General features: G+C 71.5%; 58 protein-coding genes and 3 tRNA genes (1 of these 61 cut by a window edge). 23 read left to right on the top strand and 38 right to left on the bottom strand.

From position 1 onward, the window contains the following. The first annotated feature begins 514 nt into the window (after nt 1–514). Nucleotides 515–1,483 carry a cyclase family protein gene (locus ACFPFQ_RS04330; protein WP_379614970.1) on the top strand — a complete coding sequence of 323 codons (969 nt, stop codon included), beginning with the start codon at nt 515–517 and terminating at the stop codon, nt 1,481–1,483. Further along, entirely contained in the window at nt 1,480–3,135 is a 1,656-nt protein-coding gene (locus tag ACFPFQ_RS04325; RefSeq protein WP_379614968.1) for a class I adenylate-forming enzyme family protein, read from the top strand. Before ACFPFQ_RS04330 ends, ACFPFQ_RS04325 begins: the two co-directional genes overlap by 4 nt. A gap of 98 nt (nt 3,136–3,233) precedes the next feature. Here ACFPFQ_RS04325 and rplL read toward each other — a convergent pair whose 3' ends face one another. The 13 genes from rplL to ACFPFQ_RS04260 form a co-directional block, all read right to left on the bottom strand. Beyond that, a complete protein-coding gene (rplL, locus tag ACFPFQ_RS04320) occupies nt 3,234–3,620 on the bottom strand; it encodes a 50S ribosomal protein L7/L12 (protein WP_379614966.1) in 387 nt (128 codons plus the stop codon). 43 nt (nt 3,621–3,663) lie between these two features. Further along, entirely contained in the window at nt 3,664–4,251 is a 588-nt protein-coding gene (gene rplJ, locus ACFPFQ_RS04315; protein ID WP_379614964.1) for a 50S ribosomal protein L10, read from the bottom strand. A gap of 361 nt (nt 4,252–4,612) precedes the next feature. Beyond that, entirely contained in the window at nt 4,613–5,503 is an 891-nt protein-coding gene (locus ACFPFQ_RS04310) for a hypothetical protein (protein ID WP_379614962.1), read from the bottom strand. 29 nt (nt 5,504–5,532) lie between these two features. After that, nucleotides 5,533–6,102 (bottom strand): hypothetical protein, encoded by a 570-nt coding sequence (locus ACFPFQ_RS04305; protein ID WP_379614960.1) that lies wholly within the window; start codon nt 6,100–6,102, stop codon nt 5,533–5,535. Between the two features lie 26 nt (nt 6,103–6,128). Then, the gene (locus tag ACFPFQ_RS04300) at nt 6,129–7,352 is read right to left on the bottom strand and encodes an MlaD family protein (RefSeq protein WP_379614958.1); all 1,224 of its coding nucleotides are present in this window, start codon (nt 7,350–7,352) and stop codon (nt 6,129–6,131) included. After that, entirely contained in the window at nt 7,349–8,659 is a 1,311-nt protein-coding gene (locus tag ACFPFQ_RS04295; protein WP_379614956.1) for an MCE family protein, read from the bottom strand. The genes ACFPFQ_RS04300 and ACFPFQ_RS04295 overlap by 4 nt, the downstream gene beginning before the upstream one ends. After that, nucleotides 8,656–9,870 (bottom strand): MCE family protein, encoded by a 1,215-nt coding sequence (locus tag ACFPFQ_RS04290; RefSeq protein WP_379614954.1) that lies wholly within the window; start codon nt 9,868–9,870, stop codon nt 8,656–8,658. Before ACFPFQ_RS04290 ends, ACFPFQ_RS04295 begins: the two co-directional genes overlap by 4 nt. 1 nt (nt 9,871) lies before the next feature. Continuing rightward, the gene (locus ACFPFQ_RS04285) at nt 9,872–10,834 is read right to left on the bottom strand and encodes an MCE family protein (protein WP_379614952.1); all 963 of its coding nucleotides are present in this window, start codon (nt 10,832–10,834) and stop codon (nt 9,872–9,874) included. Next, nucleotides 10,834–11,997, bottom strand: coding sequence for an MCE family protein (locus tag ACFPFQ_RS04280; RefSeq protein ID WP_379614950.1), 1,164 nt, complete (start codon nt 11,995–11,997; stop codon nt 10,834–10,836). Before ACFPFQ_RS04280 ends, ACFPFQ_RS04285 begins: the two co-directional genes overlap by 1 nt. Next, complete coding sequence (locus tag ACFPFQ_RS04275) at nt 11,994–13,292, bottom strand: MCE family protein (RefSeq protein ID WP_379614949.1); 1,299 nt, start codon at nt 13,290–13,292, stop codon at nt 11,994–11,996. Before ACFPFQ_RS04275 ends, ACFPFQ_RS04280 begins: the two co-directional genes overlap by 4 nt. Beyond that, nucleotides 13,289–14,128 (bottom strand): MlaE family ABC transporter permease, encoded by an 840-nt coding sequence (locus ACFPFQ_RS04270; protein ID WP_379614947.1) that lies wholly within the window; start codon nt 14,126–14,128, stop codon nt 13,289–13,291. Before ACFPFQ_RS04270 ends, ACFPFQ_RS04275 begins: the two co-directional genes overlap by 4 nt. A 1-nt stretch (nt 14,129) precedes the next feature. After that, on the bottom strand, nt 14,130–14,909 hold the full coding sequence (locus tag ACFPFQ_RS04265) for an MlaE family ABC transporter permease (protein ID WP_379614945.1): 780 nt from the start codon (nt 14,907–14,909) through the stop codon (nt 14,130–14,132). Nucleotides 14,910–14,922: 13 nt separating this feature from the next. Continuing rightward, nucleotides 14,923–16,098 carry an ABC transporter ATP-binding protein gene (locus ACFPFQ_RS04260; protein ID WP_379614943.1) on the bottom strand — a complete coding sequence of 392 codons (1,176 nt, stop codon included), beginning with the start codon at nt 16,096–16,098 and terminating at the stop codon, nt 14,923–14,925. 445 nt (nt 16,099–16,543) lie between these two features. On the opposite strand from ACFPFQ_RS04260, the gene ACFPFQ_RS04255 reads away from it, so the two are divergent. Beyond that, complete coding sequence (locus ACFPFQ_RS04255) at nt 16,544–17,149, top strand: ATP-dependent Clp protease proteolytic subunit (protein ID WP_379614941.1); 606 nt, start codon at nt 16,544–16,546, stop codon at nt 17,147–17,149. A 12-nt stretch (nt 17,150–17,161) separates the two neighbouring features. Continuing rightward, on the top strand, nt 17,162–17,731 hold the full coding sequence (locus tag ACFPFQ_RS04250) for an ATP-dependent Clp protease proteolytic subunit (RefSeq protein ID WP_379614940.1): 570 nt from the start codon (nt 17,162–17,164) through the stop codon (nt 17,729–17,731). A gap of 61 nt (nt 17,732–17,792) precedes the next feature. Here the strand turns inward: ACFPFQ_RS04250 and ACFPFQ_RS04245 are convergent, their stop codons facing one another. From ACFPFQ_RS04245 to ACFPFQ_RS04235, 3 genes are all read right to left on the bottom strand, one after another. Next, nucleotides 17,793–18,776: a R2-like ligand-binding oxidase gene (locus ACFPFQ_RS04245; protein WP_379614938.1), complete on the bottom strand. Its 984-nt coding sequence runs from the start codon at nt 18,774–18,776 to the stop codon at nt 17,793–17,795. Between the two features lie 22 nt (nt 18,777–18,798). After that, nucleotides 18,799–19,905 (bottom strand): NDMA-dependent alcohol dehydrogenase, encoded by a 1,107-nt coding sequence (locus ACFPFQ_RS04240; protein WP_379614936.1) that lies wholly within the window; start codon nt 19,903–19,905, stop codon nt 18,799–18,801. Nucleotides 19,906–20,088: 183 nt separating this feature from the next. Then, nucleotides 20,089–21,396 (bottom strand): sensor histidine kinase, encoded by a 1,308-nt coding sequence (locus ACFPFQ_RS04235; protein ID WP_379614934.1) that lies wholly within the window; start codon nt 21,394–21,396, stop codon nt 20,089–20,091. Nucleotides 21,397–21,436: 40 nt separating this feature from the next. Between ACFPFQ_RS04235 and ACFPFQ_RS04230 the strand changes: the two genes are divergently transcribed. The 4 genes from ACFPFQ_RS04230 (at nt 21,437) to ACFPFQ_RS04215 (ending at nt 25,548) form a co-directional block, all read left to right on the top strand. After that, entirely contained in the window at nt 21,437–22,099 is a 663-nt protein-coding gene (locus ACFPFQ_RS04230; protein ID WP_379614932.1) for a response regulator, read from the top strand. A 147-nt stretch (nt 22,100–22,246) separates the two neighbouring features. Continuing rightward, the gene (locus tag ACFPFQ_RS04225) at nt 22,247–22,657 is read left to right on the top strand and encodes a sterol carrier protein (protein ID WP_379614930.1); all 411 of its coding nucleotides are present in this window, start codon (nt 22,247–22,249) and stop codon (nt 22,655–22,657) included. Between the two features lie 257 nt (nt 22,658–22,914). Continuing rightward, the gene (locus ACFPFQ_RS04220; RefSeq protein ID WP_379614929.1) at nt 22,915–24,399 is read left to right on the top strand and encodes a PLP-dependent aminotransferase family protein; all 1,485 of its coding nucleotides are present in this window, start codon (nt 22,915–22,917) and stop codon (nt 24,397–24,399) included. 51 nt (nt 24,400–24,450) lie between these two features. Beyond that, nucleotides 24,451–25,548, top strand: coding sequence for a CaiB/BaiF CoA transferase family protein (locus ACFPFQ_RS04215; RefSeq protein ID WP_379614927.1), 1,098 nt, complete (start codon nt 24,451–24,453; stop codon nt 25,546–25,548). Between the two features lie 68 nt (nt 25,549–25,616). Here the strand turns inward: ACFPFQ_RS04215 and rplA are convergent, their stop codons facing one another. The 16 genes from rplA to rpmG (ACFPFQ_RS04135) form a co-directional block, all read right to left on the bottom strand. Then, complete coding sequence (gene rplA / locus ACFPFQ_RS04210) at nt 25,617–26,339, bottom strand: 50S ribosomal protein L1 (RefSeq protein WP_379614925.1); 723 nt, start codon at nt 26,337–26,339, stop codon at nt 25,617–25,619. Between the two features lie 94 nt (nt 26,340–26,433). Next, nucleotides 26,434–26,868: a 50S ribosomal protein L11 gene (gene rplK, locus ACFPFQ_RS04205; protein ID WP_379614923.1), complete on the bottom strand. Its 435-nt coding sequence runs from the start codon at nt 26,866–26,868 to the stop codon at nt 26,434–26,436. Nucleotides 26,869–26,923: 55 nt separating this feature from the next. Continuing rightward, on the bottom strand, nt 26,924–27,853 hold the full coding sequence (nusG, locus tag ACFPFQ_RS04200; RefSeq protein ID WP_379614921.1) for a transcription termination/antitermination protein NusG: 930 nt from the start codon (nt 27,851–27,853) through the stop codon (nt 26,924–26,926). A gap of 42 nt (nt 27,854–27,895) precedes the next feature. Continuing rightward, entirely contained in the window at nt 27,896–28,231 is a 336-nt protein-coding gene (gene secE, locus ACFPFQ_RS04195) for a preprotein translocase subunit SecE (protein WP_379614919.1), read from the bottom strand. Between the two features lie 95 nt (nt 28,232–28,326). Then, a tRNA-Trp gene (locus ACFPFQ_RS04190) sits at nt 28,327–28,402 on the bottom strand. A gap of 123 nt (nt 28,403–28,525) precedes the next feature. Beyond that, nucleotides 28,526–28,819 (bottom strand): hypothetical protein, encoded by a 294-nt coding sequence (locus ACFPFQ_RS04185; RefSeq protein ID WP_379614917.1) that lies wholly within the window; start codon nt 28,817–28,819, stop codon nt 28,526–28,528. Further along, on the bottom strand, nt 28,788–29,039 hold the full coding sequence (locus ACFPFQ_RS04180) for a DUF6400 family protein (RefSeq protein ID WP_379614915.1): 252 nt from the start codon (nt 29,037–29,039) through the stop codon (nt 28,788–28,790). Before ACFPFQ_RS04180 ends, ACFPFQ_RS04185 begins: the two co-directional genes overlap by 32 nt. 76 nt (nt 29,040–29,115) lie before the next feature. Then, nucleotides 29,116–29,520: a MaoC/PaaZ C-terminal domain-containing protein gene (locus ACFPFQ_RS04175; RefSeq protein WP_379615179.1), complete on the bottom strand. Its 405-nt coding sequence runs from the start codon at nt 29,518–29,520 to the stop codon at nt 29,116–29,118. A 32-nt stretch (nt 29,521–29,552) separates the two neighbouring features. Next, entirely contained in the window at nt 29,553–29,996 is a 444-nt protein-coding gene (locus ACFPFQ_RS04170) for an FAS1-like dehydratase domain-containing protein (RefSeq protein WP_379614913.1), read from the bottom strand. Between the two features lie 7 nt (nt 29,997–30,003). Further along, nucleotides 30,004–30,171, bottom strand: a complete 168-nt coding sequence (rpmG, locus tag ACFPFQ_RS04165) for a 50S ribosomal protein L33 (protein ID WP_379614911.1) — start codon at nt 30,169–30,171, stop codon at nt 30,004–30,006. Between the two features lie 40 nt (nt 30,172–30,211). Continuing rightward, nucleotides 30,212–30,287, bottom strand: a tRNA-Met gene (locus tag ACFPFQ_RS04160). 28 nt (nt 30,288–30,315) lie between these two features. Further along, nucleotides 30,316–30,388, bottom strand: a tRNA-Thr gene (locus tag ACFPFQ_RS04155). A 99-nt stretch (nt 30,389–30,487) separates the two neighbouring features. Next, on the bottom strand, nt 30,488–30,793 hold the full coding sequence (gene rpsN / locus ACFPFQ_RS04150) for a 30S ribosomal protein S14 (protein ID WP_379614909.1): 306 nt from the start codon (nt 30,791–30,793) through the stop codon (nt 30,488–30,490). Beyond that, entirely contained in the window at nt 30,793–31,029 is a 237-nt protein-coding gene (gene rpmB / locus ACFPFQ_RS04145) for a 50S ribosomal protein L28 (RefSeq protein ID WP_379614907.1), read from the bottom strand. Before rpmB ends, rpsN begins: the two co-directional genes overlap by 1 nt. A 4-nt stretch (nt 31,030–31,033) precedes the next feature. Then, nucleotides 31,034–31,285, bottom strand: a complete 252-nt coding sequence (gene rpsR / locus ACFPFQ_RS04140; protein WP_379614905.1) for a 30S ribosomal protein S18 — start codon at nt 31,283–31,285, stop codon at nt 31,034–31,036. Between the two features lies 1 nt (nt 31,286). Then, a complete protein-coding gene (gene rpmG / locus ACFPFQ_RS04135; RefSeq protein WP_379614903.1) occupies nt 31,287–31,451 on the bottom strand; it encodes a 50S ribosomal protein L33 in 165 nt (54 codons plus the stop codon). 83 nt (nt 31,452–31,534) lie between these two features. On the opposite strand from rpmG (ACFPFQ_RS04135), the gene mrf reads away from it, so the two are divergent. The 6 genes from mrf (at nt 31,535) to ACFPFQ_RS04105 (ending at nt 39,835) form a co-directional block, all read left to right on the top strand. Next, entirely contained in the window at nt 31,535–32,794 is a 1,260-nt protein-coding gene (gene mrf, locus ACFPFQ_RS04130; protein WP_379614901.1) for a ribosome hibernation factor-recruiting GTPase MRF, read from the top strand. Then, nucleotides 32,794–32,964: a 50S ribosomal protein L32 gene (gene rpmF, locus ACFPFQ_RS04125; RefSeq protein WP_379614899.1), complete on the top strand. Its 171-nt coding sequence runs from the start codon at nt 32,794–32,796 to the stop codon at nt 32,962–32,964. The genes mrf and rpmF overlap by 1 nt, the downstream gene beginning before the upstream one ends. A 426-nt stretch (nt 32,965–33,390) precedes the next feature. Continuing rightward, entirely contained in the window at nt 33,391–36,405 is a 3,015-nt protein-coding gene (locus tag ACFPFQ_RS04120; protein WP_379614897.1) for a helix-turn-helix transcriptional regulator, read from the top strand. A gap of 62 nt (nt 36,406–36,467) precedes the next feature. Then, nucleotides 36,468–37,754, top strand: coding sequence for a cytochrome P450 (locus ACFPFQ_RS04115; RefSeq protein ID WP_379614895.1), 1,287 nt, complete (start codon nt 36,468–36,470; stop codon nt 37,752–37,754). After that, a complete protein-coding gene (locus ACFPFQ_RS04110; RefSeq protein ID WP_379614893.1) occupies nt 37,751–39,451 on the top strand; it encodes a class I adenylate-forming enzyme family protein in 1,701 nt (566 codons plus the stop codon). The genes ACFPFQ_RS04115 and ACFPFQ_RS04110 overlap by 4 nt, the downstream gene beginning before the upstream one ends. Nucleotides 39,452–39,568: 117 nt before the next feature. Beyond that, nucleotides 39,569–39,835, top strand: a complete 267-nt coding sequence (locus tag ACFPFQ_RS04105; protein WP_379614892.1) for a hypothetical protein — start codon at nt 39,569–39,571, stop codon at nt 39,833–39,835. Between the two features lie 15 nt (nt 39,836–39,850). Here the strand turns inward: ACFPFQ_RS04105 and ACFPFQ_RS04100 are convergent, their stop codons facing one another. Continuing rightward, complete coding sequence (locus ACFPFQ_RS04100; RefSeq protein ID WP_379614890.1) at nt 39,851–40,066, bottom strand: hypothetical protein; 216 nt, start codon at nt 40,064–40,066, stop codon at nt 39,851–39,853. A gap of 169 nt (nt 40,067–40,235) precedes the next feature. Between ACFPFQ_RS04100 and tenA the strand changes: the two genes are divergently transcribed. After that, nucleotides 40,236–40,913: a thiaminase II gene (tenA, locus tag ACFPFQ_RS04095; protein WP_379614888.1), complete on the top strand. Its 678-nt coding sequence runs from the start codon at nt 40,236–40,238 to the stop codon at nt 40,911–40,913. A 91-nt stretch (nt 40,914–41,004) separates the two neighbouring features. On the opposite strand, the gene ACFPFQ_RS04090 is transcribed toward tenA, so the two are convergent. Together ACFPFQ_RS04090 and ACFPFQ_RS04085 are read right to left on the bottom strand one after the other, a co-directional pair. Then, nucleotides 41,005–41,400, bottom strand: coding sequence for a phage holin family protein (locus ACFPFQ_RS04090; protein ID WP_379614886.1), 396 nt, complete (start codon nt 41,398–41,400; stop codon nt 41,005–41,007). Continuing rightward, complete coding sequence (locus tag ACFPFQ_RS04085; RefSeq protein ID WP_379614884.1) at nt 41,400–42,632, bottom strand: serine hydrolase domain-containing protein; 1,233 nt, start codon at nt 42,630–42,632, stop codon at nt 41,400–41,402. The genes ACFPFQ_RS04090 and ACFPFQ_RS04085 overlap by 1 nt, the downstream gene beginning before the upstream one ends. A gap of 72 nt (nt 42,633–42,704) precedes the next feature. On the opposite strand from ACFPFQ_RS04085, the gene ACFPFQ_RS04080 reads away from it, so the two are divergent. From ACFPFQ_RS04080 to ACFPFQ_RS04065, 4 genes are read left to right on the top strand one after another with little or no spacing between them, the layout of a single operon-like run. Beyond that, nucleotides 42,705–44,270, top strand: coding sequence for an FAD-binding oxidoreductase (locus ACFPFQ_RS04080; protein WP_379614882.1), 1,566 nt, complete (start codon nt 42,705–42,707; stop codon nt 44,268–44,270). Between the two features lie 5 nt (nt 44,271–44,275). Beyond that, the gene (locus tag ACFPFQ_RS04075) at nt 44,276–44,818 is read left to right on the top strand and encodes a 2'-5' RNA ligase family protein (RefSeq protein ID WP_379614880.1); all 543 of its coding nucleotides are present in this window, start codon (nt 44,276–44,278) and stop codon (nt 44,816–44,818) included. Between the two features lie 10 nt (nt 44,819–44,828). Further along, on the top strand, nt 44,829–45,791 hold the full coding sequence (locus ACFPFQ_RS04070; RefSeq protein WP_379614878.1) for a patatin-like phospholipase family protein: 963 nt from the start codon (nt 44,829–44,831) through the stop codon (nt 45,789–45,791). Nucleotides 45,792–45,828: 37 nt separating this feature from the next. After that, nucleotides 45,829–47,496 carry an FAD-binding dehydrogenase gene (locus ACFPFQ_RS04065; RefSeq protein WP_379614876.1) on the top strand — a complete coding sequence of 556 codons (1,668 nt, stop codon included), beginning with the start codon at nt 45,829–45,831 and terminating at the stop codon, nt 47,494–47,496. 48 nt (nt 47,497–47,544) lie between these two features. On the opposite strand, the gene ACFPFQ_RS04060 is transcribed toward ACFPFQ_RS04065, so the two are convergent. Further along, entirely contained in the window at nt 47,545–48,891 is a 1,347-nt protein-coding gene (locus ACFPFQ_RS04060) for a hypothetical protein (protein WP_379614874.1), read from the bottom strand. A 36-nt stretch (nt 48,892–48,927) separates the two neighbouring features. Between ACFPFQ_RS04060 and ACFPFQ_RS04055 the strand changes: the two genes are divergently transcribed. The 3 genes from ACFPFQ_RS04055 (at nt 48,928) to aspS (ending at nt 52,549) form a co-directional block, all read left to right on the top strand. Further along, complete coding sequence (locus tag ACFPFQ_RS04055) at nt 48,928–50,079, top strand: methionine--tRNA ligase (RefSeq protein ID WP_379614872.1); 1,152 nt, start codon at nt 48,928–48,930, stop codon at nt 50,077–50,079. 68 nt (nt 50,080–50,147) lie between these two features. Further along, nucleotides 50,148–51,068 (top strand): class I SAM-dependent methyltransferase, encoded by a 921-nt coding sequence (locus ACFPFQ_RS04050; RefSeq protein WP_379614870.1) that lies wholly within the window; start codon nt 50,148–50,150, stop codon nt 51,066–51,068. 167 nt (nt 51,069–51,235) lie between these two features. Next, the gene (gene aspS, locus ACFPFQ_RS04045; RefSeq protein ID WP_379614868.1) at nt 51,236–52,549 is read left to right on the top strand and encodes an aspartate--tRNA(Asn) ligase; all 1,314 of its coding nucleotides are present in this window, start codon (nt 51,236–51,238) and stop codon (nt 52,547–52,549) included. A 73-nt stretch (nt 52,550–52,622) separates the two neighbouring features. Here aspS and ACFPFQ_RS04040 read toward each other — a convergent pair whose 3' ends face one another. Both ACFPFQ_RS04040 and ACFPFQ_RS04035 read right to left on the bottom strand, forming a co-directional pair. Beyond that, nucleotides 52,623–53,306, bottom strand: a complete 684-nt coding sequence (locus tag ACFPFQ_RS04040) for a hypothetical protein (RefSeq protein WP_379614866.1) — start codon at nt 53,304–53,306, stop codon at nt 52,623–52,625. A 165-nt stretch (nt 53,307–53,471) separates the two neighbouring features. Next, entirely contained in the window at nt 53,472–54,722 is a 1,251-nt protein-coding gene (locus tag ACFPFQ_RS04035) for an alpha/beta hydrolase (protein ID WP_379614864.1), read from the bottom strand. 352 nt (nt 54,723–55,074) lie between these two features. Between ACFPFQ_RS04035 and ACFPFQ_RS04030 the strand changes: the two genes are divergently transcribed. Beyond that, nucleotides 55,075–55,439, top strand: the 5' portion of a protein-coding gene (locus ACFPFQ_RS04030) for an acyl-CoA dehydrogenase family protein (RefSeq protein ID WP_379614862.1). 82 nt of this gene lie beyond the right edge of the window; the window shows 365 of its 447 coding nt (coding positions 1–365); its start codon is at nt 55,075–55,077; its stop codon lies beyond the right edge, outside the window.

Raw genomic sequence — 55,439 nt, 5'->3', positions numbered from 1 at the left:
CGATCGGCGGGGAGCCCCTTGAGTGCGCGCGCAAAGCTGGACGGAGGCAGCGCAAAGAGGCAGTCTAGCTGCAAATGCAGCCGCTGTCGAGACAGGTCACCAAGGCAACCATCGAGACCTAAGAGTGACCTGACAGGCGCACCGAGTCAAGACGCTACGCGTCGGTAAGTGGTCCGTTCGGCGAGACGACCGGCCCGGAGTGCCCCGAACGGGGGCCTTCACGGCGGATGAGCAGCACCGGCAACGGCCTCGACCCATGGGGATGACCGCCCAACGGGGCCTTGCACGACACTACTCGCGCCCCGAGGGGTTCACTCCATCGCCCGACGGTCAACCTTTTCGAGTGACGCACGACGCACGAAACGGTCACGCGATGCGCGGCGCGCCGCTCCCCGTTCGAAGGGTGGGGACTCTCTACAGGCCGTCCGGCGCCCCAACTTGACACGTCCCGATTGTTGACACAAGCATCGTCGGAAGTCCTACTACCCGTCAACGATGACCGAGGTGACGACTTATGTCCGATGCACCCGCGATGCGCGAGCTGCTCGGTGACGACGCTCCCAGCAACTGGGGGAAGTGGGGCCCCGACGACGAGCTCGGCGCCCTGAACTACCTCGATGCGGCCGAGGTGCTGCGCGGCGTGCAGCACATCAAGTCCGGCGACGTGTTCACCCTGCAGATCCAGATGGGCCGCGCGGAGAGCCCCGGCGACCCGCTGTGGCCCGGCCGGGAAGGCATCAAGCGCAAGAACGAGCTGGACGAGAGCACCTGGGACGGCGAGGGCGCGCCCGCGTTCCCCGGCGGCCTGCACTACGCCGACGACACCGCCCACATCTTCCTGCAGGGCTCCACGCAGTACGACGCGCTGGGCCACGTCTGGTACGACGGCAAGCTCTGGAACGGCTACGACGCCCGCACCACCGTCGACGCGATGACCAAGGCGACGGTGCTGCCGATCGCCGAGAAGGGCATCGTCGGACGCGGCGTCCTGATCGACATGGCGCGCCACCGCGGCAAGGAGTACCTGGACAAGGGCGAGACGTTCGACCACAACGACCTGGAGGCCGCCGCCGCGGCCCAGGGCGTCACGATCGAGCCGCACGACATCCTGGTGATCCGCACCGGCTGGATGAAGTACTGGTACGAGCTCAACGACCCGGAGAAGTTCTACGACGGGTTCATCGAGCCCGGCCTGACCTACTCCCGCGAGCTCGTCGAGTGGTTCCAGAGCCGCGAGGTGCCGAACCTGGTCACCGACACGATCGCCAACGAGGTCACCACCGACCCGGTCTCCGGGGTCGCGCTGCCGCTGCACTGCGCGCTGATGCGCAACCTCGGCGTCACGCTCACCGAGATCGCCTGGCTCGACGACCTCGCCGACGCCTGCGCCGCCGACGGGCGCTGGACGTTCCTCTACGTCGCCGCCCCGCTGAAGGTAGTCAACGGCACCGGCGCACCGGTGAACCCCGTGGCCATCCGATGAGCTCCGTCTACTCGGAGAAGGTATGGCTGGCCCGGTACGCCGCCGGCCAGCCCGCAGAGATCGACGTCGAGTTCGCCAACGCCGTGGAGATGGTCAAGGCGACCGTCGCGCGCAACCCCGACGGCGACGCCATCCGCTACTTCGACGGGCGGATCAGCTTCGCCGAGCTGGACGGGCTGACCGACGCGTTCGCCGCCGGCATCCTCGATGCCGGGTTCACCGCGGGCGACCGCGTGGCGGTGTTCCTGCAGAACGTCCCGCAGTTCCTGATCGCGCAGATCGGCACGTGGAAGGCCGGCGGCATCGCGGTCTCCATCAACCCGATGAACAAGGGTCGGGAGCTGCGCGGGCTGCTCGACGACTCCGGCGCCACGGTGCTGGTGAGCATGCAGAGCCTCTACCGCGACGTGGCGAAGGACGTGCTCGACGGCACCGCGGTACGCACTGTCATCACGACCTCGGAGCTGGAGTACCAGACCCGGGGCGACGAGCGGATCTTCAGCGGGGTCGAGCGCATCGACCTCCCCGACACCGTGGACATGGCGGCCCTGCTGGAGCGGTTCCAGGGGCAGTCGCCGCCCGCGGTCACGCTCGGGCCCGACGACATCGCGTTCCTGACCTACACCTCGGGCACCACCGGGCCGCCCAAGGGCGCGATGACGACCCACCGCAACGTGGTCTTCAACGCGCAGAGCTACCGCGACTGGATCGGGCTCTCCGGTGACGACGTCGTGCTGGGCGTCGCGCCCCTGTTCCACATCACCGGGCTGATCGGGCACATCGCGATCTGCATGCTGGTGGGGGCGCCGCTGGTGCTGATGTACCGGCTGGACCCGGCCGTCGCGATCGAGACGATCCGCGACGAGCGCGTCACGTTCACGGTCGGGTCGATCACGGTGTTCATCGCGCTGATGAACTCCCCCGCCGCCGACCGGGAGGCGCTCTCCAGCCTCACGAAGATCTTCTCCGGTGGGGCGCCGATCCCGCCGAGCACCGTCACCGCGTTCCAGAACGCCTTCGGCACCTACATCCACAACATCTACGGGCTGACCGAGACCACGTCGCCGTCGCACGGTGTGCCGCTGGGCGCGACGGCCCCCGTCGACCCCGCGTCGGGCGCGCTCTCGGTCGGGGTGCCGATCTACAACACGGTGGTGCGGATCGTCGACGACGAGGGCAAGGACCTGCCGCCCGGCGAGATCGGCGAGCTCGTCACGGCCGGGCCACAGGTCGTGGTCGGGTACTGGCAGAAGCCCGACGAGAGCGCCAAGGCCTTCCCCGACGGCGCGCTGCACACCGGCGACGTCGGCTACATGGACGCCGAGGGCTGGTTCTACATCGTCGACCGCAAGAAGGACCAGATCAACGTCAGCGGCTACAAGGTGTGGCCGCGCGAGGTGGAGGACATGCTCTACGAGCACGCCTCGGTGCGCGAGGCGGCCGTCGTCGGGGTGCCTGACGAGTACCGCGGCGAGACGGTGAAGGCGTTCGTGAGCCTGCGCCCCGGCACGAGCGCCACGCCGGAGGAGCTGATCGCCTTCACCAAGGAGCGGATGGCGGCCTACAAGTACCCGCGCCAGGTGGAGATCCTCGACGAGATCCCGAAGACGGTGACGGGCAAGCTGCTGCGCCGGGAGCTGCGGGGGCGGTAGCTCCCCTGCACCCTGCGCGAACCGGGCCCGACAACGCGAAAGGCGCTCCCGTCCAGTGGACGGGAGCGCCTTTCGGTGGTGCGGGTGCGGTACCGAGATCAGCTCAGGCTGACCTTGGCGCCGGCCTCCTCGAGCTTGGCCTTGGCGGCGTCGGCCGCGTCCTTGGCAACGCCCTCGAGGATCGCCTTGGGGGCGGACTCGACGAGGTCCTTGGCCTCCTTGAGGCCCAGGCCCGAGACGAGCTCACGGACGACCTTGATGACCTGGATCTTCTTGTCACCGGCGGCGTCGAGGACGACGTTGAACTCGTCCTTCTCCTCCGGGGCGTCGGCGGCGGCGGCAGCGGGGCCGGCGGCGGCAACGGCGACCGGGGCGGCCGCTGTGACGTCGAAGGTCTCCTCGAACTTCTTCACGAACTCCGACAGCTCGATCAGGGTGAGGTCCTTGAAGGCCTCGAGCAGCTCGTCGGTGGACAGCTTCGCCATGGTGGCGTTCCTCTCTGATTCTGACTAAAGCAGGGGGTGGTGATCAGCTCTCGGCGTCTGCCGCAGCCTCGGTTGCAGCGCTGTCCTCGGCGGGCGCGGCAGCAGCCGGGCCCTCCTCGGCAGCGCGCTTGTCGGCCAGCGCCTGTGCCAGGCGGGCGACCTGCGAAGCGGGAGCGGCGAACAGGCCCGCGGCCTTGGCCATGGTCCCCTTCATCGCACCTGCGAGCTTCGACAGCAGGACCTCGCGGGACTCCAGGTCAGCGAGCTGGTTGACCTCGGCAACGGTCAGCGAGCGACCGTCCATGAAGCCACCCTTGATCACCAGGGCCTGGTTGGCCTTGGCGAAGTCACGCAGTGCCTTGGCGGCATCGACGGGCTCGCCGGTGATGAAGGCGATCGCCGTGGGGCCGACGAGCAGCTGCTCGATGCCCTGGATGCCGGCATCCTCGGCCGCCCGCTTCACCAGGGTGTTCTTGGCGACGCGATAGACGGTGTCATCACCCAGGTTGCGGCGCAGGGCCGTCAGCTGGGTCATGGTGAGGCCGCGGTACTCGGTGACCACCGAGGCGGACGAGCCCCGGAAACGGCCGGCGATCTCTTCGACCGTCGTGACCTTGTCGGGTCTGACCATCCCTTGCCTCCTCTCGGTTGTCGGGGGGTTACGTCGTGCAGACCCACCGGGGTGACCGAGGAAGAGGACCCAGAAATGACGAACGCCCCGGACGCAGGAGCGCACGGGGCGTGGACGGGCGCGTGCCTACGCGCCCGGCGAAACCTCGTCCTCCTGCGCGGGTCGTCCGCTCTCGCGGAGCCTTCGTGCGCCTGGCGTGATCACTCATGCCGGGCGCAGACCTGCGGTCTTCGGTGGAACTGACGCCAAGGATACGCGACCGGCAACGCCGTCCCTGCGCGGGTCCCTCGCACACACCGAAGCGTCCCCGCACACACCGTGCAGGGTGTGTGCGGGGACGCGGAGGTGTGTGCGAAGAGCGTCAGCGGCTGACGACGCCGGCGATCTTCCAGTGCCCGTCGATCTTCTCACCGCTGACGGTGAGCCTGCCGGCCGCCGCGAGCTGCGACGGCTGCCCGCCGGACGCGGCGCGGGTGGCCTGCTGGTCCATGAACGCCACGAGCACGGCGTGGTCACCCTCGATGCTCTGCACCGCGGAGAACGCGATCGTGGCCGTGACCACGGCCTGCTGCTGCGGTGCGAGCTGGCGGACCTGGGTGAACAGCTGGTCGTACTGCTGCTCGAACGCCGGCGTGATGACGGCCTTGGCCGCCTTCTCGTTCTCGTCGAGCCGCGCGTAGTCGTAGGAGTAGACGGTCTTGAGCGCGTCGGTGAGCTGCTCCGTCGCCGCGGTGGTGGCAGCCATGTCCACCAGCGCGGTGTTCGCGGCGGCCGGGGTGCCACGCAGGTTCGCGTTGGCGATGCCGAAGAACACCGCAAGACCCGTGAGCAGCACCAGCAGGACCGCCAGCAGCGGGACGGCGAGCGCGCGCAGGCGGCCCCGCAGACCCGCCCGCGGAGACGGGGCGACGGCCGGCTCGGTGGCCGCCACCGCCGCGACCTCGACCGTGGCCGACTCCACCGCGGGCACCTCGACGGTGGCGGCCGACGCCCGCCGACCGGCGCGGCGGCCGGCCGGCTTCGTGAGCGTCACGGACGCGTCCGAGACGTCGGCCGGGATCTCGGTCGACGTCTCGGACGGAGCGGCAGCGGGGCGCGTGGCCTCGTCGAGCGCGACGGAACCGCGCAGGTGCGGGTGGTCGTGGCCGTTCTCGGACCCGTCGGCGCGCGACGTGGCGGGCGCGAGCCCGGCGACGCGGGGCCTGCGGATGCCGCTGACGCGGGTACGGGGAGCGCGGGGGCGCGGGGGCATGGCGGTCACCTCTTGATCAGCTCGCTCGCTCAACTCGACGGGGCCCGGACGGGGGAGAGCCTGCTGGCCTTCCATCCGGCATCGGTGCGGGTCATCTCCAGCTGCAGCCGCTGCCGGGTGACGACGGGCTGCTGGCCCTCCGGGGTGACCTGGACGTCGAGCCCGACCAGCACGCGCGCCACGCCGGTGCGGACGTCGAGCTGGGAGACGGCCGCATCGGTGACCGTGGCCTTCGTGACGCGCTTGGAGTCGCTCACGACCTTCGCGTAGTCGGCGCGGTTCTTCTTGAACTCGTCGAGCAGGGGGCCCGTCGAGGTCTGCTCCCACAGGTCGAGCCCGGCGTCCACCTTGGTGGCGTCGAGCGAGTTGAGGTTGATCGCCGCCTGCTGCGCGTCGAGGAGCACCGTGTCGCGGGTGGCGGCCATCTCCAGGTCGGTGCTGTTCAGGGCCATCACCCAGAGCACGCCGAACACCAGCGCGACGACCGCCGCCAGCGCCACCAGCACGGACAGCACCCGCACCGGGGTGAGGAGCGGCTGCCGCGGCGCGTCCGGGATCGGGACGGCGGCGGTCGGGGGCGATTCGTCGAGTAGCGTCATGCGGCTCTCCAGCCGTCGGGGGTGATTCAGCCGAGCAGGATCTGCGCCAGTGAGCTCAGCGGCGGGGTGGACGTGACGGGCGCCGTGCCGGCCGGAAGCGATCCGGGCGGCCCGACCGGGGCGTTGGCGGGCGGTTTCGGGGTCTCGGCACGCGGCACGTTCTGCGCGCCGCGCACGTTGATCGGGCTGCCCTTGGGCTCCGCGCAGTAGGCGTCGTAGTTGAGCGCCTCCGGGCCGACGGCGTTGCCGGGCCGGTGCGGGGTGCTCTCGTAGCCCTGGGTGCAGGCGTACGGGTCGAACAGGTTGACGGCGAGGCCGAGGTGGGCCGTGCCGTCGCCGGGCACGGCCGACGACGCGCCCGCGACGAGCGCCGGGTAGGTGACGAGGATCTGCCGCAGCCCGTCCTGGCGGGGCTCGGCGACCCGCGAGACCGTGAGCAGGTCGGCCACGAGCTGCGACAGGCCCGGCCCGCTCTCGCGGAGCAGGCCGATGATCTGGTCGGACACGACCGGGCCGGCCCCGATCAGGTTCCGCAGATCGGGGTCGGACTTCACGAGCTGGTCCGACAGCAGCGACAGGTTCTTGCTGAAGCTCTGGAACGAGCCCGCGGTGTCGTTGGCCGTGGTCAGCACCGTGCGCCCGTCGTGGACGAGCTTCAACGTCTGCGGCAGCGCGTCGACGGCGTCGGCGGAGAACGCGTTGGTGGTGTCCAGGATCTTCTGCAGCGGCTGCGACGTGTTCTTGAACGACGTGCCCAGCTCCGTGACCACGGTGTGCAGCGCGTCGAGCGGCACCGAGCGCACGAAGTCGTCCAGGCTCGACACGAGGTCCTCGACCGGCACCGGGGTCGTGGTGCGGGCCGCCGGGATAACCGAGCCCGCCACCAGCTCGGGGCCGCCGTCGGTGGCCGGCTTGAGGTCGACGAACTGCTCGCCGAGCGCGGAGAGGTTTGCCACCTGCGCGTCGAGGTCTGCCGGGATCGACGGGGCGCTCTTGTTGATGTCGAGCTGGACGTCGACTCCCTGCGCGGTGAGGCTGAGCGGCCCGACCCGGCCGACCGTGACACCGCGGTAGGTGACGTCGGCGCCGGTGAAGATGCCGCCCGACTGCGCGAGCTGCATCGTCACCGGGTAGGTCGTGGAGCCGAAGACGTTGCCGAGGCCTGCGTAGCGGAAGCCGGCGTACCCGACACCGGCCACCGCGAGCAGCAGGAACCCGATCAGCTGGATCCGGACCACCTTGGTGATCACGAGCCACCTCCGAACAGTCCACCGAGCAGCCCGCCGGGCTTCGGTGTGGGGGTGGGTGTGGGAGTCGGGGTCGGTGTCGGGGTCGCCGAGGCCCCCGGTGCCGCGGGAGCAGCGGGGGCCGGCGTGGCCGGGGCCGCGGGGCCGAGCAGGCCGCCCGGCCCGAGCAGCGACGGCGGTGACTTGAGCCCCTCCGGCGCCACCAGCGGACCGACCAGCGGGCCGAGCAGCTGCGCGGTGGGCGGCAGCGCGCTCAGCGGACCGTCCGGGCCCGGGAAGGGCTGGTTGGACCGCGCGAGGTTGCCCAGCACGTCACCGAGGTCCAGGTCGACCGTGGCGTAGAGGTTGGCGTAGTCACCCGCGAACGCGTTGATGGACGCGTCGGTGAACGGCGGCGACGGCAGGATCTCCAGCGAGTTGGGCAGGTCCTGCCCCGACTCGACGAGCTTGTTCAGCGTGGGCTGCAGCAGCCGCAGGTCGGCGACGAGATCGTCGCGGCTGCGGTCGACGACGCCGGTGGCGACACCGGAGAGGCGGTCGAGCGCCTGCAGCATGTCGACGAGCTGCCCGCGCTGCGCCTCCAGCTCCTTGAGCCCGGGAGCGAGGTTGTCGAGCGCGTTCGTGATCTGGCCCTTGTGCTGGTCCAGCGTGGACGAGAGCTTGTTGACCTCGTCGAGCGCCCTGGTGATCTCGCCCTTCTTGGCGTCGAGCGCACCGACGAGGGTGTTGACGTCGCTCAGCAGCGACCGGATCTCCGGCTCGTTGCCCGAGAGCGCCTTGTTGAGCTCGGTGGCGATGGTGCGGATCTGGTTGACGCCGCCGCCGTTCAGCAGCATCGACAGCGCACCGAGCACCTCCTCCACCTCTGCGGCGCGACCGGTGCTGGACAGCGGGATGACGGCGCCGTCGGCGATCCGCGGCGCTGGTGCGGCACCGGGCGCCGTGGTCGGCGCGGCCAGCTCCACGAACTTCTCCCCCAGCAGGCTGGTGGTGCGCACGCGCGCCTGGGTGTCGGCCGGGAGCTGGACGTCGCCGTTGACGAGCATGGAGACCTCGGCCGTCCAGTTCGGGCCGACGCCGATCCCGGTGACCGTGCCGACGGGCACGTCGTTGACCTTCACCAGCGACTGCGGCACCAGGTCGACGACGTCGGAGAACTCGGCGGTGAGCTGGTAGGGCGCGGACCCCAGGTCGGCGCCACCGGGCAGCGACACCCCGCGCAGGCCGTTGGACAGCACGCCGCACCCGCTCGTGAGCAGGGCGGCAGCGGTGGCGACGGCGGCCAACCGGACCGCTCGACGGTGCATCATCGGCCGGCTCCTTCGGTGGGAACACCGGTACCGGCGAGCGCGGGCGGCAGCGTGGGCAGCGCGAGCCCCGGGACGGGCGGCGGCTTCCCGGCCTGCAGCGCCGTGACCACCTGTGCCGGGGACGGCAGCGGCACCGCACCGTTGAGGATCGGGGCCACCTGCGCGCAGGAGTCGGTGAGCGCCTTCGGCAGCCCCTGCGGCGCGCTGCGCTTGATCAGCTCGCAGACCAGCACGATCGGCGGCATCGTCAGCTCGTTGATGTTGGCCCGGGTGTCGATCGTGCCCGAGGAGCCGTTGTAGGTGTTGGCGAGGTTCGACAGGGCCGCCGGGGCGATGTCGAAGGTCTCGGCGAGCGCCTTCTGCTGCTTCACCAGCACCGCCGTGACGTCGACCAGCTTGTCGACGTTGCCCTTGAGGCCCTCGCGGTTGTCGCGGATGAAGTCGGCGACGTCGCCGAGTGCCACCGAGAGCTCGGAGACCGCCGAGCCGAGGTCGCCGCGCTCGTCGGCGAGGAAGCCGGAGACATCGGCGAGCCGGGTGTTGAACTCCCGGACCTGCGCATCGTTGGCGGCGATCGTGGAGACGAACGACTGCAGCTCCGTGACGGTGCCGAACAGGTCCTGGCGGGAGTCGGCCAGCGTGCCCGACAGCTGCCCGAGGTTGTTGATCGTGTCGTTGACCGCCTGCCCGTTGCCGTCGAGGGAGGCGGCACCGACCTTCAACAGGTCCGACAGCGCACCGGAGGAGTTGGCCCCGTTGGGCCCCAGCGACTTCGCGAGCTGGGTGGCCGTGCGGGTCAGGTCGTCGACGCCCAGCGGCACCTTGGTGCGATCGATCGGGATGACCGCGCCGTCGGCGAGCTCGGGGCCGGTGGAGTACGTGGGCGTCAGCTGGATGTAGCGGCCCGTCACCAGGCTCGGGGAGACCACCACGGCGTTGACGTCGGCCGGGAGCTTCAGGTCCGGGTCGTCGAGCTGCATGTCGACCTTCACCTGCGTGCCCTGCGGCGTGACGCTCGTGATCCGGCCGACGGGCACACCGAGCACCCGCACGTCGTTGTCGGCGAAGACCGCAGCCGCCGACGAGATGTACGCGGTGACCTTGTGACCGGACGGGCGGGCCACCAGGTAGACGCCGCCGGCCAGCAGCACGGCGACGACGGCGATCAGTCCGACGAACTGGAGCTGGCGACTGTCGGTCTTGCCGGCCACCTCAGCACCCCCCAGGGTTGATCGGGCCGACAGGTGGCGGCAGCAACCCGCAGATGTAGTTGTCGAACCAGCGCCCGTTGCCGAGCGCGTTGGTGAAGACGCGGGCGAACAGCGCCAGCCGCTCGACGCCGGTGTCGATCGAGTCGCGGTTGCGCTGCAGCAGCGCGGCCACCCGGTCGAGCTGCGCGAGCGTGGAACCGAGCTGGTCGCGGTTGTCGGCCACGAGCCCGCGCAGCTGCACCGACAGCGACCGGGTGCCGTCGAGCAGCGCGCTGATCGCGTCCTTGCGGCTCTGCAGCTCGCCCAGCAGCAGGTTGCCGTCCGACAGCAGCTTCTCGAACTCGGCGTTGCGGTCGGCCAGCACCGTGGACAGCGAGTGGGTGCCCGAGAGCAGCTGCTTGATCTGGTCGTCGCGCCCGGCGATGGTGGTGGACAGCCGCGAGAGCCCGTCGAGTGCGCCCCGGATCTCCGGGGGCGTGCCGCGGAAGGTGTCGGCCAGCGTCGTCAGGCTCGTGGAGAGCTGGTCGGTGTTGAGGTCGCCGACGGTCTGCGACAGCCCGTTGAACGCCTCCACCACGTCGAAGGGTGACGCGGTGCGGGAGAGCGGGATCGGCGTGCCCGGGTCGAGCTCGTTGCTGCCCTGGGGGGCAAGCGCCAGGTACTTGGACCCGAGCAGCGTCTTGATGTCGATCGACGCGCTGGTCTGGTCGCCGACCCAGGCGTCGCTGACGGTGAACCCGACCAGCACCTTGTTGCCGGCCAGCTTCACCGAGTCGACGCGGCCAGCCTCGACACCCGCGATCGTGACGAGCGCGCCGGAGGTGAGCCCGGCCGCCTCGCTGAACTCGGCCTGGTAGCTGCGGCCGCCGCCGAACAGTTTGGGACCGTTCATCGCCAGCAGCACGACCACCAGGATCACGACGATCCCGATGACCGCGAGCGGCACCGGTCGACGGGTAATCATCAGCCACCACCCAGCGGGAGTGCGGGCAACGCGGGAAGCGACGGCACGCTCGAGGGCAGTGCCGGCAGCGGCGCGGGCAGCGCAGGCAGCCCGCCGAGCGGGTTGGGAGCATTGGCGCCCGCACCCGCCGGATCGGGCCCGCAGCGCGCCGACGGGCTGGAGTAGGCCGGGATCTCGAACGCCGGGATGTAGGGCTTCAGCCCCACCGTGCCGGACAGGCCGCACAGGTAGAACTGGAACCAGGAACCGTAGGTGCCCACGTGCGAGATGGCCTCGAGCTTGATCGGCAGATTCTTGATCGTCTGCTCCACCTTGGGCTCGTCCTGGTTGAAGTTGTCGGCGAGCGAGCCCAGCGCGGCGATGTCGTCCTTCAGCGCCGGGCGGGCGTCGTCGACGAGGCTGGAGGTGACCTCGGTGAGGTGCCCGATCGAGACGATCGCGTCGCCGATGGGCTTGCGGTCCTGCGCCAGCCCGGAGACCAGCTCCTGCAGGGAGCTGACCAGGTCCGACAGCTGCTGGTCGCGCGAGTTGACCGTGGTGAGCACCGAGTTGAGGTTGTCGATGACCTGGCCGATCACCTGGTCGCGGTCGGCGAGGGTGTTGGTGAGCGACGACGTGCTGGCCAGCAGCTCCGACACGGTGCCGCCCTGCCCCTGCAGCACCTGCACGATCTCGAACGACAGCTGGTTGATCTGCTGCGGGTCGAGGCCCTCGAACAGCGGCTTGAAGCCGTTGAACAGCGTGGTGAGGTTCAGCGGGGCGCGGGTCTGCTCCGCGGGGATCAGCGCGTTCGCCGCCAGCATGACGCCCTGCGGCCCGGGGGCCTGTGCGAGCCCGAGGAAGCGCTGCCCGATCAGGTTCTTGTAGAGGATCGACGCGATGGCCGACGACGGGATCGGACGGTTGCGATCGACACTGAACGTGACGTCGGCGAAGCGCCTGTCCGCGATCTTGATGCTGTCGACGGCCCCGACGACGACGCCCGCGATGCGCACGTCGTCGCCCGCGAGCAGCCCGGTGGCGTCGGTGAAGCGCGCCGTGTAGCTGACGCGGTCGCCCGACGAGGCGTTGGCGATGGTCAGCGCGAGCACCGTGGTGGCCATCGCGATCACGACCGCCAGCGCGAGGAACTTGATCAGCGGGGCCAAGGGGATGCGGCTCATGTCAGCGTCACCTCCGTGCCGCGGTAGAGCGGGCCCAGCAGCATCGAGCTCCAGGACGGGACCTCGGCGGTCGAGCCGCCGGTCTGCGCGGCCACCAGCTCGGCCACGATCTGCTGCTCACCGGGCGAGTTGGGCAGGCCCATACCGGTGTAGGACGCGGGGATGATGCCGGCGTCCGCAGCGCTCGAGCTGGTCTGGCCGACCGGCGGTGTCGGGTGCTGCGAGCCGTCCTTGAGCGGGCCGTCCGGCGGGTCCTGCGGCGAGAGCGGCACGATCGGGTAGCAGCGCGGGCCGCGGTCGTCGTCGTACTTCGGCTCGTCGCGGTTGGGCACGTACTTGCCCTTGTTGTTGACGATCTCGATCGTGACGTGGATGCCGGGCTGGTTGTTGGTCTTGCCGAACGCGGCGTCCCCGAGCGGGATCAGCGAGGTGATCTGGTGGAAGAAGCAGGGGAACTCGGGCGCGTAGCGCGCCAGGCTCTCCAGCGTCGGCCGGGTGGAGGACGCGAGCCCGATCAGGTTGTCGCCGTTGGCCGCGAGGAAGCCCTGCAGGTCATCGGATGCGCCGGTGACGCTGCTGAACAGGTCCTGCAGCTCGGCGCGCTGGTCCACGATCGTCTTGCTGGTGACCGTGAGGTTGTCCAGCGCCTGCAGCAGGTCCGGAGCGGCCTGGTTGAGGTTGCCGGAGAAGTCCGCGAGCTGCGTGATGTCGGCCTGCAGATCCGGGATGGCCGGTTGCAGGCCGCCGGTCAGCTTCTGCAACCGCACCAGCGTCTGGCCCAGCTGCTCGCCGCGGCCCTCGAGCGCACCCGAGAGGGAGCTGAGCGTCATCGCGAGGTCCTGCGGCGCGACGTCCTGCAGCAGCGGCAGCAGGCCGTCGAGCACGCGGTCGACCTCGCGGGCGGTGGAGCTGCGGTCCTGCGGGATGACGTCTCCTGCCGCGAGCGTCTTCACGGGCCCGCTCTCGGGCGGCACGAGCGACACGTACTTCTCACCGAACAGCGTCTTGGGGAGCAGGCGCGCCGAGACGTCCGCGGGGATGAGGCTGATCTTGTCGCTGTCGATCAGCATCTGCACGGTGGCGCCGGTGGCGGTGGCGTCCACCTGCTCGACCTGCCCGACCTTGAGGCCCCGCACCTTGACGTCGGCATTGGTGGTGAGCTGGCTGCCGACGCGATCGACCTGCAGCGTCACCGGGATGCCGCCGTTGAAAGCGCCGGCGTACTTGCCGATGGCGAGCCCGACCATCGCCACCATGACGGCGACGAACACCACGCCCAGCAGCCGCTGCCTCATCCGGCCACGCTCACCGACGTCGACGTCCCGAAGATCACCAGGGTGAGGAAGAAGTCGAGGATCGCGGTGCTGACGATCGAGAGCCGCACCGAGCGGCCGACGGCGATGCCCACACCGGCCGGGCCACCCTTGGCGTTGTAGCCGTAGTGGCAGTGGATCAGGATCACCACGATCGCGAAGACGATGACCTTGAGGTAGGAGTAGAGGACGTCGCTCACGGGTAGGAACAGATCGAAGTAATGATCATAGGTTCCGCCTGGTAGCCCGTTGAGCACCGTGACGTTGAGCCGGGCGGCGGCGAAGCTCGCCAGCAGGCCGACGGTGTACATCGGGATGATCGCGATGACGCCGGCGATCACGCGCGTGGTGATGAGGAACGGCACGCTGGGCACCGCCATCACCTCGAGCGCGTCGATCTCCTCGGAGATCCGCATGGCGCCCAGCTGCGCGGTGAACCCGGCGCCGAGGGTGGCCGTCAGCGCCGCGGCGGCGACCAGCGGGGCGATGTCTCGGGTGTTGAAGTACGCGGTGACGAAGCCGGTGAGCGCCTCGACGCCGAGTGCGTCGAGCGCGCGGAATCCCTGCAGCCCCACGAGGCTGCCGACGAACAGCGACAGCGACAGCATGACGCCCGCCGTGCCGAGGATGACCACCAGCGCGCCGGAGCCGAAGCTGACCTCCGCCAGCAGCCGCGCGATCTCCGAGCGGTAGCGGCGGACCGTGCGCGGGATCCACACGATCGCCCGCGCGTAGAGCGAGAGCTGCTCGCCCAGCATGTCGAGCTGCTCGAGCGGCCCGTTCAGCGCCCGGCGGGCCCGGTTCCCCAAGATCGCCACGTCAGAACCCCTTCGGCGGGACGAGCTCGAGGTACACGGCCGTGAGCACCAGGTTGATCATGAAGACCAGCACGAACGAGATGACGACCGACTGGTTCACCGCGTCGCCGACGCCCTTCGGACCGGGCGGCGGGTTGAGCCCGCGGTAGGCGGCGACGATGCCGGCGCTGAAGCCGAACAACGCCGCCTTGAACTCGCTCACGAGGATGTCGGACACCTGGGCGATCGAGGAGAAGCTCGCGATGTAGGCGCCCGGCGTGCCGCCCTGGACGATCACGTTGAAGAAGTAGCCACCGCCGACACCGACCACGGTGGCCAGCCCGTTGAGGACGATCGCCGTGGTGACCATCGCCAGCACCCGCGGCACGACGAGCCGCTGGATCGGCGAGATGCCCAGCACCTCCATGGCCGCGATCTCCTCGCGGATGGTGCGCGCACCGAGGTCGGCGCACACGGCGCTGCCGCCCGCGCCGGAGATCAGCAGCGCGGTGACGATGGGCGCGGCCTGCTGGACGATCGCCAGCACGCTGCCGGCGCCGGTCTGGCTCTGCGCGCCGAACTGCCGCGTCAGGTCCGACAGCAGCAGCGCGATGGTGGCGCCGAACGGGATGGTGAACAGCGCCGTGGGCAGCGCGGACACCTTCGTCACGAACCAGGTCTGCTCGATGTACTCGCGGATCTGGAACGGCGGCTTGAACGTCGCCTTGACGACGTCGATGCCGAGGCCGAAGAGCCGGCCGACCGGTGTCAGTGCGCGGGTCACGATCGTGGGGGAGCTCACGATGTCGTCCGCCTCAGGGCCTGTTGGGCCGGTGTCGACCGGGACCGTCGGGCGGCGGTGCGCCGCCGGGGCGCGAGGTCGGTCCCGACCCCGGACCGCCGCCGCCGTAGCCGGGATCGAAGAAGTCCTGGGGCGGGCCGGCGTAGGAGCCTTGCGGCCCGGGACCCTGCGGGGCCGCGTACGGCGAGACCCGCGTGGGTGCACCCGCTCCGACGCGCACGGGCTCGTTGGCGTAACTGGTGCGGATGGCTTCCTGCGCCGCCTGCGGCAGCGTGTGCATCATCTGCATCACCCGCTCGCGGCGACGACGCACCGCCTGCCGCTCCGGCATCCCGGGGCTGGTCTCCAGCTGGGGCTTGAGCGGCGGCAGTCCCTCGAGCTCGCCGTCCATCTCGGCCATCTCGCGGGCGGCCTGCGCGGTGTCCTTCTCCTCCGACATGCCGATCGGGCCCTGGCGGCGGCCGTTGAGGAACTGCGACACCACCGGGTCGTCGCTGGTGAGCAGCACCTCGCGCGGCCCGAACATCGCCAGGTGCTTGCGGTAGAGCATCCCGATGTTGTCGGGCACCGTCTGCGCCGTGTTGATGTCGTGCGTGACGATCAGGAACGTCGAGTCGGTCATCGCGTTCAGATCGATGATCAGCTGGTTCAGGTACGCGGTGCGCACCGGGTCCAGGCCGGAGTCCGGCTCGTCGAACAGGATGATCTCGGGATCGAGCACCAGTGCCCTGGCCAGGCCGGCGCGCTTGCGCATGCCACCGGAGATCTCACCGGGGAGCTTCTTCTCGTCGCCTGCGAGACCGACCATGTCCATCTTCTCGGCGACGATGTCCCTGATCTGCGCCTCGGACTTCTTCGTGTGCTCGCGGAGCGGGAACGCGATGTTGTCGTAGAGGTTCATCGACCCGAACAGCGCGCCGTCCTGGAACAGCACCCCGAACAGCTTGCGCAGCTCGTAGAGCCGCGACTCGGAGCACTTCACCAGGTCCGTGTCGTGGATGAAGATCGAGCCCTGCTCCGGCTTGAGCAACCCGATCAACGTCTTGAGGAACACCGACTTGCCCGTGCCGGACGGGCCGAGCAGCACCGAGACCTCGCCCGGCGGCAGCGTCAGCGTCACGTCCGACCAGATGTTGGCGCGGCCGAAGGACTTCGACAGCCCCTCGACGCGGACCTCGACCCCCGTCATGACACCACCGTCGCGACCTTGACCCCGGCGGAACCCGTTTCCGTCGTACGCACGGCCACGCACGCCTCCCTCGTTGGATCGGAGCTCGTCGGCGCGGTAGCAGGGAGCAGGCGGCCGACTGCCCACAACCGCCCAACGAGGCCGGGTGGCTTGGGTTACTGACGAGTTAGAGCGGCAGCGCAAGTTGCTCCGATCGGACTGTTACCCGTAGTCCAGAAGAGGGACACCATCGTGCGTGAAGTCGATGACCAGGTCCGATGCGCCCGATTCGAGGAACACCCTTTCGGGTCAGTCCGCACGGAAGTGGTGGGGTCCACAACGGCCACCCGCGGGCCGTGTTCGCTCTCGGTGGAAGATCCGCCGCCAGCGAAAGCGGGCCGTCACAACACCGCTTCGCCCCTAGCGTCGAGGCCGGAAGGCAACCCCCACCGGAAGGAGCACCACCGTGGGAGCCACGACCCGGGCCCGGTACGTCCTGCCGTCGTTCACCGAGCGCACGAGCTTCGGCGAGCAGGAGACCAACCCCTACAGCAAGCTGTTCGCGGGCCGGATCGTCTTCCTCGGCACGCCGATCGACGACGCCGCCGCCAACGACGTGCTGGCCCAGCTGATCTGCCTGGAGTCGATGCAGCCCGACCGCCCGATCTCGCTCTACATCAACTCCCCCGGCGGATCACTCACGGCGATGGCCGCCATCTACGACACGATGCAGTACATCCGCTGTGAGCTGCACACGTTCTGCCTGGGCCAGGCGTCCTCCGCAGCGGCGGTCCTGCTCGCGGCGGGAGCCCCCGGCAGGCGGTCGATCGTGCCGAACGCGCGGGTGCTGCTGCACCAGCCCGAGGTCGGCGGCTTCCAGGGCCAGGTGTCGGACCTGGAGATCCAGGCCGGGGAGGTGTCGCGCCTGCGCAGCACGTTCGAGGCGACGATCGCCCACCACACCGGACGACGCGCGGAGCAGGTCCGCACGGACATCGAACGCGAGCTCGTCCTCGACGCGAAGCAGGCCGTGGCCTACGGGCTGGTCGACGCGATCATCGACAGGCACTGAAGGGGAACGACCATGACCGGATCAGCGCTCACCCTCGACGACTCCGTGTTCGAACGCCTGCTGCGCGAACGCATCATCGTGCTCGGGCAGGAGGTGGACGACCCCGTCGCCAACCGGATCGTCGCCCAACTGCTCCTGCTGGCAGCGGAGGACCCGGCGGCCGACATCACGCTCTACATCAACTCGCCGGGCGGATCCGTGACAGCAGGCCTGGCGATCTACGACACCATGGCCGCGATCGAGCCCGACATCTCCACGGTCGCCACCGGGCTGGCCGCGTCGATGGGCCAGTTCCTGCTCACGGGCGGCACCCCGGGCAAGCGGTTCGCCCTGCCGCACGCGGAGATCATGATGCACCAGGTGTCGAGCGGCTTCGGTGGTGCGGAGTCCGACATCGTGATCCGCGCCGACATGCTGCGCAGGCTCAAGCGGCAGATCGCCGAGCTGACCGCGGAGCACGCGGGTCAGAGCGTCGAGACGGTCATCGCCGACGCCGACCGCGACCGCTGGTTCACCCCGGCCGCCGCCGTCGAGTACGGCCTGATCGACCGCGTGATCAGCCGGGCGACGCCTGCCGCGTGACGAGCGAACGGCCCGTTCGTCCACTCGGGATGGACGAACGGGCCGCTCGCTCGGGTGCGAGTCAGCTCGCGGCACCGGCCATCGCGGCCTGGTCCTCCACGTAGAACTTCTCCTCGAGCACGTCCGGGGAGGCGTCCATGTCGATGGCCTGCACGTCGGCGCCGCGGGCGGACTCGATGGCGCCGATGCGGCGGCCCAGCCGGTCGCCCGCGTAGGCCATCAGCTCGTTCTCCGGGATCTCGAACGGACGCTCGCGCCCCTCGAAGTGGTCGTAGGAACCCTGCACGACGCCCATGGCCGCGGGCATCAGCTCCTGCATCCGGTCGGTGAAGACCTGCCACAGCCCGTCGTCGGCGGCGACGTGGCGGCGGCAGGTGAACGTGCCCCACGCCATGTGGCGGCGCTCGTCGTCACCGATGAACTTGATCACCTGCTGCAGGCCGGGCAGCAGGCCGCGGCTCGTGTAGGACCGCGCGACGCCGTAGTAGCCGGTGAGCGCGAGGGTGCCCTCGATGACGTGGTTGTACGTGGCCGACGCCCGGATCTGGTTGTGCGGCGACGGGTCGCTCTGCAGCGCGTAGAGGCTCTCGGGCAGCTCCTTGGTGAACAGGAGCATGTAGGACTCGTTGGTCTCGATGTAGTGGTGCAGGTCCTCCCGCACACCGACGGCGTCGAACCAGCGCCGGAACGCCTCGCAGTGCTTCGCCTCCTCGTAGACGAACTGCGTCAGGTACATCTCGTCGTTGAGCCTGCCCTCGGCTGCCATCGCCGCGACGAAGGGCTGCAGGTCCTGCGTCACCGACTCCTCCCCCGCCATGAACTGCGCGAGGAACGAGCAGGTGGCCCACTTCTCGTCGTCGGTCATCGCGGCGTAGTCGCGGGCGTCCTGGGTGAAGTCGATGTCGGCCGGGTTCCAGTGCCGGGCGTTGCCCTTGGTGAACAGGCGCATCGGCAGCGAGTCGAAGTTGATGCCGGTGCTCGTCAGGCTCCCGAAGCCGGTGCGCTTGCCGTGCTCGATGACGCGTCTGGCCGGTGCGGTGGTCACGTCTCGCTCCTCGGTAGGTGTGTCAGTACCGGATGAGGCCGCGGATGTTGCGACCCTCGCGCATGTCCTCGTAGCCCTGGTTGATCTCCTCGAGCGCGTACTCCCGGGTGATCAGCTCGTCGAGCTTGAGCAGGCCGAGGTTGTAGAGCTCGAGCAGCCGCGGCACGTCGAACTGGCCGTTCGAGCTGCCGAACAGGGCGCCCCTGATCTGCTTCTCGTAGAGCGTCAGCTCCATGAGCGACAGTGCCGCCTGGTCCTGGTCCGGGTGCCCGAGCGCCGTGACGACCACGCGGCCGCGCTTGCCGACCAGCTGCAGCGCGGGCTGCAGGTGCTCGCCCTCGATGACGCCGGGGGTGAGGATGGCCGCCTCCGCCATCTGCCCGCGGGTGAGCTCGGAGACCACGTTCCAGGCGTCGTCCATGCTGGCCGCGACGTGGGTGGCGCCCAGCTCGAGTGCCTTCGCCCGCTTGAACTCCAGCGGGTCGACGGCAACGACGTAGCGGCAGCCCGCGAGCTTCGCGCCCTGCACCGCGTTGGCACCGATGCCACCGATCCCGATCACCACGGCGGTGTCGCCCGCCCGCAGGTCGGCGGTGCGCACCGCGGAGCCGAAACCCGTGGTGACACCGCAGCCGACGAGCGCGGCCAGGTGCAGCGGGAAGCCCTCGTCGATCTTCACGACCGACTTGACCGGCACGACCGTGTGCTTGGCGAACGTGCCGAGCAGGCACATCTGGCCCACGTCCTCGCCGCGGGCGTGGAAGCGGTAGGTGCCGTCGAGCTGCGGGCCGAGGGTGGCGCCCGCACCGTCGTCGCACAGCGAGGTCCAGCCGCGCACGCAGTTGTTGCAGCGGCCGCACGAGGGCAGGAACGTCATGACGACGGGATCGCCGACCTCGACGTCCGTGACGCCCGGGCCGATCTCGAGCACGCGGCCGGCGCCCTCGTGGCCACCGATCATCGGGAACGAGATCGGGATGTCGCCGGTGACGAGGTGCTCGTCGGAGTGGCACAGGCCGCTGGCCGTGAGCTCCACCAGCACCTCACCGGGGCCCGGCGGGTCGAGCTCGACCTCCTCGACCTCCCACTTGCCGCCCAGCTCCCAGAGCACCGCTGCCGTGGTCTTCATGGGGCCAGCATGACGTGGATCACTGGGAGGCGCACCGGGCCGACCGGTCCCGGGATGGCCCGCGAGTGCCATGCCACCCGTCCAGGTGACCCTGCGCGACAGCCGTGCCGGGCCGCAGCATGGTGGCCATCCAAGCGTCAGATCGCAGGATGGCCACCATGCTGCGATCCGGGAGCTAGCGCCCTACCCCGCCGCAAGCGGCAGCCGCAGCCGCGCCACCAGCCCACCACCGGCGCGGGGCAGCAGGGCGAGCTCGCCGTCCATGGCCGTGACCAGCGCCTCGACGATCCACAGGCCGAGTCCCGAGGTGCCGCGCCGCTCCCCCAGCGCCACATCCTTCGCCGTGACGACACCCGCCTGGCCGGGTGGCAGCCCGGGGCCGCGGTCGCGCACCTCGGCCACCAGGTGCCCCTCGGCGTAGCGGAGATCGAGCTCGACGGGGGCGGTGCCGCTGTGCCGCGCGGCGTTCTCGACGAGGTTGGTGAGCACGCGGCGCAGCCGTTGCGGATCGCAGCGCACCGCGGCGTCCGGCGGGGAGATCCGCGGCTCGCGCCGCGCCGACTCCACCGCGGCCGCGTCGAGGACGGCGTCGGCGAGCTCGGCCAGCCGGACCGTGCGCTCCCGTACCCGGCCCAGCGGGCTGCCGTCCTGCACGGCGACGTCGGCGAGCCCGTCGAGCATGTCGCGCAGGTGCACGGCGTGCTCGGCCAGCAGCGCGACGGCCGTCGCTCGGGCGGGCTCGGACAGGCGGTCGGCGGCCAGGTCGGCGGTGAGGGCGGTGAGCGACGCCACGGGCGTGCGGAACTCGTGGAGCACCACGCGCACCCCGTCGAGCCGGGCCTGCTGCGCGGCGAGCAGGCGCGCCCGCAGATCGCGCTCCTCGAGGAACGCCTCGTGCTCGGCCAGCGCCCGGGCCCTGGCGACCGCGGCGTCGTCGAACTGGCGTTCCAGCATCCGCACGAGCACACCGACCAGTACGGCGGCCGCCAGCAGGAACCCCGTCCACCACAGCCCGGCCAGCCACGGTTCGGTCGCCGGGCTGCCGGGGGCGGCCCCCACGAGCGCAGCGGCTGTGAACCCGATGCCGATCGCGATCGCCGAGATCCGTCCGATCGCGACGCCGCCGCGGACCGAGGCCGCGATCACGACGAGCGGCAGCACCGCGACCATGATGCTGGCTGCCCCACCGGTCAGCGCGCAGGCCACGAGCGTGAGCACCGCGTCGATGGACGTGGTGATGCCCGGCGGGGCCAGCGGGCGGCCCTGCCACTCCGCCACAGCGAGCACGAGCGCGTAGACGAACGTCGCCGCCACCAGCACCGCCAGTGGCGTGGTCCCGCTGCGGGCCAGGTCCGGGCGCAGCAGGAGCGCGAGGGCGGTGGCCACCACGACCAGCAACCGGATGATCACGGCGATGCGTTCCTCGAACGAGCGCAGCCGGTCGTCGGCGGCACCGGGCACCGGGCGGTCCCAGTCGACGTTGATCCGCATGCGCACCAGTGTGCGCCCCCGCCCCCAGTAGGCTCCGCTCGTGCGGGACGGCCGGTACGTCGTGGTCATCGTGGACGACCACGCCCTGTTCTCGCAGGGGCTGGCGCTGCTGCTGGAGTCGCGGGCGGGCGACACCTTCGTCGTCGCGGGCTCCACCACGGCGGGCGAGGACGCCGTCGCGCTCGTCGGTCGCGAGTCGGCCGACATCGCGATCATCGACCTGGCGCTGCCCCCGCTCGGCGGTGTCGAGACGATCCGGCGGGTCGTGGCCGCCTACCCGGGCACCCGGGTGCTGGCGCTCTCGGGCACCGAGGACCTCGCGCTCGCCGCCGCGGCGCTGCGGGCCGGCGCCGCGGGTTTCCTCGGGAAGTCGGCCGACCCCGACGTGCTGGTGGCGCCGCTGCTGACGATCGCCGCCGGGGTACGGGTGGTGCGGGCCGACCTGCTCGACGCGCTGCTCGACGCGGGCGACCGCACCGGCGACGGGCTCGTCGAGCGGCTGGGCAGCCGCGAACTGCAACTGTGGGCGCTGCTGGCCCGCGGTCTGGAGACCAGCGAGATCGCCAAGCCGATGCTGGTGAGCGAGCGCACCGCGAAACGGATGATCGCCTCGCTGCTGCACAAGCTCGGGGCGGCCAACCGGATCGAGGCAGCCGCACTCGCCGGGCGCTACGGGCTGCTGGACCGCGACGGGCCGGGCTGAGGCCCGCCCCTGCACTCCCGCCCCGCAACGCGAGCCGGCGCTGGCCCACCCGGGCCGAGAGTGGCCCGATCGAGACGTCCCCCCGGCGGCCGGGATGCGCGAGACTGCCCCCGTCCGGTTCGGTGCCGGGGGAACAGGAGCGGCGACGTGGCGGCTTTCGCGGACGCGACCGAGGTCTACGAGTACCTGGGCGGGGTCTTCCGCCGCGGTATGGAGGACGCGGACCTGGTGGCGAAGCTGCAGCCATCCGGCGTCGTCCTGCGGATCACCTACACCCAGCCCGACGCCGTGCTCACCGTCGACATGCCCAACTCGGCGATCTACGAGGGCGCGGGTGAGGGCCCGGCCCCGAACGTCGAGCTGTTCATGACGGCCGACATGGGCAACCGGTTCTGGCTCGGCAAGGTCGTGCTGCCGATGGCCATGGCCAAGGGCCAGGTGCGGGCGAAGGGTCCCGTGCCGAAGCTGCTGAAGATGCTGCCGCTGGCCAAGCCGCTGTTCGGGCCCTACCGCGAGCACCTGACGGCCGCGGGACGCACCGATCTGCTCAACGCTTGAGCGGAGCGTCCGATCCCGACCAGCCGCCCGGCGGCTCGGGTTACAGCGTGCAGGTCACCGCGGAGCGTGGGCCGGTTCGACGGCGGCGGTGGTTCACCGAGCCACCGCCCCCGGCTGTCCACGCCGTAGCGCGGCGCGGCCAGCGCGACCGTGACCAGAACCGCGACAACGAACAGCCACAGTGGCATCTCCATGGCTCGAGCGTGCCTATGATTGGACTCCTGCAACATGTCCAATCCTAGGAAGGTGGCCCTCTCGTGGACCGCGACGACCTCGAGCGGCGGATGGGCGCCCGCAGCTTCGCCCGCCTGATGGGCGACTGGCGCCCGGCCTCCGGCGGTGGCCGCCTCGCCGAGGCCCTCGCCGACCGCGTCCGGCTGCTGGTGCTCGACGGGCGGCTGCCGCTGCAGACCAGGGTGCCGGCCGAGCGCGAGCTCGCCGTGGCGCTCGAGGTCAGCCGCACGACCGTGGCCGCGGCCTACGACACGTTGCGTGACGCCGGGGTATTGCGCAGCAGGCGCGGCGCAGGCAGCTGGACCCAACTGCCTGCCGAGCCGTCCGGCGGCGCGAGCTCGGCGCCGTACGCCCCGGTCGGGGACCTCTCGCTGTTCGATCTCGCCCACGCCGCTCCGTCGGCCCCGACGGAGCCGATGCGCGCCGCCGCAGCGGCCGCCGTCCACGACCTGGACGCCCACCTGGGGTTCCACGGCTACGACCTGCGCGGCCTGCTCCCGCTGCGCACCGCCATCGCCGAGCGCTGCACCGCGCGCGGCCTGCCCACCACCGTCGACCAGATCCTGGTCACGGCCGGTGCGCAGCACGCGATCGCGCTGGTGGTGCTGGCGCTGACCGGGCCGGGCGACCGCGTGGTCGTGGAGCATCCCAGCTATCCCAACGCGCTCGACGCGATCCGCGCCCACGGTGCCCGCGCCGTCCCGCTGCCCCTCGGGCCCGGCCCGGGGCGCACCTGGAGCTGGGACATGGACCTGCTCGCCGCCACCATCCGCGACGCCGCCCCGCGGCTGATGTACCTCATCCCCGACTTCCAGAACCCCACCGGCGCGGTGCTCGACGACGCCGGCCGCGAGCGCCTCGTCGAGCTGGCGCGGCGCACGAGCACGCCGCTCCTCGTCGACGAGACGATGTCGGAGGTGTCGCTGCGCGACGAACCGATCCGCCCGGTCGCCGCGTTCGGCGCCGCCGACTCCCCGCTCGTGCTGACGGTGGGCTCGGCGAGCAAGTCGTTCTGGGGCGGGCTGCGGGTCGGGTGGATCCGCACGTCGGCCCCGATGGTGCGCCGGCTCGCCGCTACCCGGGTGCAGATGGACCTCGGCAACCCGGTGCTCGAACAGCTCGTGGTCACGCGGCTGCTCGCCGACGCCACCGCCATCGCCGCCGCCCGTCGCATCGAGCTCACCGCCGCGCGCGATCACCTCCAGGACCGGATCGCCACGCTGTTCCCGGGTTGGGTGCCGACCCGTCCACAGGGCGGCATGAGCCTGTGGATCGAGCTCGGCGAAGCCGTCTCGAGCCGGCTGGCCTCCGCTGCGCGCCGCCACGATCTGCTGATCTCGGCCGGGCCGCGCTACGGCATCGACGGAGCGTTCGAGCGGTACCTGCGCCTGCCGTTCACACTGCGCACCGACCGCATGGACATGGCGCTCGAACGGCTGCTGACCACGTGGCGTGAGCTCGATCGCGTCGGCCCGCTGCAGGACATCGAGCCCGTTGCCGTCGCGTAGCATCCCCGGAACAGTCACTGCTGACCGTATCGACCACACGGAGGTACACCGGTGCCACGGAACGGACCACTTGCCGGGCTGAAGGTCGTGGAGCTCGCCGGGATCGGGCCGGGGCCGCACGCCGCGATGATCCTCGGTGATCTCGGCGCCGACGTCGTGCGCGTCGATCGGCCGTCCGGCGGGCTGAAGCTCGGATCCGACGACGTGCCCGACCCCACGCTGCGCGGGCGGCGCCGGGTGGCGGCCGACCTCAAGGACCCCGCGGGCAAGGAGACCGTGCTGCGGCTCGTCGAGCGCGCCGACATCCTCATCGAGGGCTACCGCCCGGGTGTTGCGGAGCGGCTGGGTGTCGGTCCCGCCGACTGCCACGCGCGCAACCCGCGGCTGGTCTACGGCCGGATGACGGGCTGGGGCCAGGACGGCCCGATGGCCCCCCGCGCCGGGCACGACATCAACTACATCTCGATGACGGGCGCGCTGCACGCGATCGGGCGGGCCGGTGAGCGGCCGGTGCCGCCGCTCAACCTCGTGGGCGACTTCGGTGGCGGCTCCATGCTGCTCGTCATCGGCGTGCTCGCGGCCTCCTGGGAGGCACAGCGCTCCGGGCAGGGCCAGGTCGTCGACGCCGCGATGGTCGACGGCGTGTCCATGCTGAGCCAGATGGTGTGGGGGCTGCTCTCGCAGAAGTTGTGGGTGGACGAGCCGGGCAGCAACCTGCTCGACGGCCACGCGCCGTTCTACGACACCTACGCCTGCTCCGACGGGGAGCACATGGCGGTGGGTTCGATCGAGCCGCAGTTCTACGCTGCGCTGCTGGCCGGCCTGGAGCTCACCGACGCCGACCTGCCCGCCCAGTTCGACCGCGACCGCTGGCCCGAGCTCAAGGCGCGGTTCACCGAGGTCTTCGCCTCCCGCAGCCGCGACGAGTGGACGGCCGTGTTCGCCGACACCGACGCCTGCGTGACACCGGTGCTCTCCTACGCCGAAGCGGCGCAGCACCCGCACATCGCGGCGCGCTCCACGATCGTCGAGTCCGACGGCGTCACCCAGGCCGCTCCGGCACCGCGGTTCTCCCGCACGGCACCCGAGGTGCACGGCAGGGCCGCCGACCCCGAGTCCGTCGATCAGGTGCTGGCCGACTGGGCCTGACCCCGGACGCGACAGCACCCCGCCGCCAGTGATGGCGACGGGGTGCTGTGGGGTGGCGCGGGCCTGGGTCAGACGGACGGGGTCTCGTCCACCAGGAGGTTGCGCGTGCGCAGCGGGTCGATCTGGATGCCGGGGCCCGTGGTCGTGGAGACAGTGACCTTCTTGAGGTACTTGCCCTTGGCCGCCGACGGCTTCGCACGCAGGATCTCGTCGAGCGCGGCGCCGTAGTTCTCCACCAGCTTCTCGGTGTCGAACGACGCCTTGCCGATGACGATGTGCAGGTTGGCCTGCTTGTCGACCCGGAAGTTGATCTTGCCGCCCTTGATCTCGTTGACGGCCTTCGTGACGTCCGGGGTGACCGTGCCGGTCTTGGGGTTCGGCATCAGGCCACGCGGGCCGAGGATGCGGGCGATCCGGCCGACCTTGGCCATCTGGTCCGGGGTGGCGATGGCGGCGTCGAAGTCGAGCCACCCGCCCTGGATACGCTCGATCAGGTCCTCGGCGCCCACGACGTCGGCGCCGGCGGCCTCAGCTTCCGCGGCCTTGTCACCGGTGGCGAACACGATCACTCGTGCCGTCTTGCCGGTGCCGTGAGGCAGGTTCACGGTGCCGCGGACCATCTGGTCCGCCTTGCGGGGATCCACACCGAGGCGCATGGCGACCTCGACGGTGGCGTCCATGTTGGCGCTGGAGGTCTGCTTCGCCAGACCTGCGGCCTCGAGCGGGGTGTAGAGGTGATCGACCTCGATCAGCTCTGCGGCCTTGCGGTACGCCTTGCTGCGCTGTGCCATTTCTCTGTCCTTCGTTGTTCAGGTCAGTTCGTGGTGCGAACCGATGCCGTAGCACCTGGAGAATCGGCTCTCCCACGCGTACGGGCTGAGTGGATCAGCCCTTGACGGTGATGCCCATCGACCGAGCAGTGCCGGCGATGATCTTCGCGGCCTGGTCGAGGTCGTTGGCGTTGAGGTCCTGCATCTTCACCTGGGCGATCGAACGCACCTGGTCCATGGTCACCGAGGCGACCTTGGTCTTGTGCGGCTCGCCGCTGCCCTTGTCCACACCGGCGGCCTTGAGCAGCAGGCGGGCGGCGGGCGGCGTCTTGAGCTCGAAGGTGAACGAGCGGTCCTCGAACACCGAGATCTCGACCGGCACGATGTCGCCACGCTGGGACTCGGTGGCGGCGTTGTACGCCTTGCAGAACTCCATGATGTTGACGCCGTGCTGACCGAGCGCGGGGCCGACGGGCGGTGCGGGAGTGGCCGCACCGGCCTTGATCTGGAGCTTGATGATCGCGGAGAGCTTCCGCTTCTTGGGAGGCATTTCGGTTTCCTGTCGTGGTTGAGCGCGCCGCAGTCCTGCCGACCGCGGCGATGGTTCAGATCTTCGAGACCTGGCTGAACGCCAGCTCGACGGGTGTCTCGCGGCCGAAGATGGACACCAGGACCTTGAGCTTCTGGGCGTCCACGTTGACCTCGTTGATCGTGGCCGGCAGCGTCGCGAAGGGACCGTCCATGACGGTGACCGACTCGCCGACCTCGAAGTCGACCTCGACGGTGGACTTGCCCTGCCCGGACGAGGAGACGGACTTGCCGCTCGCGTCGTCCTTCTTGGACTCGACCTTCGGGAGGAGGAACTTGATGACGTCGTCGTGCGTCAACGGGGACGGCTTCGACGTGGCGCCCACGAACCCGGTGACACCGGGCGTGTTGCGCACCGCGCCCCACGACTGGTCGTTGAGATCCATCCGGACCAGGATGTAGCCGGGCAGCACCTTGCGCTGCACCTGCTTGCGCTGGCCGTTCTTGATCTCGGTGACCTCCTCGGTGGGCACCTCGACCTGGAAGATGTAGTCCTCGACGTCCAGCGTCTGCACGCGCGTCTCGAGGTTGGTCTTGACCTTGTTCTCGTAGCCGGCGTAGGAGTGCACGACGTACCAGTCGCCGGGGGCGCGGCGCAGTGCTGCGCGCATCTCCTCGACGGGGTCGACGTCCTCGGCAGGCACGTCCTCGGCGGGCACGTCCTCGGCCTCGGCGGCGACGGCGTCGTCCGCGTCGGCTTCCTCCGATTCGTCGTCCTCCGACTGGTCCTCGGAGTCGTCCGACTCGTCCTCCGACTCCTCTGAGTCGTCGTCGGCGTCATCCTCGGAGGCGTCATCCGCAACTGCGTCGGCGTCGTCGTCGGTCTCGTCCGTGTCGACGTCGGAGGCCTCGAGAGACTCCTCGGCCTCGTCACCGGCCACGGCGTCGACCTGGTCGGCCTCGGGCTCGACGTCGGTCGGCCACTGGCCGCCGTCCTGGGAGCTCACGTTCGTCTCGCTTCCTTCGTCCAAGTCGTGCGTGATGGCTGGTCAGGTGCCGAACAGGAACAGCACACCCTGCGAGAACACGAAGTCCAGTCCTGCCACCAGCGCGACCATGAACGACACGAAGACCAGCACGACGATCGTGTAGGTGACCAGTTGCTTGCGGCTCGGCCAGATGACCTTGCGCAGCTCGGCGACCACCTCGCGCAGGAACCGGGCCAGCCTGCTGGGCAGGGAGACCTTGGCCGGTCGGGCATCGCGGACCGCGGTGGCCCGCCCCTTGCCCTCGGTGGGCGCGGGGGAAGAACGCCGACCCCGACGGTCAGCGGCGGTACGTGGGCGTTCCCGCCCGTCACCGCTCGCCTCGCGCTCCTCAGTCACGCCTGCACCCTCCAGCTCGCCGGGGGACCACCTGCAGGCCCACCGCCCTCACATCCGTGTACTGCCCGATCCGTATCTGAACTTCTCCTGCACTGTGGCAGGGGCGACAGGACTTGAACCTGCAACCTGCGGTTTTGGAGACCGCTGCTCTGCCAGTTGAGCTACGCCCCTATACCTGCACCACCACGGAACCTCCCGCGGTGGAGGTGCACCACAAACACCGGTGCACCCAGCGGATCGAGTGTACGGCACCCCGCGGACCCGAGGATTCACGGGGCACCGCACGCAGCCGGATCAGGCGGCCATCCGCCCCGGCGGCGGAAAATCGGGCAGGTCGTCGTGCTCGGGCTTCCGGCCCCCGACCCCGAAGCCGGTGTCGTGCCACCAGCGGTGCCAGCAGCCCGGACACTGCAGGAACAGCCTGCGGCCCTCCGCGGCGAGCAGGAACCGCCAGTGCGTCTCGCAGGTGCGTCCGGAGGCGCACGACTCGCAGCCACGCTCGTCGGCGCAGCCCGGACAACCGGTCCAGGCCCGCCGGCAGATGTCGGCGGCGGCGTCACGCACCGCAGGCCCCGGGGTCGCCGCCATCCGCACCGAGCACGCCCGCCTCGACGAGCATGCGATAGGTGGCGAGCTGCTCGGCGTCGAGGTCGCTGTAGAGCATCCGGTGCGCCTCGGTCTCGGCTGCCAGCACCGCGCCGGGGTCGAGGTCGGGCATGGCGGCGACCACGGCCGCCAGCCGGCACTGCTCGTGTGCGGTGAGATCGAGCACGAACGTGGTCGGCTCACCGGCGCGTGGCGGTTCCATCACGGGTATACATAGCCTAAGCAAGGGCAGGCTCACCAGATAGTGCGACGCAGGTAACTCCGCCGGGAACCGCTGCTCAAGCAGGCAGTGCGACCTCGGCAACGGCCTTGCCCAGCACGGTGCGGCCGTCGAACTTCGCCGTGATCGCGATCCGGGCCACACCGTCGGTGACGTCGCTGACCTTGCCCGTGAGCTCCAGCAGCGCGCCCTCGTCGTCGTCGGGCACCACGATCGGGCGGGTGAACCGCACGCCGTAGCTGCGCACCGCGCTCGGATCGCCCACCCACTGCGTGACCAGCCTGCCGGCCAGCGCCATCGTGAGCATGCCGTGGGCGATGACGCCGGGTAGCCCGACCCCGCTCGCGAAGCGGTCGCTCCAGTGGATCGGGTTGAAGTCGCCGGACGCGCCTGCGTAGCGCACGAGATCGGCCCGCGTGACGCGCAGCGACAGCGGCGGGAGCTCGTCGCCCTTGACCGTCATGCCTGCACCGACCGGCACGTCTGCGCCGACCGTCACGACTCCGCCTGCGTGACCAGCATGAGCCGCGTGGTGACCACCGGCTCGCCCGCGGTGTCGGCGACCTCGCAGCGCAGCGTCAGCATGTGGCTGCCGGCGCGGGTGGTGAGATCCTCGACGTGGATGGTGCTGACGAGCTCGTCGCCGCCACAGATCGGCCGGTGCAGCGTGATGGACTGATCGCCGTGCACCATGCGCGAGTAGTCCCAGCCGAAGGCGGGGTCGCGCAGGAACGCCTCGATCACCGGCATCGTGAAGGTGGCCGCGAACGTGGGCGGGGCGACGACGTCGGGATGCCCGGCGGCGCGTGCGGCCACTGGGTCCAGACACACGGAAGCGCCCTCGCCGATGGCAAGGGCGAACTCCCGTACTTTCTCCCGACCGACGCTGTACGGAGCCGTCGGCGGTAGCGCCTTACCGACGTAAGAGAGGTCGGGCACGCTCAGCTCAGCGCGTCTCGCGGTGCTCTTTGTGCGTGCCGCAGTTCGGGCAGAACTTGTTGACCGCGAGGCGGTCAGGGTCGTTGCGCCGGTTCTTCTTCGTGATGTAGTTGCGGTGCTTGCACTGCTCGCACGCCAACGTGATCTTCGGACGGACGTCCGTGGCCTTACCCATGGTGGGTGCCTCCTGGCTTGCGTAACTTCTACCGTCAGTCTGGTAGCGGTGGCCGGACTTGAACCGGCGACACAGCGATTATGAGCCGCTTGCTCTACCAGCTGAGCTACACCGCTATGCGAAGCCGCTCACACGACTTCGCAGAGCCCCTTTACGGAATCGAACCGTAGACCTTCTCCTTACCATGGAGACGCTCTGCCGACTGAGCTAAAGGGGCGGCAGGCCGGGCGACTCGGCTCCGAAGAGCCAGTGCCGCGCGGCCGTTGACGATGCTACACAACCCGTGAACGGGCCCGAAATCCGGCCCGGGCACCCCTCACCAGCTGGACTTCGTCACCCCCGGAAGGTACCCGCCGTGCGCCAGCGAGCGCATCCGGATCCGTGACACCCCGAAGGCCCGCAGGTACCCCCGCGGGCGCCCGTCGACGGCGTCGCGGTTGCGGATCCGGCCGGCACTGGCGTCGCGCGGCTGGCGCTGCAGCTCCTGCTGCGCGGCCAGCCGGTCGGCGTCCGGCGTGCCGGGCCGCGCGATGAGCGCCTTGAGCTCACCGCGGCGCTGCGCGTAGCGCGCGACGACGGCCTTGCGGTGCTCGTTGCGCGCGATCTTCGCCGTGGTCGCCATCAGACCTTCTCCCCACGGGCCCGGATCCGGCCCACCGCCGCGTCGACCCCGATGCGGTCGATCGTCCTGATCGCAGCGGTGCACAGCTTGAGGCGGATGTGGCGCCCCTCGGCCGCGAACCAGTAGCGCCTGGTCTGGATGTTCGGGTCGAACCGCCGGTTGGTCCGCCGGTGCGAGTGCGAGACCGCCTTGCCGAACCCGGGCTCCCGCCCCGTCAGCTGGCATCGCCGCGACATCCGCTCACCCCCTCCCGGCGTTCGGGTACGGCAGCAGCGCCATCTCGCGGGCGTTGCGGATCGCGGTCGCCACCCGCCGCTGCTGCTGCGGTGTGAGCCCGGTCACCCGGCGCGCGCGGATCTTGCCGCGGTCGGAGACGAAGGTGCGCAGCAGCGCGACGTCCTTCCAGTCGACCTCGGTGATCGCCCGCGCGTGCAGCGGATTGGCCTTCCGCTTGGGCGGGCGACCCGACCTGCTCTCCGACCGCGGCGCCACGTCAGCGCTCCTCGCGGAACTCGACGTGCCGGCGCACGGCCGGGTCGTACTTGCGCAGCACGACCCGGTCGGGGTCGTTGCGCCGGTTCTTGCGGGTCACGTACGTGGTGCCGGTTCCCGCCGTGGAACGCAGCTTGACGATCGGCCTGACCTCGTTGCGGGCCATGACCACCCTCCTTCGTAATGAAATTCGTTTTCATCTAGCCTCAACGCTAGCGCACCCCCGGATATGCCAGAAGGAGGGACCCCATGCGACCCGAACTGCTCGTGCTCACCGGCCTGCACGCCGCCGGCGTCGAAGCCGTGGTCGACCGCATCCGCACGCTCGACCCCGACGTCGCGGTGCTGCACCACGACCTGCGAGACATCGGCGACGGCGACGGTCCCGGCGCCGTCCACCGCAGGCTGCGCCGCGGCGCCGACGACCACACCGTCACGCTGCAGCTCGCGCACGGCTGCGTGTCGTGCACCCTGCGCGAGGACCTGCTGCCGACGCTGCGCTCGCTCGCCGCAGCGGACGGGCCGCGGCGGATCGTGCTGCACCTCGATCCCGCGCTGGAGCCCGAGCAGCTGTGCTGGTCGTTGCTGCACGTGCTCGTGGACGGCAGGCCCGTCACCGACGACGTCGACCTCCGCGGGGTCGTCACCTGCATCGATACCCCGAACTGGCTCGACGACGCGACGGGTGACGACGTGCTCGTCGAGCGCGGCATCGCCGATCCCGGCGGTGCCGTCGACGAGCGGACCGTCGCGCAGGTCGCCGTCGGCCAGGCCGAGTTCGCCGATCTCATCGTCACCACCGGCGTCGCGGACGCCTGGACGACCGTGCGCACCGGCGCGGTCCTGTCCCGCCTCGCGCCCGCCGCGGGCCGGATCGCGATCGGCGAGCTGGACCGCCGGGTGTTCCTGCGCACGCTGCCGAGCGGGGCCCGGCGCGGGCGCCCCGACGACGTCCACGGCGCGCTGCTGCGCGGGCAGCCACCGCTGGGCTCCGACTGCGGCGTGCACACCGTGCTGTTCTCCGCCCGCCGCCCGTTCCACCCCGAGCGCCTGCACAACGCCATCGACGTGCTGCTCGACGGCGTGGTGCGCACCCGCGGCCGGATCTGGCTGGCGACCCGCCCCGACGCCGTGCTGTGGCTCGAGTCGGCAGGCGGGGGCCTGCGCGTCGGGCACGCGGGCGACTGGCTCGCCGGCGCCGGTGACGACGCCTGGGAGCACGTCTCCCCCGAGCGCCGCACGATCGCCGCGCTGGGCTGGCACCCGCGGTTCGGGGACCGGTCGCAGGACGTCGTCGCGATCACCCACGACGCCGAGCCGGAGGAGATCATGCGCGCGCTGCACGCCGCCCTGCTCACCGATGCGGAGCTGGCCACGGGCGAGGCGGCGTGGGCACTGCTGGAGGACCCGTTCGGCTGGTGGCACACCGACCCCTGCGAGACGTCCACGTCGACGGTCGGCGGCCCACCGGACCACCGAGCAGCCGACCACGGAACCGAGGAGCACTGATGGCCGTCCCGAAACGCCGCACGTCGCGGTCCAACACCCGCAGCAGGCGGGCCCAGTGGAAGGCACCGGTCCCCGACCTCGTGCCGATCACGATCGACGGGCGTCGCCACCACGTGCCGCGCCGCCTGGTGCGGGCCTACCAGCGGGGACTGCTCGACCCGCCGCGGTGACCACCCTCGGCGACCGCCGAGCGCGCACTGGCTCATGCTCCAACCCGAACCCGTGCGCGTTGATCACTCGACCGGGACCCTCAGGCCCGTTCCATGATCCGCGAATCCCTTACCCCGGCGGCCGGGGACTGAGGGCCCCTCATGACGTGGTCGTCCGATGCCCGGGCCGGTGCCTCAGCACGAACCTCGGGTCATGTTCCTGATGAGCTCGCTATCCAGCATCGAAGCCGACCACCACCGCGACCAGCTCCTCGCCGAGGCCGAGACCCACCGCCTCGCCGTGGCCGCCCGGGCCGCCCGCAAGCGCGCCACGCGCCGCAACGCCCCTCCGGAGGGACCGCCACCGGAGTCGTCCAGGCCGCAGACAGCCCGTCCGCGCGCAAACAACGAGGCAAACAGTCGGTACGCCGTGTCACGATGACCGGCGTGGCGCGGCTGGGAGTCGGAATCGGGCTGGTCGGACGCCGGCAGGAGCTGTCGGCGTTCACCGGCGCGCTCGACCGCGCCCGCGCCGCCCGCCCCACCGGTGTCCTGCTCGCCGGCGACGCGGGGGTGGGCAAGTCGCGGCTCATCGCGGAGGCGGTCGACCGGGCGGTGGCCGGGGGGTTCACCGTGCTGGTCGGCCGCTGCCTCGATTCTGCCGAGTCACTGCCGTACCTGCCGTTCACCGAGATCGTCGGCTCGCTGGCCGTCACCCACCCCGAGCTCATCAACGAGCACGCGGCGCTGCGCCACCTGCTGCCCGGCGGCTGGAACCGCGGCGACGCGAGCAGCGACGACCGCGCGCTCGGCCAGCTGCGCGTGTTCGACGCCGTCCTGTCGGCGCTCGACGCCCTCTGCGCTGAGGGACCGGTCCTGCTGGTGGTCGAGGATCTGCACTGGGCAGATCGTTCGAGCCGGGATCTGCTGGTGTTCCTCCTGTCCCGGCTCACGGCGCAGCGGCTCGTCGTCCTCACCAGCTACCGCACCGATGATCTGCACCGCCGCCACCCGTTGCGGCCCGTGCTCTCCGAGCTGGTCCGGCTGCCCGCCGTCGAACGACTCGACCTCAGCCCGCTCGACGGGCCGCACGCGCTCGACCTCGTACGCCAGCTCGCCGACGGGTCGCTGTCGGAGCAACTGCTGCGTCGGGTGGCCAAGCGCAGCGAGGGCAACGCCTTCTTCGCCGAGGAGCTCGTGTCGGCCTCCTCCGATCGGCTCCCGCACGGGCTCGCGGAGGTGCTGATGGCCCGCGTCGAGGCGCTGACGCCAGCCACGCAGCAGGTGTTGCGGATCGCCTCGGTCGCCGGGCGCCGGGTCCGCCACGATCGCCTCGCCGCCGTGTCCGGGCTGCCAGACGACGAGCTCGAGATGGCACTGCGCGAAGCCGTCACCCACCACGTACTCGTCACCGCGCCGGCCCGGCCCGGTGTCGCGGGTGATGCCTACCTGTTCCGCCATGCCCTGTTGCGCGAGGCGATCTACCACGAGCTGCTGCCCGGTGAGCGCAGCCGGATCCACGCCGCGTACGCGTGGCTGCTCGCCGAAGGCCCCGACGAGCAGGGGGTGGCGGCCGAGCTGGCACACCACGCGCTGGCCGGCCACGATCTCCCGCGAGCGCTCGCCGCCTCGGTGGCCGCCGCCCGCGAGGCCGACCGTCGCGAGGCACCCGCTGAGATGCTGTTGCACACCGAACAGGCGCTCGAGCTGTGGAACGCCGTGCCCGAGGCCGCCACCGTCGCCGCCATCGACGAGGTCATGCTCACCAGGTGGGCGGCATGGGCGGCGAGCGCCACGGGCGACTACGACCGCGGGATCGCGCTGAGCCGTCGCGCGGTGGAGCTGGCCGAGCAGCGCAACGACCCCGTGCTGAGCTCGTCGATCAAGCGGCGCTACGCGATGCGCCTGCTCGAGCTCAGCGGCCGCGAGCACGAGGCGCTCGATGTCGCGATCGGTGCGCGCACCCTCATCGAGGGCACCGACAACACGGCCTCCCACGCCTGGGCCTGCGCGATCGTGGCCCGCGCGCTGTGCAGGCTGGAGCGATGGCAGGAGGCCGCCGACGAGGCGCGGTGCGCGCTCGACATCGCCGCCGCCGAGGACGACAAGATGTCGGTCAGTGCTCGGGCCGATGCGCTGATCAGCCTCGCCGTCTGCGAGGAGCGGGCGGGCGAGCCCGGTGAGGCCCGCACCCGCTGGGTCGAGGCCAAGCGGCTGGCGCGGCGCGGCAACAACATCGGCGTCGAGCTGCGGGCCTACTACAACCTCGGCATGTCCTTGCTCGACGAGGGCAGGCTCCCCGAGGCGAGCGAGGTCTTCGGCGACGGCGAGGCGAGAGCCGCCGAGTCCGGCATCACCTGGAGCATCTACGGCCTCGACCTGCGCGTGGCCCACGTGATCGCCCGGTTCATGCGCGGCGACTGGGATGCCTCCGAGGAGGCTGCCGAGCCGGCAGGCGAGTCCGTGTCCGTGGAGGTGGCCAGCCGGCTCACCGCCGCCGGGCTGCTCACCACCGTCGGGCGCGGGCGGCTGGCCGCAGCCTCCAAGCGCGTGGCCGAGCTCGCCGATTCCCACCCCGTCGACGAGCAGGTGATCCTGCTGCTCGGCCAGGCCGCCGCCGAGGTCGCGTTGTGGCAGCACCACTGGGCCGACGCCGCACGGGCGGTCGACGAGTCGATCGCGGGGATCAACGCCGTCTACCCGTTCCAGATCGGCTCCATCATGCTGGCCGCGCTCGGCATCGCGGCGCAGGCGGAGCTCGCCGCGGCCGGCACGGTGGCGCTGGCCACCGCCGCCGCTGCGGGCCGGGCCTACCTCGAGCTCGCCGAGGAGACCGCAGAGCGCGGCGTCCCACGGGCCGGCCGGATCGGCCCCGAGGGCCGGGCCTGGCTGTGCCGCGCTCGCGCCGAGCTCACCCGCATCACCGGACCAAAGCCGGAAATGTGGGGCGAGGTCTGCGCCGCCTTCGGCTACGAGATCGGCCTGCTGTCCACCGGTGCACCCGAGCAGGCTCCCGAGGTCGTCGGCTACCGGCAGGCCTACGCCCGACTGCGGCGGGCCGAGGCCCTGCTGGTCGAGGGTGGCCTGCACGCCGCCGTGGCCGACGACCTGCGCGCCGCCGCCGCCACGGCCGAGCAGCTGCGCGCGGCCCCGCTGGCGGCCGCGGTGCAGGCCATGGCCGACCGGGCCGGGGTGCGGCTCGACGGCACGGTCGCGCCACGCACCACCGCGGCCGATCCGCTCACCCCGCGCGAGCACTCGGTGCTGGAGAAGGTGGCGGGCGGTCTCACCAACCGCCAGGTCGGCGCCGAGCTGTTCATCAGCGAGAAGACGGTCAGCGTCCACCTGTCCCGGGTGATGGCCAAGCTCGGCGCCAGCAGCCGCACCGAGGCGGTCACCGTCGCGTACGCACGCGGACTGCTGGCCCCGACAGACCACGAGTTGGCGCGCTCAGACCCTTGATGTCGATCTCCCGCTCCCTAGAGTGAGGGTGTGAGCTGGCTCATGCGGGGAAGGGAATCGGCATGACTTCGACGGACACGACCCATGGCGGCACGTGGACCGGGCGACCGAACCTGTCGGACATCGACACGTTCTGGACCGCACCCATCGTCGATCGCGCGGCCGGGTTCGCCGCGCTCCGGGAGCGTGAGCCGGTGCCGTTCTACGCCGAGCCCGAGCTCACCTACCTGCCGCCCGGACCCGGCTACTACGCGCTGACCCGCCTCGACGACCTGACCGAGGCGAGCCGCACCCCCCAGGTGTTCGTCTCCGGGCAGGGCTCCACGTCGGTCGCGGACATGCCGCCGGAGTTCCGTGAGTTCTTCGGCTCGATGATCGAGATGGACGACCCGCGCCACGCCCGGCTGCGGCGCATCGTCTCGCGCGGGTTCACCCCGAAGCGCCTCGGTGACCTGATGGACGACGTGTCGAGCACGGCCGCGACGATCGTCGATGACGTCATCGACGCGGGCGAGTGCGACGCGGTCACCGCGATCTCCGCCCGGCTGCCGCTCAAGATCGTGTGCGACATGATGGGCGTGCCGGAGAGCCAGTACGACTTCGTCTTCGACAAGTCCAACGTGATCCTCGGCGCGTCCGACCCCGAGTACGTGCCCGACGCCGGCAACATCCTCGCCGCGCTACTGGAGGCCGGGCAGGGCCTGTCGGACCTGATGAAGGACCTCGGCAGGCTGCGTGCCGAGAACCCCACCAACGACGTCACCTCCGCACTGGTCAACGCCGAGATCGACGGTGAGCGGCTCACCCCGGAGGAGCTGGCGAGCTTCTTCATCCTGCTGGTGGTGGCGGGCAACGAGACCACGCGCAACGCCATCAGCTGGGGCCTGCACCTGCTCACCGAGAACCCCGAGCAGCGCGCGATCTGGCTCGCCGACATCGACGGTGTCACCCCCACCGCGGTGGAGGAGATCGTCCGCTGGGCGTCACCGGTGATCTTCATGCGGCGCACCCTCGCCGTGGATGCGGTGCTCGGCGAGCGTCCGCTGTCGGCGGGCGACAAGGTCGCGATGTTCTACTGGGCCGCCAACCGCGACCCGAAGCACTTCACCGACCCCGACGCGTTCGACGTGCGTCGCTCGCCCAACCCGCACGTCGGGTTCGGGGGCCCGGGCCCGCACTTCTGCCTCGGCGCCCATCTCGCCCGCCGCGAGATGTCGGTGATGTTCCGGGAGCTGCTCACGCGGGTGCCCGACATCCACGCCACGGCACCACCGCAGCGGCTGCGGTCGATGTTCATCAACGGCGTCAAGCACCTGCCGGTCGCCTTCACCCCGGGCGGGGCCCGGTGACCGGCACGCTCAGCTACCCGGAGCTCCCCGTCGGAGCCGTGCTCGCCGGTGCCGCTCGTCGATTCGGAGAGCGCACCGCGTTGCACTACGTGGGACGTGAGCTGTCGTTCGTCACCCTCCACGCGCGCGCCTGCGCGTTCGCCAACGCGCTGGGGGCAGCCGGTGTCGGGCGTGGCGACGTCGTCGCGATCCACCTGCCCAACTGCCCGCAGTACGCCATCGCCTACTACGGCATCCTGCTGGCCGGGGCCACGTTCTCCCCCACCAACCCGCTGCTCCCGCCCGCCGACCTGGCGGCCCAGCTGGCCGACTGCGCGGCCGTCGCCGCCGTCACCTGGGGGCCCGCGGCGCCCGCGCTGGCCGCCGTCCAGCAGCACACGGCCATCCGGCTGGTGCTGATCACCGACCGCGAGCAGGCCATCGATCCCGGCCACCGGGTGGCGCTCGACGCGGTGGCCGGTGCGCAGGACTTCGAGGCCTTCCACAGCGATGCGCCCACCACCGAACCGGCCGTCGCGATCGACATCCACACCGACCTGGCGCATCTCGCCTACACCGGCGGCACCACCGGCCGCAGCAAGGGCGTGCGCCTGCCGCACCGCAACGTGGTGGTCAACGCGCTGCAGTACGCGTGCTGGGGCTCGGGCGCGGTGCCTGCCGTCGACGGTGCGGGTGGCGTCGTGATCGACCAGGTGGGCAGCGCCGAGGAGTACCCGACACGGCTGGGCACGGGTGTCGCCATCAACCTGACGCCGTGGTTCCACGCGATGGGCACCATCGGGGCGCTGAACATCCCGATGCTCACCGGCACCACCGTGGTGCTGCACGAGCGCTTCGATCCCGGCGCCTACCTCGCCGATGCCGAGAAGTTCGGCATCACGAGCATGGGCGGGGCGCCGCCACTGTTCGGCGCGCTGCTGCAGCACCCGGAGTTCGCCACGCGCGATCTGTCCACGGTGCGCGGGCTCTCCTCGGGCGCGGCCCCGCTGCCGGTCGAGATGATCCAGGCGCTGCAGCGCAGGCTCGGCGACGATGTCGTGATCGCCGAGGGCTACGGCCTCACCGAGGTCACGATGGGCGCCACCACCGGGCCGTCGGGCCGGTCCGGGGTGCGCAAGGTCGGCAGCGTCGGGGTGCCCGTCTACGACACGGAGATCAAGGTGGTGGCTCCGGAGGGCACCGACCTGACACCGCTGCCCACCGGGGAGGCAGGCGAGGTCTGCATCCGCGGCCCGCAGGTGATGCTCGGCTACAAGGACCGGCCGGAGGAGACCGCAGCGGTGCTCGTCGACGGCTGGCTGCGCACCGGCGACGTCGGTGTGATCGACGGCGACGGCTACCTGTCGATCGTCGACCGCAAGAAGGACATGCTGCTCTACAAGGGCTACAACGTGTACCCGCGGGAGCTGGAGGAGCTGCTGCACGCGCAGCCCGGTGTCGTGGGAGCGGCGGTGGTGGGACGTCCTGATCCCGTGGTCGGCGAGCTGCCGGTGGCGTTCGTGGTGGCGCCCGGGCTCGTGGCCGCCGACGGCGATGCGCTGCTCGCCACCGTCAACGAGCTGGTCACGCCCTACAAGCGGCTGCGCGAGCTGCATCTCGTCGACGCCATTCCGGTCTCGGCGGCGGGGAAGGTGCTCAAGCGGGAGCTGCGCGAGCGGCTGACCACGGTGGGAGCGGCGGCGGCCACGGAGTCTTGATCACGCGCTAACGGAGAGCGGCCGGGCGGCGATAACCCGGGCGTACGGACACCGGCACGCGCGCACCGGAACCGGACGCCCAGAGCCGCCAACCGTCTCCGAGATCGGTGGACCGCCATGTCCGTGTCGTGCTTCGCTCCCACCGTCGTCAGCTCGGCCGCCGAACCGCTCACCGTGCCGCTGCGGATCGTCCACGCGCCCCAGCCCGAGGCGCGCGCACGCCGCTCGGGAGCGGGCCGCGCGCTCGACGTGGTGGCCGTGCTCGGCAGGATCGTGACGCTGGCTGCGCTGTTGATCCTGGCGGGTGCGGCGGGCGGGCTGCTCGACGGTGTGTCGGCGAACGAGCCGCCTACGGTCGTGGCCACCATCGGCGGCCACAGCTGAGGTCTGTGGGTCTCCTCAGGCCGCTTCGGCCTGCCCCAGTGGCGCCTTGAGAACGTGGTCGACCAGCCGCATGACGAGCTTGCCGCCACCCAGCCGGTACCCGAACTCCTCCCAGGTGAGCAGCTCCCGGGAGAGCACCTCACCGACAGGACCGGGATAGAGCCTGGTCACCCGGAAAGCGGCGGCGCGTAGCCGCATCTTCTCGTGGTGATCCATCGGTGCAGGAGTCATTCGACCCACCTCCACACGGTGTGCTGCGTTCGGCGCGCTCTCAGCGCTGAGTCGCCACCCGGGGGGCATCCATCGTGAACCTTCCACCAGGGCACCCACCCCTATCGTACCCGAAGAGTGACGAAAATCTCACACTCTGCGCACAGTGCGGTCCGGATAGCGTGCGGTCATGGTCATCACTGATCCCCGTACCCGCGACGTGCTCTGGGCCGGCGCCGAGGACGTGTACGCCGCGATCCTCGAGCACCCGTTCCTGGCCGGCCTCGCCGACGGCACGCTGCCGCGGGAGTCGTTCCGCCACTACATCGTGCAGGACGCGCACTACCTGCGCGGATACGCCAGGGCGCTGGCCGTCTGCGCGGCGAAGGCACCCGACGCCGACGCCACCGTGATGTTCGCCGAGCACGCCGCGGGGGCGATCAACGCCGAGCGCGACATGCACGCCGCGTTGCTGGGCGAGCTCGGCATGACACATGCCGATGCCGAGCGCGAGCCGGTGGCCCCGACGACGCTGGCCTACGTCAGCTACATGCTCGCCGCGGCGCACGGCGGCTCGTTCGCCGAGGCCGTCTCCGCGGTGCTGCCGTGCTACTGGATCTACGCCAGGGTCGGCGAGGAGCTCGTGGCGCGCAGCTCCCCGGACCCGCTCTACGCCCGCTGGATCGCCCTGTACGGCGGTGCGGAGTACCAGGCCGTCGTCGACGCGGTGCTGGACGTGACCGACGCGATCGGCGCCCGCGCATCGGAGGCCGAGCGGGCGCTGATGGAGCGCCACTACCGCACCACGTCGAAGTACGAGTGGATGTTCTGGGACGCCGGCTACCGGCAGGAGCAGTGGCCGGTCTGACGCTTCCGGCCCCGTTGCGGGAAAGTGGCTTTCCTGCAACGTCGTTGCGGGAAAGTGGCTTTCCTGCAATCCGGGGGCGAGGCGTCTGCGCCTACCGCTCGTCGATGCTGTCCGGGATGAGGACGTGCAGCAGGAAGCTGACCACCGACACCACGATGGCACCGAGGAAGGCCGCCCAGAACCCGTTCACCGCGAACGGCAGGCCGATCCCGCCTGCGAGCCAGCCGACGAGCATGAACAGCAGCGCGTTGACGACCAGCCCGACCAGGCCGAGCGTCAGCACGTAGAACGCGCAACCGATCGTCTTGATCAGCGGCTTGAGCACCGCGTTGATCAGGCCGAAGATGAGCGCGACGACGATGAGCGTGCCGATGCGGGCACCCGTCGTACCGGCGGTGTTGTCGATCCCGGGCACGATCAGTGTGGCCACCCACAGGCTGACCGCGACGACCGCGATGCGGACGATGAAAGCGACTGCGCTCGGCATCAGTCCACCAGCGCCTGGTTGACCAGCGTGCGCAGCTGGGACCGGATCGGGTAGGTGCTCGAAGGCATGAGCTGGGTGAAGAACATCGCCGTGATCTCCTCGGCCGGGTCGACGTAGAAGGCGGTGCTCGCGAGACCACCCCACGCGTACTCGCCGTCGTGGGTCAGTGTCTTGCCTGCTGCGGCATCCGTGACCACCGACACGCCGAGACCGAAGCCGACTCCCCGGAACGGGGACTCGGCGAACAGCGGCCTGCCGAAGGTGTCGAGGTCCGCGTTGCCGGGCAGGTGGTTGCGTGTCATGTACGCGACGGTGTGCGGCGACAGCAGGCGCGCGCCATCGAGCGCGCCACCGCGCACGAGCATCTGCGTGAAGCGGTGGTAGTCGGCCGCGGTGGACACGAGGCCACCACCGCCGGACAGGAAGGTGGCCGGTTTGGTGGCGTCGTCGCCGAGCGACCTGTTGCGCAGCAGCCCGCCCGCCGGGTTCGGGACGTAGAGCGTCGCCAGGCGGTCGAGCTGGTCGGGTCGGGCCCCGAAGCCGGTGTCGGTCATGTCGAGCGGGCCCAGGATGTGCTCGGCGAAGAAGTCGTCGAGCGACTGCCCCGACGCCACCTCGACGACGCGGCCGAGCACGTCGGAAGCCACGGAGTAGTTCCACTCCGAGCCCGGCTGGAACAGCAGCGGGATGCTCGCCCAGCCGTCGCACGCGCCGGCCAGGTCCATGCCGCGCGGCACGCCGAACTCGAAGCCCTTCGCCCGGTAGATCTCGTCGACGGCGTGGGCGTGGTGGAAGCCGTAGGTCAGGCCCGCGGTGTGGGTGAGCAGGTGCCAGACGCGCACCGGTTCGGTGGCGGGCACCGTGCCCGGGTTGGCCGCCGAGCCCGAGGTGTAGACGCGCAGGTCGGCGAACGCCGGGATGTAGCGCGAGACAGGATCGGTGAGCTCGAGCGCACCCCGTTCCAGCAGCATCAACGCGGCCACCGAGGTGACCGGCTTGGTCATCGAGTAGATGCGCCACAGCGTGTCGTCGGCGACGGCCCGGCCGGACTCGAGATCGGCCTGCCCGTAGTGGGTCAGGTGGATGACGCGGCCCCGGCGGGCGACGACGACCGTCGTACCCGCGAGCCTGCCGTTGTCGACGTACCTGCGGAAATGGGTGTCGATCCGGGCCAACCGGTCGGCGTCGACGCCGACCTCCGCAGGCTCGGTGTCGATCTTCAGCTGTGCCACCCGGCCGACCCTACCCGCGAGTTGGGTCACACCGGGAGTGCCGCCAGAATCACGGGGCGACCGGAGGTGACCATGAGCGACCGCTCGAGATCGTGGTGGGGCTGGGGCGACGCCGCGAAGGCCGTGCCCGACACCACCTGCGGGCAGCTGGCCGCCGCACTGCCCGGCTGCGCCACCACCCCGGTGCCGGTGCCGGACGTGGCGACGCTGCCGCTGCGGGCGCCGCGGATCGAGCCGCCCGCGGCACTGGCCTGCCGGTTCTCCACCGACCCGTACGACCGCGCCGGACACACCTACGGCAAGTCCTTCCGCGACGTCGTCCGGGCGCTGGCGGGCGAGGTGGCCGCGGCACCGGATCTCGTGGCGTTCCCGGACACCGAGGCCGACGTCGTCGCGATCCTGGACTGGGCAGGCGCGGCGGGGATCGCCGTGCTGCCCTACGGCGGCGGCAGCTCGGTGGTCGGCGGCACCGAGTACCGCGGAGGCGACCACGCCGGGGTCGTCTCGCTCGACCTGACGGCGCTGGACCGCGTGCGCGAGATCGACGCCACCAGCCGGGCCGTGCGGGTGCAGGGCGGCGCGCTGGGTCCGGTGCTGGAGGACCAGCTGCGGCCGCACGGGCTGACGCTGCGCCACTTCCCGCAGAGCTTCGAGTTCTCGACGGTCGGCGGCTGGCTCGCCACCCGGTCCGGCGGCCACTACGCGATGGGTCGCACCCACATCGACGATGCCGTCGAGTCGATGCGGATGGTGACACCGGTCGGCATCGCGGAGTCGTGGCGGCTGCCGGGATCGGGTGCGGGCCCGTCGCCGGACCGGCTGTTCCTCGGTTCGGAGGGCACGCTCGGGGTGATCACCGAGGCCTGGCTGCGCGTGCAGGACCGGCCGGAGCACCGGGCGTCGGACGCGGTGCTGTTCTCCTCGTTCGACGACGCGTTGGCCGCGGTGCGGGAGATCGCGCAGTCCGGCCCGCTGCTGGCGAACTGCCGCCTGCTCGACGGCGGCGAGGCCCGGTTCAGCGGCGCGGGCGACGGGACGCACGCGGTGCTGGTGCTGGGCGCCGAATCCGCAGCCGCGCCCGTCGATGCGGAGCTCGCCGCGGCCGTCGAAATCGCCCGCGGTCACGGCGGCTCGCCGCAGGGCGCCCGCTCCGGCGGGGGTGCGGTCGGGGCGTGGCGATCGGCGTTCCTGCAGGCGCCCTACCTGCGTGACGCGCTCGCGCGCTGCGGCGCCGTCATCGAGACGTTCGAGACGGCCTGCACCTGGGACATCGCCCCGGCACTGATCGACGCGGTGCGGACGGAGGTCGGCGCGGCGGTGGCCGAGGTCTGCGGGACTCCCGGCATCGTCAACTGCCGCATCACCCACGTCTACCCCGACGGGCTCGCGCCGTACTTCACGGTGGCCGCCGCGGGCCGGATCGGTGCGCAGCTCGCCCAGTGGGACGAGATCAAGGCCGCCGCGATGGCGGTGCTCACCCGCCACCGGGCCACCGTCACGCACCACCACGCGGTGGGTCGCGACCACCGGCCCGGCTATGACCGGCAGCGTCCCGAGGTCTTCGCCGTGGCCCTGCGCGCGACGAAGGCGGCGCTGGACCCCCAGGGCATCCTCAATCCCGGCGTGCTGATCGACTGACCCCCATGGAGACGAGGCCAGATTTCAGCGCCGTCGTCGTGGCGATCCCCGAGGCCGACCCGCTGGTGGGACCGCTGCGCGCCGAGCTCGACCCGGCCGCCGGTTGGGGCGTGCCCGCCCACGTCAGCGTGCTGGTGCCGTTCGTACCGCCCGCCGACCTCGACGCCGAGGTGCTGGCCGCGCTGGGTGCGGTGGTGGCGGGCGTGCCGGCCTTCACCGCGACGTTCGCCGAGATCGCCTGGGTCGGCGAGACCGTCGTCTGGCTGGCACCGCGGCCCGAGGAGCCGTTCATCGCGCTGACGAGGGCCGTGCAGGACCGGTTCGGGCTCGCCGCCTACGAGGGCCGGTACGGCGACGAGCCGGTGCCGCACCTGACGATCGGCATGGACGAGCCGCTGCCGCGGCTGGAGGCGGCCGCAGCCCAGGTGGCGGCCGGACTGCCGCTGCGGGCGGAGATCCACTCCGTCCGGGTGATCACGGGGCGCCGAGCGGCTGACTCCTGGTCGACGGTGGCCGAGCTCGCGCTGGGCCCGCGGTGCGAAGGGTGATGATGGACCGATGACAGTGCCGGTGGTCCCCGTACAGCTCCCGGGCGACGACGAGGTGTTGCGCGCGCTCGTCCATCGCCGCGAAGCCGGTCACCGCGACGACGGCAACCGCATCGCGCTCGTGGTCAGCGGTGGTGGCATGCGCGGTGCGTACGCGGGCGGGATGGCGCACGCGCTGGAGGACGCCGGGCTCAGCAGCTGGTTCGACGTCGTCTACGGCAGCTCGGCGGGCGCGTTCGTCGGGGGCGCGCTGGTGGTGGGTGAGGGCCGCGGGTCGTCGCACATCTTCTTCGAGGACATGGCCAGCCGGGCGTTCATCGACCCGCGCCGGCTCGGCACGCGCCAGCCGATGGTGTCGCTCGACTACCTGATCGACGACGTGATGGCCAGCTCCAAGCCCATGCCGTGGGAGCGCCTGCGGGACTCGCCGGTGCGGTTGCGGGTGGTCGCCACCGCCGCCGACGACCTGACCCCGCACGTGCTGGAGCCCGAGACCGTCGACGAGTGGAAGCGCGCCTTCCGCGCCACGGCGTCGATCCCGCTGCTGGCCGGGCGGCCCGTTGAGCTGCACGGGCGGCTGTGGATCGACGGGTCGGTCTCGGAGCCGCTGCCGGTCCCGCGGGCGGTGAGCGACGGCGCCACCCACGTCCTCGCACTGCTCAACCGCACGGTCGGGGAGCTGAGCAAGGCCGACCCCGATGCACCCCCGGCCCGCTGGGCCGGTGCGATGAACCGGCTCGCGCCCGGTCTCGGCCTCATCGCGCAGGAGGGGCGGCGGTTGGGGCCGGTGCTCGCGGTCCTGGAGCGCGCCCGCACCCGCGCCGAGGACGGCGCGTACGTGCTGGCGCTGGCCCCGGGCCGGAGCATGGGGGTGCGGGGGCTGACCGTCGATGTCGCCAGGGTCGAGCAGGCGGCGCGGGTGGGCTACGCCACGGTCCAGATCGCGTTGCGGCGGATCGAGCGGGTGGCCTGAGCGATTTCCGGACCCGATATGCGGCAGGGTGTGCGTCATGGACGCCGATGTGATCGTCGTGGGTGGCGGGCTCGCCGGGCTGGTGGCCACCGCCGAGCTGGCCGATGCCGGCAAGCGGGTGCTGCTGCTCGACCAGGAGCCCGAGGCCAACCTCGGCGGCCAGGCGTTCTGGTCGTTCGGCGGGCTGTTCCTCGTCGACTCCCCCGAGCAGCGCCGGATGGGCATCCGCGACTCCCCCGATCTCGCGATGCAGGACTGGCTGGGCAGCGCCAAGTTCGACCGCGGCGTCGACGACCCGAAGGGCGAGGACTACTGGGCCCGCCAGTGGGTCACCGCCTACCTCGACTTCGCCGCGGGCGAGAAGCGGCCGTGGCTGCACGCGATGGGCGTGCGCTGGTTCCCCATCGTCGGCTGGGCCGAGCGCGGCGGCGGGCTCGCCGACGGGCACGGCAACTCGGTGCCCCGCTTCCACGTCACCTGGGGTACCGGCCCCGCGCTCGTCGAGCCGTTCGAGCGGCGCGTGCGTGCGGCCGTCGCGAAGGGGCTGGTCGAGTTCCGCTTCCGGCACCGGGTGGACGGTCTGACCGTCACCGACGGCATCGTCGACGGTGTCCGGGGCGCGGTGCTCGAGCCGAGCTCCGCGGCCCGGGGCACGGCGAGCTCGCGCGTCGAGACCGGCGAGTTCGAGCTGCACGCCGGCGCCGTGATCGTCACGTCCGGCGGGATCGGCGCCAACCACGACCTGGTGCGCGCGAACTGGCCGGCCCGGTTGGGCAAGGCGCCGAAGGAGATGATCACCGGTGTCCCGGCGCACGTCGACGGCCGGATGCTCGCCATCACCGAGGACGCGGGTGGCCGCATCGTCAACCGCGACCGGATGTGGCACTACACCGAGGGCATCCGCAACTGGGACCCCATCTGGCACCAGCACGGCATCCGGATCCTGCCGGGACCCTCCTCGATGTGGTTCGACGCCACCGGCAAGCGCTTCGGGGCGCCCAACTTCCCCGGCTTCGACACGCTCTCCACGCTGGAGGCGATCACGGCCACGGGCTACGACCACTCCTGGTTCGTGCTCACGCAGAAGATCATCGAGAAGGAGTTCGCGCTGTCGGGCTCCGAGCAGAACCCGGATCTCACCGGCAAGGACGTCAAGCTGACGCTGAGCCGGATCCGTCCGGGTGCACCCGGTCCGGTGGAGGCGTTCAAGCGCAACGGCGTGGACTTCGTCGTTGCCGACACACTCGACGAGCTCGTGGCCGGGATGAACCGGATCGTGCCCGACCCGCAGCTCGACGCGGCCGACCTGCGCCGCCAGATCACAGCCCGCGATCGCGAGATCGACAACTCGTTCACCAAGGACCTGCAGGTCACCGCGATCCGCGGGGCGCGCAACTACCGCGGCGACAAGCTCTCGCGCACCGCCACCCCGCACAAGATCCTCGATCCCGCCAACGGGCCGCTCATCGCGGTGCGGCTCAACATCCTCACCCGCAAGACGCTCGGCGGGCTGCAGACCGACCTCACCGGCCGCGTGCTGGGCGCCGACGCCACCCCGATCCCGGGGCTCTACGCCGCGGGTGAGGTGGCCGGTTTCGGTGGGGGCGGGGTCCACGGCTACCGGGCGCTGGAGGGCACGTTCCTCGGCGGCTGCCTGTTCTCCGGACGTCAGGCGGGACGGGCCGCCGCGATCGCGACGTCGTGACGTCGATCGCGGCGGCCCGCCCACCCCACCGACCCACCCCCCAGCGAGTCAGTGACCCGGCGCTGCCCCCTGCGCGCCGACCACGGCCTGCGTCGACGACGTCGACGCGAGCAGCGTGCCGTTGGACCACTCGCGGGAGCCGCTGAACCGGCCGGTGCTCGGGTCGATCACGATCTCCATCCGGTTGCTGCCACGGGTGAGGCCGTAGGCGGTGCCGGTCTGCCCGTCGAGCGTCGCGTGGGCATCGGTGATCGCGATGCCGTCGATGTGCCCGAGCGCCCGGTAGAGCGCGGCGCGCAGGTCCGCGGTCATCAGCGGGCTCCCGACGGCGCGTGTCGTCCAGACGAGGATCGCGGTGTCGGGGTCGCTGCCCCGCCGGTCGATGTCGCGGTCGAGCACGTCGTGGAGGTCCTGCCCGTTGCGCGGGAGCCCGGCGAGGAACTCCGGGGTGAGCACGCCCTGCCACCCGCTCGATCCGACACAGGGCCGGCGCGCGGGGCGTTCCAGCGTCGCGGTGAAGTCGCCGCACCTGGCCCGCATCTCACCGCCGGGCCCACGGAGGTCGACGTCGATGCCGTCGGCAGCGGCCTCGGCTGCGGTGCCCTCGATCCAGCGCGGCTCGCCGGCAGTCGACCGGCGACTGAGCCATTCCTGCTGGTAGTCGGCCGGTGTCCAGACCTCGAGGAGTGATTCGACGGTCCAGGTGTAGGTGCGCCCGCTCCGGCCGGGCCGCTCCATCAGCTGCGTCGTGTACCGGGCGGTGTAGCGGAACTGTCCGGGTTGCAGCGCCGGATCGCTGGTCGTGATCTTGCTGGCCACGGTGTAGAGCCCTTCTGCAGCGGCGCTCGCCGGCGCCTCGTCCCCCGGAGCGGAACCGTCTGGGCCAGTAGCAATCCGGTGACGACCGCGACGACCGCCGCTGCGGCGCCGACCCCAGCGCCTGCGGTGCGACCGGCGCGGCAGCGCCACGACGGCGGCCTGCTCGGCCGGATCCGCGAACTCCGCCGCCGCCGCGGCCATCAGGCGCTCCCTCGCGGCGGAGAGCACGCGCTCGTCGATGGATCCGCCCGCGTGCAGGTTGTGCAGCGCCCGGTCGAGTGCCGGCGCGGTGTTCGACTCCTCAGGCATGACGCTGTCCCTCCTGCCGGCCCAGTACCTCGTCACCGATCCGGCGTCGATGGCCGACACGACGGCATCGTCGTGCCCCGCGACGGCCAACCTGGTCGCACCGGACGCCCGCGCCGAGAGCTTCAGCAGCCGGATCTCCTCGTCGCGGTGCTGCAGGACGAGGTTGGTGGCGATGCCGAAGAGCCGGGCGCGCACGACCGACCTGGTCGGGTCGTAGGTGTGGCGCCTGCGCAGCGCAACCACGAGCCCTGCATCCGCGGGGCTCACGCGATCGGGTCCCGCCGCAGGCGGAAGGACACGATCATGAACACGTACTACGTCACCACCGCCATCCCCTACGTCAACGCCGCCCCCCATCTGGGCCATGCGCTCGAACTCGTGCAGGCCGACGTGCTCGCCCGGCACCGTCGGCTGCGCGGGCAGCCCGTCCGGTTCCTCACCGGCACCGATGACAACGCCATCAAGAACGTCACGGCGGCGCAGGCCGCAGGCGTGGGAGTCGCGGAGTTCGTGCGTGCGGGCGGTGACCGCTTCACCGCGCTGGCCGGTCCGCTGTCGCTGTCGTGCGACGACGTGATCCGCACGGGCAGCGATCCCCGCCACCGGCCGGGCGTCGAGGCGCTCTGGCGACGCAGCTCCGCCGCGGGCGACCTCTACCGCCACCGCTACGAGGGCCGCTACTGCGCGGGCTGCGAGCGGTTCACCGAACCGGAGGAGCGCCTCTGCGCCGAGCACGGCATCGAGCCGGAGCCGGTGGCGGAGGAGAACTGGTTCTTCCGGCTCTCGCGCTACGCGGGGCTCGTCGAGGACGCGATCCGGTCCGGGCGGATCGCGATCCAGCCCGCGAGCAGGCGCAACGAGGTGCTGGGGTTCCTGCGCGGTGGCGTCGCCGACATCAGTGTCTCGCGGCCGGCGGCCCGGGCGGGCGGCCGGGGCATTCCGGTGCCCGATGATCTCGACCAGGTCGTCTACGTGTGGTGGGACGCGCTCGCCAACTACGTGACCGCGCTGGGATACGGGGGCACCGACGCCGCGCTGCGACGGTGGTGGGCCGACCCCGGCGAGCGGGTGCACGTGATCGGCAAGGGCATCCTCCGGTTCCACGCCGTGATCTGGCCCGCGCTGCTCGCCCCGGCCGGGCTGCCGCTGCCCACGACCGTGCTCGTGCACCCCTACCTGGACATCGACGGCGCGAAGATCTCGAAGAGCTCCGGCCCGACGGTGGATCCGGTCGCGCTCGTGGACCGGTTCGGCGTCGACGCGCTGCGGTGGTGGCTCGTGTGCGAGGTCGGGCTCGACGCCGACACCGACTTCACGATCGAGCGGCTGGTCGGCGTGCTGGCACTCGAGTGCGGCCCGTCCGTGCCGGACGGTGCCGCCCGGCTCCAGGCCGCGCTCGGCACCGGAGCGAGGGTCGGGCCTGCGCAACCCTCCTTCCGCCGGCTCGAGGCGTGAGCGCCCTGGATTTGCCGTTCCGGCAATTCATGTTGCCATCGAAACGGGAGGGCGGGCATGGTCGGAACATGAGCACTTCCACCGAGCACAGCGGGCAGGGCCACGGGCACGGGCACGGGCACGGCCATGGCCACGACCACTTCGAGCAGGGCTACGACTGGGCCGAGCAGGCCGATCGGCTCGAGACCGAGGGCGAGCTCCGGATCGGGGAGGTCGAGGGCGCGGCGGACTGGATCGCCGGGATGCTCGGCGAGCACCCGGTGCGCCGGGTCGTCGACATCGGCAGCGGCCCCGGTGTCGCCATCGGCGTGTTCGCGGCCCGGTTCGGCGACGCCACCCTCGAGGCCGTCGACGGGTCGGCCGGGCTCCTCGAACGGGCAGCGGCGCGAGCGCGACGGCTCGGGTTCGGCGACCGCCTCACCACGAGCGTCCGGGACCTGCCCGGTGGGCTCGACACGCTCGCACCCACCGACGTCCTGTGGTCCAGCCGCGTCGTGCACCACCTGGGCGACCAGGCAGGCGCCCTGCGCCGGATGGCGGCGGCACTGCGTCCCGGAGGGGTGCTCGCGATCGCCGAGGGCGGCCTGTCGGCGCGCACGCTGCCGCGCGACATCGGGATGGGCACGCCCGGGCTGGAGGTGCGGCTGGAGGCCGCCGCCCAGGACTGGTTCGCCGAGATGCGCGCCGTCACACCCGACGCGACCGCCACCGTCGAGGACTGGCCGGGGATGCTCGCCGGCGCCGGGCTCACACCCTGCGGCACGCGCTCGTTCCTCGTCGACCACCCGGCGCCGCTGGACGACGCGGCCCGCGCCGTGGTCCTCGAGATCTGGCGCGGGATCGGCGAGCGGGCAGCCCCGCTGCTCGGCGACAGCGACCGCGCGACGATCGACCGGTTGCTGGACCCGGCCGACCCGCTGGGCCTGCACCAGCGCCAGGACCTGTTCATGCTCTCGGCCACCACGGTTTTCGCTGGACGGGCGCGCTAACCTGGCCGTGGCGGCGCTGACGGGAGTGACGATCCCCGAGCCGCCCGGGCCGGTCCACCGTCATCCGGACCACAACGAGGCCGGCCGCTCGGTCGGCGAAGGTGTGGTGGCACCGCGAGCTCCCGATCGCCCACACCTCCCGGGGTTCATTCCGAGGAGGTGCCGAGATGCTGCAACCATCACCAGAACAAGCTCGAACGCTGACCGCGGCGCTGCCCGACCATGTCGGGCAGCGCGCCACGATCTCCGGCTGGATCCACCGCAGGCGGCGGCTGGCCACCGTGTCGTTCCTGATCATCCGGGACCGGGCGGGGCTGGCCCAGGTCGTCGTCGGCCCGTCCGACGAGGCTGCACTGGCCCAGCTCGACACGCTCAGCGAGGAGACGGTGGTGTCCGTCGAGGGCACCGTGGTCGCCAACGCGAAGGCACCCGCAGGCGTCGAGCTGACCAGCCCGTCGATCGTCGTGATCGGCGCGCAGGCCGAGACGCCGCCCATCGAGCTGTGGCGCCCCGGGCTCGCTCCGGGGCTACCGGCGCTGCTCGACAACGCCGCCATCACGTGGCGGCATGCGGCGCAGGCCGCGATCTGGCGGCTGGCGTCGGCATCGTTGCGCGGGTTCCGTCGCGCGCTCGACGCGGACGGTTTCACCGAGATCCAGACCCCGAAGCTCGTGGGCGGATCCACGGAGTCCGGGGCCACCGTGTTCGAGGTGGACTACTTCGGACGGCCCGCCTACCTCGCGCAGTCCCCGCAGTTCTACAAGCAGATGATGGTCGGCGTCTTCGAGCGCGTCTACGAGACGGGTCCGGTGTTCCGCGCCGAGCCGCACGACACGGCGCGCCACCTCGCCGAGTACGTCTCGCTCGATGCCGAGCTCGGCTTCATCACCGACCATCGCGACGTCCTCGCGACGCTGCGCAGCGCCGTCGCCGGGATGGTCGAGGGCATCCGCACCGACGCGCCGGACGCGGTGGCACTGGCGGGCGCCCGGCTGCCCGAGGTGCCCGAGGAGATCCCGGTGATCCACTTCCGCGACGCGCTGCAGCTCGTGGGCGCCGACCCCGACGAGCCCGACCTCGCCCCGGAGCACGAGCGCCGGATCGGCCGGTGGGCGCTGGAGCAACACGGGTCCGACTTCGTCGCGGTGGAGGGCTATCCCGCCCCCAAGCGGCCGTTCTACACGCACCCGGACCCGGCCGACCCGCGCTGGACCAACTCGTTCGACCTGCTGTTCCGTGGACTCGAACTGGTCACCGGCGGGCAGCGGCTGCACGTCTACGCCGACTACGAGCGGGCGCTGGTCGCGCGTGGCGAGTCGACGGCCGACCACGCCGGCTACCTGCAGGCGTTCCGGCACGGGATGCCGCCGCACGGCGGCTTCGCCATCGGGCTGGAGCGCTGGACCGCACGGCTCGTGGAGGCCGACAACATCCGGCGCACCACGCTGTTCCCGCGCGACCTGCACCGGCTGGCGCCGTAGCCCGCCCCCTCCCACACGTCAGGAGGGCGTCCCTCCTGACGTTGCAGGGCGGGGCTGAGCTGGCGGCTCCGAACTACCCCACCGTCGCGTTGAAGAAGATCGCGTCCTTGAAGCCCTGCTTCACCGCGATCTGGAACGGGCCCTTGCCGCCGGGCGGCACCTTGAACGCCTGGGTGACGGTGATCGACTGCCCCGGTGCGACGTCCTGGGTCGGGAAGAGGTCGGCGCCGACGACCCGGTCGGCGGGAGCGTTGTTGAACGTGGCGTTCGCACTGAACAGCGCCATGCTGATCGGCGCCTTCGTGCCGTTGGTGACCGTGAACGTGACGGCGAGCGCCGCCTCACCCTTGGCCAGCTCGAATGAGTTCTTCGGCGTGTAGTTGGTGGGCGCAGCGGCCGAGATCGCGAGGCCGTCGCCGTAGGTGAAGGCGTTGCCGAACGCTGCCGTCCCGCCCTTGGTGTCGGACGAGATCTTGCTCGCCGCCGAACCCACCACCGCCGTGCAGGCGGCGAACCCGAGTATCGGCACGAGCACCACGACCAGCACCACCCACGGCCACACCCGGCGCCGGCGCGGCGGAGGCGGCGGCGCGTACCCGTAGCCGGGCTGGGGCGCGTGAGCGGACGGGGGCGCGTAGGCGGGCTGCGCCGCGTATCCGGGCTGCGATGCGTATCCCGGCTGCGGTGCATACCCGGGCTGGGGCGGGTAGCCGTACCCGGGCTGAGGTACCTGGTCGGGGTGTCGGGGAGCGGTCATTGTCGTCCGTCCTTCGCGCTGGAGCGTCGATGACTGATCGAGATGGCGACCGGCAGCGTTACCGAGCGTCGCTGATCGACCACATGGAGCAAAGAGCTTCGGCATGTGGCCCATACCGGGGGCGATCCGGCGAGAAGCACGACGGCGGGCCCTCCACGCGCAGCCCTACCGACGTCCTGGGCCGGGTTCCAGCCACGGCCAGATCCGCGGCGCCACCACCAGCAGCGCAACGGCGAGGACCGTGATCACCGCCTGACCCACGCGCTCCGGAGTGCCGCCGATCCCGAGCAGGTACGTGGCCAAGGCGTTGGCCAGCGCACCGGTGACGAGCACCGCGCAGCCCAGCAGCAGCCCGGACCGGCGGCGCAGCAGCAGCAGGATCGCCGCTGCCGCGTCGAACACGGTGAGCGACAGGAAGTAGGTGGCGAGCCAGACCGGCGCGGCCGGGTAGGCGTCGATCCCGCGCGTGACGATGTCGACGACGTGGACGACCGTGCCGTAGGCGAACACCGCCGCCGCAGCGAGCACCACGGCACGGATCCGGGGCGGTACTCCCGCCCACCGCACGTCCGGCACGTTCCGACTCTGCCACGTCCGACCCCGGCCCCACACCTGCCGATCGTGGGCTGCTTCAGCTCCCCGCGAAGGCGCGCACCTCGGCGGCGAGGGCCTCGTCGTCGACCTGGTGGGTCTGCCCGGGCAGTACCCGATGGCGCGCGCCCGGGATCCGCGCGGCCACCACGGTTGCGGTGGCCTGGATCCAGGGCCACCCCGCGCCACCCGCGAGCACCAGCGCGTCGGCACGGCGATCGCGCCGAGGCGTTCCGGAACGCCCTCGTCGCCGACCACCGCCAGGTCGAACAGCAGGGTGGGGGCGAGCTGCAGCATGTGCGGCCAACCCGGGCCCGACTGCATCTGCGCCAGCACCTCCGGCGGCAGTTCGGAGCCACCGCCGAGGAACAGCGCCGCCGCGTCGCCCGGCCGATCCGCGGCGAGCAGCTCCGCGATCCGCGGGGCGAACGTCGGATCGGCGTCCGCAGGGTCGGCGCTGTACGGCGGCTCGTAGGCCACCAGCCGGGTGATCGGGAGTCCGCGGGCGGCACCCTGCAGCGCGAGCGCGGCACCCGAGGAATGCCCGACGACCACCGCCGAGCCGCCTGCCGCCGCGATGACCGCGGCGAGGTCCTCGACCTCCCGTTCCACGGCCTTCTCGACGACGCCCGCGGCGGCGTCCCCGCTGTCACCGCGGCCCCGGCGGTCGTAGGTGTGGACCGTGAAGTCCGACGCCAGTACGGCAGCCAGCGAGGCGAAGGACGCGCGATCGCAGAATGCGCCGACGACGATCACCAGTGCCGGACCGCTGCCCGATCGATCGACGGCGAGCGGGGTGCCGTCGGCGGACTGAACTGCCTCCATGTCCGTGCAGACCGGCGGGCCGCCCGGAACTCATCGGACCGCACCGGATCGGAGCAGCAGCTCGGTCCGCGACGACCGCGCGGACCATCGCCTCGGCGAGGAACCGCCCGTAACGCTGCACGGTCCAGCCCCGCTCCAGCACGAGCAGCTCGTAGATCTCGGCGCTGGGGTAGGTCCACAGCAGGTCGCGGACCTCGTCGGCGGTGAGCTCCGGACGCACCTGGCCGGTGGCCATCAGGTCGGCCGCGAACATGGTCATCCCGGTCAGCATCTCCTGGCGCATCTGCGCCCACACCTGCGCGCCCGCCCCGTCGACAGCGGCCGCGGAGCGGGCCACGAGCTGCAGCGGCACATGCCGCTCGGAGCCCGCCGCGAGGTGCTCCGCGTACCGGACGAGCTTCCTGGCCGCGTCCGGTTCGGCCTGGATGGCGCCGATGAGGTCGCGCTCTGCCATCGGCGTGGCCTCGTCGCCGCAACCCGGTTGATCGCCCCGCGGTTGTCGAGCCGGGCCCGCGACGGCGAACGGCTCCGGACCCTGCCCGCCGACCTGGTCGCGGAGGCCCGGGCAGCGGGGCTGTTCGGGCTGGCGACGCCCCGGTCGCTCGGCGGGTCCGAGCTGGCGCCGATCGCGCTGGTGGAGGTCGTCGAGGAGCACTGCCGCGCCGACGGATCCGCGGGCTGGACGATCCTGATCGGCAACTCGACGGCGTTCCTGGC

The organism is Pseudonocardia sp. GCM10023141, from assembly GCF_042653605.1.
The sequence above is the reverse complement of the archived record's forward strand: the minus strand, read 5'-3'. Positions and strand labels throughout refer to the sequence as shown.

Coding starts and splice junctions, on each gene's coding strand:
- ACFPFQ_RS04080 (WP_379614882.1), top strand. CDS start 42,705: ATGAGCGACCGCTCGAGATCGTGGTGGGGCTGGGGCGACGCCGCGAAG.
- mrf (WP_379614901.1), top strand. CDS start 31,535: ATGCGACCCGAACTGCTCGTGCTCACCGGCCTGCACGCCGCCGGCGTC.
- rplL (WP_379614966.1), bottom strand. CDS start 3,620: ATGGCGAAGCTGTCCACCGACGAGCTGCTCGAGGCCTTCAAGGACCTC.
- ACFPFQ_RS04090 (WP_379614886.1), bottom strand. CDS start 41,400: ATGCCGAGCGCAGTCGCTTTCATCGTCCGCATCGCGGTCGTCGCGGTC.
- ACFPFQ_RS04275 (WP_379614949.1), bottom strand. CDS start 13,292: ATGAGGCAGCGGCTGCTGGGCGTGGTGTTCGTCGCCGTCATGGTGGCG.
- rplA (WP_379614925.1), bottom strand. CDS start 26,339: ATGGCACAGCGCAGCAAGGCGTACCGCAAGGCCGCAGAGCTGATCGAG.
- ACFPFQ_RS04185 (WP_379614917.1), bottom strand. CDS start 28,819: ATGGCGGCGACCCCGGGGCCTGCGGTGCGTGACGCCGCCGCCGACATC.
- ACFPFQ_RS04305 (WP_379614960.1), bottom strand. CDS start 6,102: ATGACGCTACTCGACGAATCGCCCCCGACCGCCGCCGTCCCGATCCCG.
- ACFPFQ_RS04330 (WP_379614970.1), top strand. CDS start 515: ATGTCCGATGCACCCGCGATGCGCGAGCTGCTCGGTGACGACGCTCCC.
- ACFPFQ_RS04250 (WP_379614940.1), top strand. CDS start 17,162: ATGACCGGATCAGCGCTCACCCTCGACGACTCCGTGTTCGAACGCCTG.
- ACFPFQ_RS04310 (WP_379614962.1), bottom strand. CDS start 5,503: ATGCCCCCGCGCCCCCGCGCTCCCCGTACCCGCGTCAGCGGCATCCGC.
- ACFPFQ_RS04325 (WP_379614968.1), top strand. CDS start 1,480: ATGAGCTCCGTCTACTCGGAGAAGGTATGGCTGGCCCGGTACGCCGCC.
- ACFPFQ_RS04285 (WP_379614952.1), bottom strand. CDS start 10,834: ATGATTACCCGTCGACCGGTGCCGCTCGCGGTCATCGGGATCGTCGTG.
- ACFPFQ_RS04040 (WP_379614866.1), bottom strand. CDS start 53,306: ATGACCGCTCCCCGACACCCCGACCAGGTACCTCAGCCCGGGTACGGC.
- aspS (WP_379614868.1), top strand. CDS start 51,236: ATGCTGCAACCATCACCAGAACAAGCTCGAACGCTGACCGCGGCGCTG.
- rpsN (WP_379614909.1), bottom strand. CDS start 30,793: ATGGCGACCACGGCGAAGATCGCGCGCAACGAGCACCGCAAGGCCGTC.
- ACFPFQ_RS04035 (WP_379614864.1), bottom strand. CDS start 54,722: ATGGAGGCAGTTCAGTCCGCCGACGGCACCCCGCTCGCCGTCGATCGA.
- ACFPFQ_RS04075 (WP_379614880.1), top strand. CDS start 44,276: ATGGAGACGAGGCCAGATTTCAGCGCCGTCGTCGTGGCGATCCCCGAG.
- rpmG (WP_379614903.1), bottom strand. CDS start 31,451: ATGGCCCGCAACGAGGTCAGGCCGATCGTCAAGCTGCGTTCCACGGCG.
- ACFPFQ_RS04240 (WP_379614936.1), bottom strand. CDS start 19,905: ATGAAGACCACGGCAGCGGTGCTCTGGGAGCTGGGCGGCAAGTGGGAG.
- rplJ (WP_379614964.1), bottom strand. CDS start 4,251: ATGGTCAGACCCGACAAGGTCACGACGGTCGAAGAGATCGCCGGCCGT.
- ACFPFQ_RS04100 (WP_379614890.1), bottom strand. CDS start 40,066: ATGACTCCTGCACCGATGGATCACCACGAGAAGATGCGGCTACGCGCC.
- rpmF (WP_379614899.1), top strand. CDS start 32,794: ATGGCCGTCCCGAAACGCCGCACGTCGCGGTCCAACACCCGCAGCAGG.
- ACFPFQ_RS04050 (WP_379614870.1), top strand. CDS start 50,148: ATGAGCACTTCCACCGAGCACAGCGGGCAGGGCCACGGGCACGGGCAC.
- ACFPFQ_RS04180 (WP_379614915.1), bottom strand. CDS start 29,039: ATGGAACCGCCACGCGCCGGTGAGCCGACCACGTTCGTGCTCGATCTC.
- rpmB (WP_379614907.1), bottom strand. CDS start 31,029: ATGTCGCGGCGATGCCAGCTGACGGGGCGGGAGCCCGGGTTCGGCAAG.
- ACFPFQ_RS04295 (WP_379614956.1), bottom strand. CDS start 8,659: ATGATGCACCGTCGAGCGGTCCGGTTGGCCGCCGTCGCCACCGCTGCC.
- ACFPFQ_RS04115 (WP_379614895.1), top strand. CDS start 36,468: ATGACTTCGACGGACACGACCCATGGCGGCACGTGGACCGGGCGACCG.
- ACFPFQ_RS04175 (WP_379615179.1), bottom strand. CDS start 29,520: ATGACGGTCAAGGGCGACGAGCTCCCGCCGCTGTCGCTGCGCGTCACG.
- tenA (WP_379614888.1), top strand. CDS start 40,236: ATGGTCATCACTGATCCCCGTACCCGCGACGTGCTCTGGGCCGGCGCC.
- ACFPFQ_RS04065 (WP_379614876.1), top strand. CDS start 45,829: ATGGACGCCGATGTGATCGTCGTGGGTGGCGGGCTCGCCGGGCTGGTG.
- ACFPFQ_RS04070 (WP_379614878.1), top strand. CDS start 44,829: ATGACAGTGCCGGTGGTCCCCGTACAGCTCCCGGGCGACGACGAGGTG.
- ACFPFQ_RS04280 (WP_379614950.1), bottom strand. CDS start 11,997: ATGAGCCGCATCCCCTTGGCCCCGCTGATCAAGTTCCTCGCGCTGGCG.
- ACFPFQ_RS04260 (WP_379614943.1), bottom strand. CDS start 16,098: ATGACGGGGGTCGAGGTCCGCGTCGAGGGGCTGTCGAAGTCCTTCGGC.
- rplK (WP_379614923.1), bottom strand. CDS start 26,868: ATGCCTCCCAAGAAGCGGAAGCTCTCCGCGATCATCAAGCTCCAGATC.
- ACFPFQ_RS04235 (WP_379614934.1), bottom strand. CDS start 21,396: ATGCGGATCAACGTCGACTGGGACCGCCCGGTGCCCGGTGCCGCCGAC.
- rpmG (WP_379614911.1), bottom strand. CDS start 30,171: ATGGGTAAGGCCACGGACGTCCGTCCGAAGATCACGTTGGCGTGCGAG.
- ACFPFQ_RS04055 (WP_379614872.1), top strand. CDS start 48,928: ATGAACACGTACTACGTCACCACCGCCATCCCCTACGTCAACGCCGCC.
- ACFPFQ_RS04105 (WP_379614892.1), top strand. CDS start 39,569: ATGTCCGTGTCGTGCTTCGCTCCCACCGTCGTCAGCTCGGCCGCCGAA.